This window comes from Pseudomonas syringae group sp. J248-6 (assembly GCF_032586995.1).
Taxonomy (GTDB): Bacteria; Pseudomonadota; Gammaproteobacteria; order Pseudomonadales; family Pseudomonadaceae; genus Aquipseudomonas; species Aquipseudomonas amygdali.
In genome coordinates this window covers 45898-103568 of sequence record NZ_JAWHOP010000017.1, presented here as the reverse complement: position 1 = coordinate 103568, position 57671 = coordinate 45898, and the positions used below count along the sequence as shown (strand labels likewise).

Sequence of the window (57671 nt, the reverse complement as noted above, 5' to 3'; positions counted from 1 at the left end):
CGCGCCAGATACACGCCACCGGCGGTGCCCACCAGCAACCCTGACTTGATCCAGGTGCCGGGCAGCCGCGCGCGCATCCGGAACACCTGAACCCGCCAGCATGTGCAGCCCAGCCACAGAAGCGTGATCGATACCGGCACGTGCAGCGCGAACGGCAACACGACCAATGCCTGCGCCAATAGCAGCCAGGTAAGGCTGACACGCGGAATGGGTGCGGCTGCGAGCGCCTTATTCTTGTCACTCATGATCGATGACCATAAAGCGCCAAAGCGCGCAGGCAGGCTTCACGGTGCGCATCACCGCTGTCGACCGTGGACAGAAAACCTGGCAGGCGCAAGGCAAACGGCTGACGACGCTGGGACAGCTCCAGTACCCAATAACACAGGCGCGACAAACGCTCCTCGATATCGCCGCCCAGCGCCATGAAGTCCAGGCACAGATCGTGGCCGCTCAAATCAGTGAAGTCCTTGACCAGCAACCCCTGACCTCGGGAATAGGCTTTCCAGTGCAGACGACTGAGGTTATCGCCCGGCTGGTAGCTGCGCAGCCCCTGATAATCATCGACACCGGCACCCTGAGTGGCCTGACCGTCGTCCTCGGCGTGGGGCTGCACGCCTTTTAGCAGCGGCATGGCACCCGACAGTGGCCGCGGATAGATCAAGGCGCTCTGCTCCAGATCCAGCCAGCTCCAGGCGCGGAAAATGCCCAGCGGAAACACACTCTCGACCCGCAGCCTTGGCGCATGCAGCCAGCCGCGCTTTTCGGCAGGCAGGCTCAGTTCCACATCGGTCAGCCCGCGAGGCAGTACATCGCCGGATTGCAGAGCTGTCGCAGTCCAACCCACGCCCAAGGCGTGGTGGGCCTGGCTGGCACTTTCCAGACGCATGCGCAATTGCACCGGTTCGCCGACAAACACTGAACGCGCCACACCCGCACTGAGAATCAGGCCGCTGAGGTTGCGATACGTGTGCAGGATGGCCAACACGCCGACCGACAACAGCAGAAAGGTCAGCCCGTAGGCCAGACTGTTCTGATAATTGATCGCCACCAGCAGCATGAGCACGATCACGACCGCAAAGGTCATGCCGGTGCGCGTCGGCATGATGAAAATACGCCGATGGTCGAGCGTGATGCGTGACGCCGGAGGAATTCGTCTTGCCAGCCAGCGTTGCCAAAACGGTTTGAGCGGCTCGATCAAAGCACCGGCACCTCGCGCAATAACCACTGCACCAGCGCCCCACCGCCATGCCCGGTCGGGTCGCTGCGCTCGCGCAGCCGATGGCCGACCACCGACGGCAATACCGCCTGCACATCCTCGGGAATGACGTAATCACGCCCCAGCAACATCGCCCAGGCCCGCGCTGCGGCCAGAATCGCCAGGCTCGCCCTGGGCGACAGTCCATAGGCGAATTGCGGCTGGCTGCGGGTTGCCTCGACCAGTCGCAGCACATAGTCGACCAGTGCATCGCTGGCCCGCAACTGCCGCGCATGCGCTTGCAACTGGCCAAGCATGGCGTGGTCCAGAATCGGCTGCAGGCGCGGTAAAAGTTCGCGGCGTGACTCGCCAAGCAGCAACGCTTTCTCCGCCGCTCTCGCCGGATAGCCCATGGAGATGCGCATCAGGAACCTGTCCAGCTGAGACTCGGGCAAGGCAAAGGTGCCACCGGAACTGAACGGGTTCTGAGTCGCAATCACGAAGAATGGATCGGGCAACAGACGTGTCGCGCCCTCAATGGAGACCTGCCCTTCTTCCATGGCTTCCAGCAACGCGCTCTGGCTCTTGGGGGTGGCGCGGTTGATTTCGTCGGCCAGCACCAGTTCGGCGAAGATCGGCCCCGGATGAAAGGTGAACTGCCCGCTGTCCCGATCAAATACCGAGGTGCCCAGGATGTCACCCGGCAGCAGGTCGGACGTGAACTGAATGCGCTGATAACTGAGGCCCAGAATTTTCGCCAGCGCATGGCTGAGCGTGGTCTTGCCCATCCCCGGTAAATCTTCGATCAGCAAATGCCCGCCGCCGATCAGGCAGGTCATTGCCAGCCGCACCTGCACTTCCTTGCCCAGTACCACTTCATTGATGGCGCTCAGGCATGCATCGAGTTTTCTACCCATCGAAAGCCCCTTCCGGCAACTGCTTAATGACTGTGGGACTGCAAGCGATGCTAGTGTCCGAACACTTTAAGATGAGCGTAGGCCGTTTCGCTAGAGTCGGTAGGGATTTGATGTGATGCTGGAAGCTCTGCGTCCGCTCGTGAGACTGCGGCGCAGCGCAGAGTTGTGACGCGGAGCGTCACGCAAGGCATTCCGACGCTGGAGCGTGCGGAACGATAATCTCAACTATCGTGCGACGCTCCGCGCTCGTCGCTATGCAAACCGCAAACTCTGTGGGAGCGAGCTTGCTCGCGAGGAGGCCGGTACAGCCCCGAGAGCTCTGCGCCTGAAGCACTGCATCGCGAGCAAGCGCTCTCCCACAGGAGCTGTGTATCGTCAGCTATCAGCGGCCAGCGCGGGACTCGCGGATGTAGAAGCGGGCTTTTTCGGCTTTTTCGGTGCAGCCTTCAAATGCTTCGAACTGTTGCTGGGTCTTGGCACCGGTCAGCAGCGACAGGGCCTTGGAGTAACTGACGGTGCCGGCGAAGCCTTCGGCCTTGGCCAGATCAAGCTCGTGCCAGGCAGCGTCTATCTGGGTGGCGCAGCTGTCTCGATACCCGGTCTTGCCAGCGCAACCTGCAAGAACCAAGACAAGCAATGGCAGACAGATAAAGGCTTTCATGGGGGTGTTACCTCAGGAGTGAATATGGAGTGTGCGGCTTTGACGATTCGATGCAGTAAAAGTGCCGTACCACGGGGGTATGGTCGCTTTTTTCATCTAGTGGTCGGTCAGCAGACGATACCCTATTCCAGGCTCGGTGAGGATGAACCTCGGGGCGGTCGGATCGTCTGCCAGTTTCTGACGCAAATGCCCGACCACAATGCGCAGGTAGTGGCTGTCATCGGTGTGGGTAGGCCCCCAGATATCCTTGAGCAACTGCTGCTGGGTAATGACCCGCCCAGGGTGGCGTGCCAACTGCGCCAGCACCGCATATTCCTTGCGTGTCAGCGCCACTTCGTGACCGTCGAGCAGCACCCGGCGATAGGCCAGGTCGACGGTCAGCGGACCGAATTGAAGGGCCGACTCCGGCTTGTCGCTACCGGAAACCTGCCTGAGCAGCGCCCTGATTCTGGCCAGAAACTCCTGAATGCCGAACGGTTTGGTCACGTAGTCGTTGGCTCCGGCGTCCAGCGCCTGGACTTTCTGTGCTTCGCTGGCGCGTACCGAAAGCACCAGTACCGGCACCGCTGACCACTCGCGAAACTCGCTGAGCACTTGCTGACCGTCCATGTCCGGCAGGCCAAGATCAAGCACCAGCAAATCCGGCTTGTTCAATGCCGCCTGGGTCAGGCCATCCCCGCCGGTGGCCGCTTCGAGCACCTTGTAGCCCTGCGACACCAGACTGATGCGCAAAAATTTGCGAATCTGCGGCTCGTCATCGATGACCAGAATGGTTGCCGCCTGGCTCAAGCTGACTCCTCCATTTCCACATCGGGCTGCGCCTGCAACGGCAGGAACAAGGTGATGCGCGTACCCTGCCCGTCAATGCCTTCCTCGACGCTGAGACGTCCACCATGAGCGCCAATCATGCCCTGACAGATCGCCAGCCCCAGGCCCGTGCCCTGCCCGCCCCGATCACCGCGGGCTGCGGTATAGAACATGTCGAAAATCTTCGCCCGTTCATCCTCGGGAATGCCCGGCCCTTCGTCACTGACCGAGAAGAACAGCTCACTGTCGACCACACCCGCCGCCACCTGCAAGCGCCCGTCGACAGGTGAAAAGCGTGCAGCATTTTCCAGCACATTGACCAGCGCCTGCTCGATCAGCGCCGCATGCACGTACAGCAATGGCAGCTCGCCGGTCACCTGGGTGCTGACCTGCAAGGGTGCCAGCACGGCGCGCAGCCGGTTGAGCGCACTGCCGACGATATCGGCAGGCGACACCCAGTCTCGTGCAAGTTTCAGCGCGCCATGTCCCAGGCGCGTCATGTCCAGCAGGTTCTGGATATAGCGATCCAGACGTTCGGCTTCGTCGCGTGTACCTTCCAGCAGCTCGCGGCGATCCTCCAGCGGGATGGCTTCGCCCAGCGCCAGCAGGCTGTCGATGCTGCCGCGCATGGAGGTCAGTGGCGTACGCAGGTCGTGGGACACAGAGGCCAGCAAGGCGCTGCGCAATTGCTCGGTTTCCCCATGCAGGCGCGCGGCTTCAAGCTCTTGCGCCAGTTGTGCGCGAGCCAGCGCCTGCGCCAGCGGCTGGGTCAGCGCCGCCAGCAGACGCCGGTGTTGCGCGGTGAACGACTGGCCTTCCCGCGCACTGACACCCAGCAGGGCCAATGGCCCTTCTTCCGCGGTAATCGGCCACCACCACCAGCGCCCGGACGGTAGCGTGCCGGTGCCGCTGCCAGCCGGTTGATCGTGCTGCCAGGCCCAGTCGGCGGCGGCACGTTCGGCTTCCGAGAAGGTCAGCGGCCCACCAGTCTCAACAACCAAACCGCCCTGACCGTCACGATCAACCAGGCACAGATACAATTCCTTCCAGCCGGAAAAATGCTGTTCGGCGGCATTGAGTACTGCTTTTCGATCCGTGGCGGCGGTCATCTTGCGCGACAGGTCGAGCAGTTCGCTGGTCTGTTCCTGAGTATCACGCAACGCCTGCAACTGCCTGCGCTGGCGCGCCGCAAGCTTGCCGGTCAGGGCCGACATCAGCAGGAAGAACAGCAGCGTCAGCACGTCTTCTTCGCGCTGGATGTTCAGGGAAAAACTCGGTGGAATGAACAGAAAGTCATAGGCCAGAAATGACAGCCCGGCACACGCCAGCGCCGGTCCCATGCTGCTGCGCACCGCAACCAGTAACACCGCCGCGAGAAAGATCAGGGAAATGTTGGGCAGCGCCAGCACGCCCGACACACCCCAGGCGACCAGACTGGCGATCAGCGTGGCGACGAAGGCCAGACCGTAATCGAACCACACCACTTCGTGAGCCGGACGGGCACGCGGCGGCTGATCAGGCAGTTCCTCGCTGTCGTCGAGCACCGAGATTTCCAGCCCGTGCCCTTCGCGCAATAAGCGTGCCGCGACGCCGCCACCAAACACGCGACGCCGCCAATGCCGTCGCGACTGGCCGACCAGCACCACGCTGGCGCGCCGTTCGATGGCATGCTGCACCAGCGTTCGGGCGACCTCCCCGGCGCGCAGCGAAACCGCCTCGCCACCGAGCCGCTCGGCCAGTTGTTGGGCGCTTTGCAGACGCGCGCGGGACTGCTCGTCGAGGGTTTGCCCGTCGTCCACATGCACGGCGCTCCACGGCAGGTGGCGACGCTGAGCAACCCGACTGGCGTGACGCACCAGGCGCTCGGCATGGGCATCACCGTCGATGCCCACCAGCATCCGCCCACGAATTGCCGGAGCCGACTGGCCCAATTGTCGGTAGCCCTGCGCCAGATCGTTATCGACCTGCGCCGCAGCGGTCTGCATGGCCATTTCGCGCAGCGCAGTGAGATTGGTTTGCGTGAAGAAGGCGTCGATGGCCGCGCGCGCCTGCTCCGGCACGTACACCTTGCCGTCGCGCAGGCGCTCCAGCAGTTCGCGCGGCGGCAGGTCGATCAGCACCAGGTCGAAAGCTTCCTGCAACACCCAGTCCGGCAGCGTTTCGCGCACCTGCACCCCGGTGATACCGCGCACCTGATCATTAAGGCTTTCCAGATGCTGGACGTTGACCGTGGTGTAGACATCGATGCCGGCAGCGAGCAGTTCCTGAATGTCCTGCCAACGCTTGGTATGCCGACTGCCGGGCGCATTGGTGTGCGCCAGTTCGTCGACCAGCAACAATGCCGGTGCCGCCTTGAGCAAGGCATCAAGGTCCATTTCTTCGAGGGTCATGCCGCGGTATTCGGTGCGCAGCAAGGGCTGTTGCGGCACGCCATTGAGCAGCGCTTCGGTTTCCGCACGGCCGTGGGTTTCCACCACGCCCGCCACGACTCTGACGCCCTGACGCAACTGCGCATGGGCCGCCTGAAGCATGGCGTAGGTTTTGCCCACGCCCGGCGCGGCGCCGAGAAAAACCTTCAGCCGCCCGCGCCCTTCGCGGGGCAGCTGGGCCAGCAGTGCATCAGCTCGACCGGAATCACTCACCTTGGTTACCACCCTCTCTAATCATCTACAGCTTAGTGAATCTGCTGCGAACACGGCGCACTTTGTTACAACTGCGCGTTGCGCGGTGCAGACGGTAACTGATTCAGGCTCATATTCAAGGCCAATACGTTGACCACGGGAGGGCCGATCAGCGGACGCTGAGTATTGGCGTCGATCAGCGCCTGTACTTTGTCCAACGGCAACTGGCGCGCCGCAGCAACGCGACCGGCCTGCCAGGCAACCGCTTCAGGCGAGAGATGCGGGTCCAGACCGCTGCCGGACGTGGTCAGCAAGGCAAGTGGCACCGGTTCCTGCGAGGCATTGGCCAGTTTCGCAACGTCCTCTTTCACGCGTGCCACCAGTGCCGGGTTGCTCGGCGCAAAGTTGCTCGCGCCACTGGCTACCGTCGCAAACGCGCCTGCCGAAGGACGCGACTGAAACCACCCATCACCGGTAAACGACTGGGCGATGAGTGCCGAGCCGCGCACCTTGCCCGCCGCGTCGTATACCAGGCTGCCATTGGCCTGCGCCGGAAACGCCACTTGCGCAACCCCGGTGACCACCAGTGGATAGGCCACGCCGGTGATCAGGCTCATCAACACGATCAGGCTCAAGGCCGGACGCAATACATTGGACATCTGCACATCCTCAATCAGGTGAGGCTGCACGCCGACCGGCGTGCAGCACAGGCTTCAAACAAGGCCGAGTGCGACCAGCAGCATGTCGATCAGCTTGATGCCGAGAAACGGTACAACGATGCCGCCCAGGCCATAGATCAGCAGGTTGCGACGCAACAGATGCGCCGCGCTGGCGGCCTGAACCCGCACGCCACGCAGGGCCAGCGGGATGAGCACAACGATGATCAGCGCGTTGAAGACGATGGCCGAGACAATCGCACTTTGCGGGCTGGCCAGTTGCATGACGTTGAGCACGCCCAGTTGCGGATAAATCGAGGCAAACAGCGCAGGCAGCACGGCGAAGTACTTGGCCACGTCATTGGCAATCGAAAACGTCGTCAGCGCACCGCGTGTGACCAGCAATTCCTTGCCGATCTGCACCACGTCCAGCAACTTGGTAGGGTCGCTGTCGAGGTCAACCATGTTGGCCGCTTCACGCGCGGCCTGGGTGCCATCGTTCATCGCCATACCGACATCCGCCTGCGCCAGTGCGGGCGCATCGTTGGCACCGTCGCCGCACATCGCCACCAGTCGGCCTTCGCCCTGCTCCTGACGAATTCGCTCCAGCTTTTTCTCTGGCGTGGCTTCGGCCAGCACATCATCGACACCCGCTTCAGCGGCAATGGCTGCAGCAGTCAATGGGTTGTCGCCAGTCACCATCACCGTGCGAATCCCCAGCTTGCGCAGCTCCTCGAAGCGCTCGCGAATACCCGGCTTGACCACGTCCTTGAGATGAATCGCACCCAACAAACGACCGTTGGCGCAGACCAGCAGCGGCGTGCCGCCGGTCTTGGCAATCTTGTCGACTTCCCGCGCCAAGGCAGGCGGCAGGTCGCTACGCTGCATGTTGATGAAAGCCAGCAGCGAATCCACCGCGCCCTTGCGGTACACATGGCCCTGATAATCCACACCGGACAGACGTGTATCAGCGCTGAACGGTACAGCGGTTACCGAACTCAGGGTGGGCTCGTTCATCGGGTGCAGGTTGCGCAGGAACTCGACGATGGATTTGCCTTCCGCCGTATCGTCGGCCAGCGACGCCAGCAAAGCACCCTCGCCCAGTTCCTTCGGGGTCACGCCGGGTGCTGCGTAAACGGCAGCGCAGCGGCGATTGCCGAAGGTGATGGTGCCGGTCTTGTCCAGCAACAGCACATGCACATCGCCCGCAGCTTCCACGGCGCGACCGGACTTGGCGATCACGTTGAGGCGCACCAGCCGGTCCATGCCGGCAATGCCGATGGCCGACAGCAGGCCGCCAATGGTGGTCGGGATCAGGGTGACCAGGAGTGCCACCAGAAACACCAGCGGCAGGCTACCCCCGGCAAAGTGGGCGAACGGCTGCAAGGTGATGACCACCAGCAGAAAGATCAGGGTCAGGCCGATCAGCAGAATATCCAGCGCGACTTCGTTAGGGGTCTTCTGCCGCTTGGCACCTTCCACCAGTGCAATCATGCGGTCCAGCGTCGATTCGCCGGGGTTGGTGCTGATGCGTATCAGCAGCCAGTCGGACACCAGCCGGGTGTTGCCGGTCACGGCCGAGCGGTCACCACCGGATTCGCGAATCACTGGCGCGGATTCGCCGGTAATCGCCGCCTCGTTGACCGCCGCGATGCCCTCGATGACTTCGCCGTCACCGGGAATCATTTCGCCGATCTCGACGCGCACCACATCGCCCTTGCGCAACTCGCTGGCATTGATGATGCGCAGGCTGCCGTTCTCATCGCGAATGCGCGCCTTGAGCCCTTCGCTGCCGGCCTTGAGGCTGTCGGCGCGGGCCTTGCCACGACCTTCGGCCAGCGCTTCGGCGAAGTTGGCGAACAACACGGTGAACCACAGCCACAGGGCGATCTGCACGCAGACTGAAGTGGGCACCTGCGGGTTGGGGATCACGCACAGCACGGTGGTCAGAATGGCAGTCAGTTCCACCACCAGCATCACCGGCGAACGCTTGAGCTGGCGCGGGTCGAGCTTGACGAACGCCTGCACCAGCGCCGGACGCCACAGGGCAGCGATGCCGGTCTTGGCTGTCTCGCTGGCGGCCTGAGGCTCGGCAGCTTTTACAGCATCACGTCTTGAAAAATCAGTAGTGCTCATGATCGGTTCCTCAGAAACCCAGGCTCAGGTGTTCGGCAATCGGCCCCAGTGCCAGGGTCGGCAGGAAGGTCAAACCACCCACCAGCAAAATGGTGACGGTCAGCAGAGTGACAAACAGCAGGCCGTGGGTCGGGAAGCTGTTCTGACCCTGTGGTGCGGTTTTCTTCATGGCCAGGCTGCCAGCCAGTGCCAGCACCGGCAGGATGTAACCAAAGCGGCCAATGAAGATCGCCAGGCTGAGCATCAGGTTGTGGAACACGGTGTTGGCACTGAAACCGCCGAACGCCGAGCCGTTGTTGGCCGTGGCCGAGGTGTAGGCGTACAGCAACTGGCTGAAACCATGCGGGCCGGGGTTGCTGACCGCACCGGCCGGGCCAGGCAGGCTGGCAGCAATCGCGCCCAGCACCAGCACGCCGACCGGCATCACCAGCAAGGTGGCGACCAGCAGCCGGACTTCCTGCGCTTGCAGCTTCTTGCCGAGGTATTCCGGCGTGCGGCCAATCATCAGGCCGGAGAGAAATACCGCAATCAGTACGTTCAGCAGCATGCCGTTGAGGCCCACACCCACGCCGCCGAAAATCACTTCACCGACCATCATGTTGACCAGCGCAACCATGCCGGTCAGAGGGTTGAGGCTGTCGTGCATACCGTTGACCGAACCGTTGGAGGCCGCAGTGGTAGCGACTGACCACAGCACCGTGCCGGTGGTGCCGAAGCGGGTTTCCTTGCCTTCCAGCGGTGCGGTCTGCTCGACACCGGCGATGTTCAGTGCCGGGTTGGGCTGGTACTCGGCCCACAGCGAGACCGCGCCGCCGATCAACAGCAGCGCCAGCATGCAGCCAAGAATCGCGCGGCTCTGGCGCATGTCCTTGACGTAGTGGCCAAAGGTGAACACCAGCGCTGCCGGGATCAGCAGGATCGACACCAGTTCGAACAGGTTGCTCCACGCCGTCGGGTTCTCGAACGGGTGCGCCGAATTGACGCCGAAGAAGCCACCACCGTTGGTGCCCAGCTGCTTGATCGATATCTGGCTGGCCGCAGGACCCATCGGCAGGCTTTGATCCGCGCCTTGCAGGGTCAGCGCATCAATGTAATGGCCGAAGTTCTGCGGCACGCCCTGCCAGACCAGAAACACGGCCAGCACGATACTGATCGGCAACAGCCCATAGAGCGTGGCGCGGGTCATGTCGGCCCAGAAGTTACCCAGGCTCTGCGACGAGCGACGACTGATACCGCGACATAGCGCGACCAGCACGGCGAGACCGGTGGCGGCGCTGACGAAGTTCTGCACGGTCAGGCCGACCATCTGGCTGAGGTAGCTGAGCGACGCTTCGCCGCTGTAGGCCTGCCAGTTGGTGTTGGTGATAAAGCTCATCGCCGTGTTGAAGGCCAGCGACCACTCCATGCCCGGCAACTGCTGCGGGTTGAGCGGCAGCACGCCTTGCAGCATCAGCATCGCGAACAGCACGACAAAGCCTGCCAGGTTGAACGCCAGCAAGGCCCACATGTATTGCTGCCAGGATTGCTCGGTTTTCGGGTCGATGCCGGAGATCCGGTAGCAGGCCCGCTCGACCGGCCCCAGCACCGGGCTCAGCCAGGTGCGCTCGCCTTCCATGACCCGATAATAGAAACGCCCCAACCAAGGCGCGGGTGCCAGCAGCAGGACCAGAAAGGCCAGGATCAACAGATAATCGTAACTGTGCATGATCACTCCTGACTCTGATCGGCGCGCAACAGCGCCACCAGCAGATAGATGAACAGCCCGACTCCCATCAGCAGCGAGATACCATCCATAACGCTCATTGAAATTTCCCCCATCAGGCAACACCGGTACGGCACAGGCCGCGTGGGGAGATTGTCCGCAGGCAGGGTGTAAAGGCGCGAGATCGACAGGCCGGTCGGGGCGTAAAGAAGCTGTAAAAAAGCGCTACAGCCTTGACGGCGCAAGGCCTTCGCGGACCTCCAGCGCTGTCATTTATGTCAGGTTCGCGTTGGGGGTGGCGGGGGTATCGTGGTGCGGCGATCTTCAGGAAAAGGACTTCACCATGCTTCGCGACAACGGAAAACCACCCGGCACCACGCCGCCCTCCAACACCACAACCGCCACTGTCCAGTTGACTGTCAAGGAACGACAAGTCCTGGAATGGGTGGCGATCGGCAAATCCGCGTGGGAGATATCCCGTATTCAAGGGTGCACGGAAGCGACCGTGCACTTTCATACCAGCAATATCCGCCGCAAGTTCGGGGTGACGTCATTGAAGGCGGCGCTGGTGATGGCGATCAGGCAGGGGGTTATTTTGGTGGAGTGAAGTATTTAAAACCGGTGCACCCCACAGGAGGTAACCCCCTGCGTTGTGCACTTGGATTGCGGATCAGCACTCATATTTATTAGTCTTAGTCGAAGCTATATCTATCCTTAGGTTTTCCAGGCAGGTACCGGTCCAATCCTACTTTTCCAGGAGCCGGATTTGGACGCCTTATGTTCTCTACAGTGGGAATTTTTTTAAGCTCTTTTCTGGCAAGTGATAATTCTTTTGCAATCGTACGGCGCGCATGAGCAGTAATTCCGGGCCCTTCGAAATTTTCAACCATGTAGTTTAATGATTTTCGACCGTTAACCTGTTTGAGCGCAAGAGAATCCGCCAACTTCGGCATGAAGTTGTTACGGGCATCTGCAATGCGCTTGGGATAACTATCAACCACTTCATTCAAGCTATCCCAGTCTGTTAGCTTGATTCTCGATAACTTTGTTACGTTTTTACTCCCACGAGTGGTAAGTAGCGCAGGAATTTTTTCGACGCTTGGAGATTTTGTGGTCAGAGTAGGAGTCTGCTTTAAGGCTCGGTACAACAGCTTGAATGGGGTAAATAACCTAAAGTGCCCCGTCGGATCCACCCTGTTCACCGGGTCCCCCTCGACATACGCATACCCATTCACCCCACCCTCGCCAAACGGACTCCAACTATCGGGACTGTTGAAGCGCATCAACACCGGGCTGTAGGCCCGATAACCATTCCCCAGCATCTGCCAGCCGCTATCCGCCTCGGCCAGTTCGCCGTTGAACCCCAGTTTGCCAAGTGGGGGGTCTTCACTGCTGGCGTGGCCGTAGGCCGTATACCTCCTCCGGTTGACCCCGTCGCCACCTACCTCGCCCAGCACGCTATCGCTGCCGTCGGTGGCAAGCAGCAGCGTGTGATCACTCTGCTGTTCGGCCAGCAGGTAGTCGTCGCCACGCATGAAGGTGCTCTGGGCATGGCTGCCAAGTTGATTGGCCAGCCCTGCGTCGCTATAGAAGCGCAGGTCCCTGTCGTCGCCACGGGTCTCCCCGGTCAGTTGGTCCTGGGGGTCATACTGGTAATGAATGCCGGCCGAGGGCGTGCCTACTTCGATCAGGCGGCCGAGGGGGTCGTATTTGAGCGTGCGTCCGGCTTCGTCGGTTTTGAGGTTGCCGTCCAGGTCGTACTCAAGTTTGATTTCAGACGGGTAGTATTTATCGTTAGTGTTCGTCACCCGGCTCAACTGCACCGGGTCGTCAGCTTCGTAAAAATACCTGGCATTGTTGGTATCGTCATTGTTGCTGTCGTCGCTGCCGTCATTGAAGCGAGTCGTGACGAGCGTCAGGTTGTTCGCGCCATCGAAAATGAAAATCTGCGCGCGGAGGGTCCTGCCATAGGGGTCCACTGGCCGCTGAGTTCCCGTGCATTGGTATTGACCCAGGCGACCGGACGTATCGTAACGGTAGGTTTCGTCACGGAGTGTTTCCGTGCCCTGGCGCAGGGTACGCTGGACCATGTCATCCACATCATCGTAGACCTGAACCATCTGTTGCTCGACTCCATCGAGGTCAAACGTACGCTTTACTTCCCGACCCAGATCATCATATTCAAGGCTGATCGCGACGGTTCTCTCGCGGCTGCCGTCGGTCTTGTCGGTGGTGGTGATTTTTGCGAGGCGACCAAAGACAGTGTCGTAGTCGAACGTTGAATAGACCTCACCCAGCGAGGTTTCGTAAAGACGACCGCAGCTGTCATAGCGATTGACCTGCTCCTGTCCCAATACGTCGGTGTAAGACAGCAGCAGGCCCAATCGGCTGTAGCTGTAGAACATGTCGTAGGTCTTGCCTGCCGAGGTGCGCTTCTCGCTTTTCAGCGAGCCGGTGCTGTAATATTCGCGATCCAGTATCTCGCCCTGCTCCGAGGAATGAAGCAGACGAGCATTCTGCTTATCGTAACTGTAATCGGCAGCCACACCCGGCTCCGCAGTCCGGACAGGCCCGGACTCTTTCAGCGGATCAACTTCGCAGGTGGTTTCAGGTTCAGGCACAGCTTCGGACTGCACCCTGCGCCACGGCTCATCGCCCACCTGGGGCTTGTATTCGTAGTCGATTTTCCGCTTGCTGGGCAGGGTTATCGATTTGGGTTGCAGCAGACCGGGGTCGTAAACAAGCGTACGTTTACGCCCCCCGGTGATAGAGCTGACCAGACGATCCAGCCCATCGAACTCCTGCTCTCCCAACACAATGCTTTCGCCGTTGTGCTCGATGCCGATACTGACGGGCAAGTTTTCGCTGCTGTAGCCAGCATAGCTGCGACGCACGATGGCCCTGCTTGGCAATGTGGACTCGATCACCCGATCAAAGACGTCGTAAACAGAGGTGGTGCGCCGCTCGCCGCCCGCTTCCCCGATAATTTCCTCGACACGGCGGCCAAGGCCGTCGTAATGGTACTGGCTCAGACTGACCGAGTTTTCAGCCTGATCCTTTCGCTCGCTGCGGGTGGGCTGTTCGAACAGGTTCATCCAGGTCTCGGTGAACTCGCTTTTACCGCCACCGTTGCCTTCGATCCAGCTACGTTGAATCGGGCCCTGCGATTGTGCCGTACCAATAGGGTCGGTCTCTTCGAACGTCTTGACGCCATCCGGCCCGGTGACGCAGCGCTGCTTGCCCCAATCGTCGTATTCGAAGACGCTCTTGAGCGCCAGATCCTGCTGGCCCAACCAGTCAAACTCGGTCTCACTGACCATAAGCCCCCACGCATCGTAAACAGCCGCGTAGGTCTGGCGAGGCTTGTCGGCGCGCGCAGGATTATCTGCGTCATCCCGTTCCTCACAGACGACTCGGTTGAGGCCATCGAAGTAGCTGCAGGTTTTTACCCCTTTGACGTCGATGAGCGTCTGCATGGCCTGATCAGTCGCCCTGGCACATAGCTGATACTCGTAACTTCTGGTCGCGTTGTAGGTTTCATCATTTGGCGCCACGGTTTCACTCAGCACACGTCGCAGGCTGTCGTAGACATAACGAATTTCCACGTTGTTGTCGTCGCGACTGAGCAAGGGTTCGCCATCGAGCAGAGAATCCTCCAGCGTAATGACCTTCTTCGCGCCATCGAAGCCGGTGACGGTCTGTACGGTTTGCATCACTGTCGCGGCATAACGGCTGCTCTCAGGGAAGCTTTCGGGAGTGTTCTCGGGAGCACTTTCAGTGGTGTTCCTGGGGAGGCGCACAGGAATGCTGTAGGCGTACGCTGTGCTGGTCACCTTCCCGCCCATGATCACTTGCTGCAATTTGAGCCGACCGTGCAGGACTGCATTGTTCGGCTCATCGAAGTATTCGTAGGTCGTGCGTTGCTGTTCCTGCTCACCGTCAGGGGCCTGCATCAGTAACGTCTCGCTTTGCGGTGCAAGCCATTTCTGTAGCTGGCCGCCACCCACTGCTGGCAACGCAAGGTAGCGATAGCGGGTGATCAGGACCGGCGCCTTGCCGTAGCCGGATACCGACGGGGTGACCTTGCTGCTTTTCATCCAGCGGACGAAGCCTTCAGGGTCCTTCGGGCATCCGTCCTCGCCGTCGGCCAGATACCATTCACTGGCCTCGACCACACCGTTGGCCTGAGTCTGAGTGAGCAGATTACCGTGCTTGTCATACGTGCTGCTGACAGTCTCACTGCGCGGCACACTGCCGTCTGACGACAGCCGCCAGGTGGTCTGGACCTCTTTGGGCAGCTGACAGTAGGCAAGCTGAGCCTCAAAGGGTTCTCCCGGCTCGATGTAGTAACGAGTGTCCACCTGCATGACGGTAAGGTTCTTGCGCGTGGTTTCTCGAGTGAGCAGGTGAAACTGGTTGAAGGTTCGTTCGATGCTGCGCTCGGCATCAGCCTTGCCCGCGACCTCGACACACAATGTTTCGGTCGACGAATACTCGTACAGCTCCGCCCCGCGGTACAGATACAGATTGTCCAGACCATTGTCTTCCCAGGCGATATCCAGCCCTGCGCCCAGAAAATTGCGCTCGCGCCGTAAGCTGTCCTTGTAAGTGTAATAAACATCCATTTGCGCCTGCCCCGCGCCGGGCGTCGTGCGATGGCGCGTGACTCTGGGGAGAGGCGCGCGTTTCGCCCTCGCAGGAAACTGATGGCCGCTGTCGGTATAAAAGATCTCTTCCCGGCCGCCAGCGGGTGTTTCCACCGCCGTCATGCATAAATGTTCACGGATCGTGTTGTATACAAAACGCCAGGAGGCAGCATTGTCGGTCGGCAATTCTATACGGTTGACACGGTGATCCGTTGCACCCAGCACCATCACGAATGTCGCATCCGGGCCATCGCCAGTGGTCAAGCGCAGCTTCACCGACGTTGCGTCGCGGCTGATGCCGAGCAGGATCTGATCCGAGTCATCCTTGATTTCGCTGAGCATTTGATGCCCGCCGAAAGAAGCGTAATCCAGCGTGATACTGTGACCTTCAGGGGCAAATACGCGCACCGGCAGCGCAACTCTGTTGATCCCGCTGCCGCGCATTTCGAGGTGCTCCACCAGACCGGACTTGTGCATCACCCGGTAGTTGTTATCGCCCTCCTTGTACAAGTGGAAGCTGTCGATTTTCTTTTCCGACATCAGCATCTGGCCGTCGCCGGTGCCATCGACCTTGAATGTCTCGCCGCTGCTCAGCGATACGATCTGCTTACCCGGATCGTACTGCGACAATTGCAGGTTCCAGCCAAGACCAAAGCCGCTGTCCTGACGGTTGAGAGGATTATAGTTGAGTGCCAGTGGCATGCCTGGGCCACGCAACCCGTTGGTTTTGACATCGGGCAGGGTGATCGCCACCGTGTATTGCCCGGTGCGGGGGTCAACGCCGCTCTGTACATAACTGAGGAAGTTGAACGCGTTGGAGTGTACGGAAGTCGATGCTGTCATGTTACATGAACCTCGAACGTTATGTATTAAGATAACCGCCGCCCACGGGGGCGACGGTTAAGCAGGCCTGACAAGTTCAGTTGTACTAACGACTAACTCGATACATCGACACGGACGCAGGACAACTTGCCTTTTATGTTTTCACCGCCGTCATACTCCCTGATCACAACAACGCCGCGACTGATCATGGTGCCGACCGGCTTGCTTCTGAGCTGGTCGATGGATATCCAGGGTGTTGTAAGGGGGTCGATATAAGTCTCGAGCCCAAATACCCAGCCTCCCGAATCATTACAATCTCTGGATTCCAGGTATATCTTCATGGCTGAGCGCACATTATCCAGCTTGATAAAACTCATCTCATCGTTCGTGCAATCATGATCTTTGTTGTTGAGATAAACCGTTTCGTCCTTGGCGGGAAAGTTGCAGTTCTTGCCTCCGCCATCAGCGTTTGCTGCGAGCATGATCAGTCGAACCGCCTGTGCCGGGGGCTTTGGCACCGGGCTGTGGGACGGAACGAGCGTACAGCCTGTCAAACCCGCAAGCACTACACAGGCAAAGGTTTTACTTAGCGCATTCATAATAATAATGACTCCCTGTCGGTGTGTGGCATCAATGCCTCATTCGGGCTTCTATACCGAATAGAGGGTATGCATGAGACGGTTGCGCCTGCCGACGCCGGTGGCCAGAAAACCGATTCGTCGTTTATGGGCATTGCCCTGCTTATCGAGCAACAGGACGACTATTTCCCCCATCAATTTGTCGCGTGCGGGGTCACCTGCCGGGATATATTTAAGGCCCCGGAGGCGGTGCAGGCTGATGACCAGTTTGCCGGTCTCGAATAAGGACATCTTGACGTCAATGTCCAACGTGTGAACATCCCCCATCGCGTCCTGGAGCGCTTCGTCAAAGTTCACCTTGCTTACATCACCGATAACCGCAGGGTCGTCGAAAACAAACCCCGTCCAGCTGAACATTTTTTCTTCGTCCTGCTCGCTCTCCCAGAGAATGATCGACGTATTGATCACGTCACCGTCAGGCTTGGAGGGCAGAAACTTCAGCGTCTCGAAATTCACCCATTGCTGGGTATCGGGGTTAATGACAGCCAGCGTCCAGTAATCAGTGGTCTCGAACTGGTAATCGAAATGCACATCCTCCCCAAAGCCCGGAGCCTCACTCGACGGCGGATCAACCGGAGGATCTCCGCCATCCCCATGTGCACGCCGCGGAATGAAGGTGTAATTGCGGGCATCGAACCTGGGCAAGTTTCGCGGGGTGATTTCAACCTTGCTGTTCATCTCTTCAACAACCAAAGAGGTCCACCAATCGCCGTTGTCATCCTGAAATTTCGCGTGGAAGACGCCGACGAAACCCGATCTCGCCCGGCTGTGCAGGAAGAAGTTCTGCGTGATTGTCCGTGGCGCATCCAGGCCCGATTCAGCAGCGAAGACGCCGGCCCCGGACAGCTCGAAACGGTTATATTGACTGCGCACGCGCCACGTTTGGACATCCCCCTCGGGCATGCCTTCGAGATGGGAGAGTACTGACTCGATATTTTGGCCGGTTTCATCGTCTACCAGACGCATTGAGGCCCTTTCAGTGGGACTCAGCTCGTACTCGATGTCGTTGTGCGGGCTTATCTGGGTCTTGATCTGCAGCCTGAGTTGTTGATAACCGTTGCGGTACAGATTGCCTGTATTACCGTAAGGCGATGACGAGCCAGGAACCGTGACGATAAACACCGTAATCTCTTGCCAACTTTCTTCATCGATGACTTCGGACAACTCGATGACGCTATAGCCGCACGCCATAACCACCCCATTGCTCAGCACTTCACAGCTCACCACGCTACTGGCGACAAGCGCCTCATCGGGCGGCATGAAAAGCCCCTGCTGATCAACAGTGCCTAGCCCACCCGCCACTTCCCAGCGTCGCTCAAGCCCAGGCAGCAGTGCGCTGTCATCGTGTAACTGCACCGCTACATTTGGCCGTGCTCTGGGTACGAAAGCTGGCTCGATACGCAGCGTTTGCTGCCCGTTGGCAATAAGCACCGTAGCGATACCACGGTCATTACCCAACGCCCCTATCTGTTGCACCGCCAGTGCTCTTTTTCCGGACCTGGCATCCGGACTGAAGAGCGCGCCCTTGCCGACCTCACTCAAGCTGCCAAGCTCGGGGCCCAGCAACGCCCAGCTCAGCGGGCTGCCGTCAAGCGTCGAAGCCGCCAGCGAGACCGGTTGCAGCACAGCACCCCCTGGCACTACCGTTACACATGGCGCCAACTCCATGCTGCGTGATACCACTCCCACCAGAGCCGAGACCTTGACGACAGCGCCTGACTCTTCATACGTGGCTGTGATGACCACGCGCAGCGCATCATGGCCAATCGCCTCAAGCACCGGCGCCGTGTAAACACCGCTGGAAGAGATGCTGCCGCTTCCCGCAGCCAGGTGGCTTTTAATGCTTAACGCACTCCAGCTGGTGGCCGGTATTTCTTCGCCTTGCGGGTTGTGCAGGACAAATAGCTGAGTCTGACCTGCCTTCAGGGTCGAAAACAGGGGCGTAATGCTGGCCTGTGTCGAACGAAGGCTGCCAAACAACAGCAGGTCATGTGGACGGTATTGCTCAATTGGTTCGAATACGCGTCCACCGGTGAACTTCAGGCAGTCCGCCACGTGCAGACGTTCACGTTCGATCATCGACTGAGTCTCTTGCGAGAGCATCAGCACCGTGCCGTAGATTGGCTGACCATCTGCCCCACGATCATCAGGTATCGGATAAACGAAATCATCTGTCGGCGCAAACACGCCTTCAGCGTCGCCATCCTGCGCGCCCATGAACAGCACAAGCGCGCCATCACCGGTAGTAGTGTCCATACGCGCATCGCTTGAACGCGGCGCAGCGCGGGTAACAAGCCGCAAGCTGCCTGGAGTCTGAACATGATAGCGATTGAGCTGTGCCTGCAGCACTGAGAAAACCCGGCGATGAAGCGCAATTTCCTTGAACTCCTCAGCAAAGAAATCCGCCAGTCGCTGGTTGATCGCATCATCGACGCCCCCCAGACTACAGGCAACACCAGCCCCGCCGGCCAGATCGAGCAGCACATGCCCCTCCTCATCCACGAAGAGGTCGACAGTCATCGCCAGCCAGAAGCCCATGGGCTCGCTGATGATGAAGCTGCCGGACACGGTAGTTACACTCCCCTCCGGCTGATGCAAGCCGCTGTAACGGCCAGACACGATGTTCATCGTGACGAGGACACTGCTGGAGCCCGGCGAGTCAGGCAGAAACGACAGGACCGGCACGCCCAGCTCGACCTGTTTCAGACGAACAGTGTCGCCTTGTCGCTCATCCACCACGATGTCGCCGGTGAACAATGGCAAGAAGGCCAGATCCTGATAGCGCTCGATGTATTGTTGCTCTATATGCAGGTTGAGCTCGCTGCGACTGACCGCCGCGACGGCTCCCCAGCCTTGGGTCAAGGTACCTGCACCCGCTCGCTGCACAATACCGCTCAATGAACGGGGCATTGCATTAGCCGCCGTGCCCCCCGCTGTCCCGTTCAGTGCCTGCAACACACCGGAGGAACCACTCAATGGCAACGGCAGAATCAAGTGCCCGGCCATTTTGCCCAAAGCTTCGTCTTCAAATTCTGCAAACACGACAACGTAGCGTTCGAGTGCTTCGGCATCACAGCTGTACACACCCGTCGCGTCTATAGAACCCGGCCCATCAAGACTCCAGGTGACTTGAAGGTCATGACCATTGACGACGACTTTCAGCTCGGCACGCTGATCATTGACGCTGACAAGCGTGATGAACAGCATCGGTGAGTGGCGAAGAACCAGAACCTGAATTGACTGGGTGTGCTGATCGTCGCTGACCGTTATTGTGTCGAGGACATAGGTATTCCCTGCCCCCCCTGCACCGGCGACGTAAAACTTCTCATGCGGTGCATCGACGCCGTCCTCAAGCGTCCCGCTTTCTCCGGCTACCGGATCGACCACCGTCCATTTCAGGCTGGTTGCGCGCGAACTGCGTGCTGAAAGCGCTACCCGTTGATCGTGATTACATACTTGAATCAACGGGCTGACGCTGACGCTGCTGGTGAGCACCGTCAACACCGCGGTACTGTCATGCCCCGACACCGGGTCCATCGCCTTGATCAGTACACGCTGAAAACCCTGCCTTGCGGGCAGCGTTGCGGGAGCCGTATACCGGCCCTGCATATCGATTTTTCCCAGTCCTTCAGCATCGCCACCCAAAGGATCTTCCAGAGACCAGACGATGCCCGCCCGCGCAGGCTGGGTGGTCAATTGCAGCTCTTCGCCTGTACCGATCAGTGCCTGGTGCCCGGCGATACTGAACGTGGACGCACCGGGATCGATACGACCGAAAACGGCCAGGTCATAAGGCAGACGCTTGAGTACGGGTTGCAAAACTTGCTCGTCAGGCAATAACCAGCCGCCCAGAAAACGCTCGGCGCCGGTAGCATCCAGAGTTTTGCTCAACCCTTGAAGCACAGCGTGTTTGACGGTGTAGGCCACGAAGCCGTTGACCTGCTCCAGCTCCCTGACACTCAGGTTGTCCAGCGTTCCTGGAACGGCGCTGACCTCATGGTCGAACAGGTAAGGTGTATAAAGATGCCCTTCCACTGCTTGATCATCTGACTCACCTTCCAGCAGATGAAACTCATGCTTGAGGCTGATGTTGAAGGTAGCGTTGTGCGATTGCCATTCATCGCTGTCCAGCGCTCTGTAGCGAAAACCCAGCGTGCAGGGAAATTCCCAGGTCTGCGTGGTCTGGCCGTACTCGAAGTCAATGGTCAGGGGATGCTGGGCGTTGAAGGCCTGAACGCTGAAGGGTTCTGATTCAAAGACGAATTCCGCGCTGCGATACTCTCCAGCCGGAACTGCAAACGTGCCGGCCTGAGCGACCATCTGCTGCAGTGGTTTATCGTCCGGAACGTTGAAGCTGAATTCAGGCGCTTGCAGCATCCGTATCGCCGCATGGCCAAAGGCAGCACGGTGCAGTGCGTGAGAGGAAAACACGGCGGTCGCCGAATACGAATGCTGAGCATCGTTGGGAATCAGGTAACGGAAGTCGGAGTCGCCACCCGGAATCCCGCCCGTCACGCCGTATTGCATGGTCGTGAACAGCAGCAACGCGCCTTTTTTATGGACCGATACAGCATTGGGGCTTTCAAGCTGTGATCGCACATCAATTCTACGTACATTGAGCAATTCGTTGCTCTGCTCGTTGAAAATACCCAGCCTGAACTGCTGTTCCTGATTTTCCGGGTTGCTGAACCAATCCTGAAAAAAGTCGCCGATCTTCTCTCGTTCGGTAGAACGGCCCGGAAAATCCAGTGAAAGGTTTTTAGCCAGACCAAGGTCCACCATCAGATCCGCGCTTTGACTGCTCATTTCCAGATCGAAATCCAGGCCCGGCGCATTCAGTGGGTCGTAGGCTGCGATTCTGTGAACATTGTGCTGCCCTTGAGCGTTCTCTACCACGGTATGCAAACCGGCGATAACCGGAATGCGCCAGGCCAGCAGTGAATTCTCCAGAACGCTGTGCTTGAACGACAAGGCTGGTGCCCCGAGAACACAGCCCGAGAAAAAATGGGAATCAAACGTATCGGGAATCGTGATACTTCCGTCCGGCACCGGACGCGACATTCCCTGAGCCAGACTCTGTTGGTAAACATGGTCGAGGAGCTCGTTGACCTTGTCGCCATCCAGAGCAATGATCGCGTCCCAGCCTCTGAGACGCGTGTTATCTTTCATCCATGCCAACAGACTTTCCGCTGAATAACCAGCCATGACATCACCTCCTGTGATGTTGATATAGATAAGACCGATGTGCCTTGGGTCAGGACGCCGGTACTTCTTTGCCCTTCATCAATTCCAGCTCCGTGGCAAACCCGTCCACTGGTAGCGGCAATATGATATGCCCCTCAACGACGAAGACTGGATGAGCGGCTTCGGCAAAAATAAGCACAAACCGGTCAGTCGACGATATGTCGGGGGTGTACAAGCCGTCACTGATGCTCCCGCTCCCGGCGCCTATTCTCCATTGGACGCCGTCCGGCGTATCGCCATCGGCAAACGCTTGCAGTTGAACCTGATCGGCACGAATGGTCACAACGTCCACGGGCTTGCCGACCTTCGCAACCTCCTGAACTTCCGAAACCTCCACGGTTCTTACGACTTTCACGGTTAACAGTGGGGTTTGATGCTTTACCAGCACCCACGACGAAACACTCGCCTGCCCACTGGTCACGACTATCTGATCCAATAGGTAGGTTTTGCCGGACACCTGCTGCGCCGCGACGTAACGGTGATCACCATCAGCCAGTGGGCTGGGCTCCAGGACACCGCTTTCGCCGGGAACCGGATCCTTGAGCGACCAGTGCATTTCTTCTGTGCCGAGCGAGCCTGCCTCGAGCTCCACAATCTGCCCGGCGTCACACACCTGAATCAACGGATTGAGGGTGATCGGGTTGGTCACGATCGTGACCAGCGCCGAACTCTGATAGTTGGAGTTCATGTCAGTGGCCGTCACCCGAACACGTGTGAACGGAAACTCGGTTGCCGAGCTTTCTGGCGCGTAATACCGGCCGGCACCATTGATGGCACCGTAGTTCTGCGTATGACCATCCAGACGTTCGACACCCCACGTCACACTCAACCCCAGCGGTTGAGTGGTGAAGGTGGTGGAACTGTCGACTACCATCAGATGCTCCGCCGGGCTGACGACAAAGTCTGCCCCGGAACTATTGATGCGCCCGAAGGCGGCTATGTCTCTGGGCGCACGCAGTACATCAGGCACAATGGCTTCGTTGAAATTGAGATTGATACTGTCCCGGATGAACGAACTGATCGGCACACGGGTAGCGAGTTTGCCCTTTAGTACGGCCCTGATCCCGGACTCGAACGGATGAGTGTCCAGGGTCTCGAAATTCGTCTTTACTGCCCCTATCAACAACGCTAATGACACGCTCAATGGTGGTGGATCCAAATCTCCGACAGCCGGTTCACCGCTGGTGGTATTTATCGTGAGACTGGGGGTCAGAACGAGGTCGTTGTTTTCTTCGGCGAAGGTATAAATGCACCGTACATCGACCGTGATGACCTTGGTCATGACCAGTACCGTCCGGCCTGGCAACGTAAGCAAAACGCTGGGTGTAGCTTTGGGCTTCCAGGTCAATGCCACCGTGCCATCGCAAATGAGTTCCACAGACAAAGGCGTGCTCTCCAACGCCTCAAGCCAGGTCTCGGCTTTGTAAACATTTGCCATGACTGACACGCCATCGATTTGAACCTCGACATCCCGGCTGCTCGACTCGGACGTCTTCAATCTGCCCGACTTGGCCGTCGCCTTGACCAGTCGGCCGGAGCCATCATGAACAGGTTCGAAATCCACGCCTGCAATAACCGAAGCAATGGTCTTGGTCACCTCGCCGATGAACAGTGCCGCCTTGAACGTACGCTCAGCACTGAACAAAACTGTTGCTGAGTAATCTTTCCCGACATCATCCGGTATCAGGTATTGGTACTCTACCGGGATGTCGCCGTCTTCCTGACTGCCCTCCAGACGAATGAACACCAGCACGGCCCCGTCGCCATAGTTGGCGGCATGCGGGTCGAGAGGTGCAGCAGGATTGGTCTGGGTGCGCAGTTTGAAAGACTGAGGGTGCATCAGATCATTGCTGCCACGCTTGATCACGCCAAGCGTCCATATGCGCTCATCGTCCGGCAAATCATTGAACAGGGCTTTGAAAAAATCTCCGCCGAGTGCCCGGTCAGCCCTGTCAGCCGCGAAGGTAAGAATGAAATTGTCACTGTCCTTGAGGTCGAGCCGCACCCGGCCATCGCTCTCGATATTGCCTGGGACCCTTTCCAGCGCGAGATCCAGTGTCAGCTTCGGACCTTGCAGCGCATCGATATGGATAACCCTGTAGGCTTCCCAATTATCGACGTTATTCTTCATCGTCAATTGGGTTCCGCCCAGAATCGAACAGGTCAATGTCGCATGAGACTGACCGAGGTTATCGTTCGAGAAGGCCAGCCTGGGCGCATCCAGAATAAAATTGTGAATACATTCTTTAAACCCGTCGCTTAGTATCACCTCTCCGCTGACAGGCTTTAGACACGTGTCCGACGAAAAACGCGCGACATACTCCTGAAGCAACAGGTTATTCACCTCGCCTCGGGCCATTGCAGCGATGGAGTCCCAACCCCACATAACATTGTTAGCGGGGTCTTTCATCCACTCGGTCAGGTGGTTCAGCGTGTTATTGGCCATAGGGTTGCGTCCTTGCATGTGTGGGATCATGCCAGTGGCTGTTGCGTCCTGCGCCACCCCGCCGGCCTGTAAAGAATGACCGTCCAGTACGATGAAAGCGATATACGGAAACAGTGTGTAAGTCGCCCCGTCATCAAAGCTGACTTCAACCGCCACGGTGTTGGTCAGATAGTTTCTCTGCAGACTCTCCAGAAAGTCCCTCGGGATGATCACCGACACCTGCCTGGCTTGGTATTCCGCCTCACTGAGCGGTTCGGCTGCGCCGGTACGTAGCCCGAGCGCTTGTGGCGAACCCGACTGGGACAAGCCAGTAACCTTGATTCGTACCCGTTGCCCGGGTGCCATGTAGGCCCAGGATGCGAGGTCCAGACCCGCACCTTCTGACGGCACACGGTCGAGGTAAAGCAGGGTATCGATAATGCGTGGTCGCATGATCTGGATAACCGGCCAAACGCCGACAAGGCCTCTGACTTCCAGTTTGAATACCGGCGAAGTGCCTGACTGCGACAGCGAAACGACCTTGTAATACACCTCTACCCACTTGCCCATATTGGCCGGAACCGCCGTGGAAGGGATGATGAACAGGCGCGGATCGTCTGGTGAAGGATCAGCGATAAAGCTGCCCGTGCTTGTATTGCCCTCCCAGTGCATCTGTACCGTGGAATCGTCACCGATGAAAGCATCGTCCGGTATGCGAATTTTCACCCCGTTCTGCAGCCGCGAGGCATAGATATAGCCCTCTACTCCCCATTCTTCAGAGCTCTCGATCTCGGCGTCGTCGACTATGGGCACAGGAAGATCGAGCGGTAGACTCAGCATGACCTTGCGCGGCAACGAGCTGGCGGCATGGCCTGGTCGCGCGTACTGATACACCAGCTCGATTTCCTTGCCGTTATTGGCGCAAAGCCAGGTCTTCGCCAGCGAGAACTGCAGTACGCCACTGTCGAGATTGGATATATCGGCCCTCAGGGTCTGCACCAGCAGATTGCCGCTGGAGATGTAAACTACGACATCGTCATCAATCTGCATGCCGAAAGGATCGATCAACAGGGTGATGCCGCCAGGGAAGGCTTCCGGGTCCAGTGAGCCACCGTTGAAATCCTTGATCCTCAATGGCGGCAATAACGCCGCTAACGGTGCGACGATGGCCAGTGACTGGGTGACTGAATCCGTTATCAATGTGGAATCGGCATACTCGATGCGGTAGCTCATCAGCGCGACGCCATCTGGAATTGACAAAAATTCGCCAGCGGTTATCGGCCACCGCAAAGGCTGGCCCACCTCGTTCCCAGTCAATAACCGGGACTCGACCAGAGGGTAAAAGGAGCTGCCGTCCTCGAAATAACGATCCAGTGTGAGGGTCACTCTGTCGCCCTCGCGCATGGCCAGATACGGCGGCGTCACGATCGACACCTCATTGAGGTCCCACAACAGGCCGGGATCAAGCTTCAGATCGTGAGACTCCTTGCATTGCGGCACCCCCAGTCCGGCAGCCGTTGGCGGACGTTTGCCGACATAGAAAAACAGTCGCCGGGACTCCTCGACGCTACCGTCGACTGTGTACGAGTAAAACACCCAGCCCTTGTCAAGCCTCATCAGCGACGGGTTTTTGATCATCAGCGGCATGCCTTCAGGCTGCAGCCGCGCGACCTCGATCAAATCGTTGACGTAGTCGTCCACTTCGCCCAGGGCGCCGCAACCTCGCCAGTTGGGCATGAACAGATCGCCGTTCTTGATCCCTGGGTAGTAGATCCAGGTGAGCAGGTCGTCGCTGCCCAACTGATCCAGGTCGAGGTAATTCCCGGGCTGCTGCAGGTCGGGCACCTTGGGGGCGGGAAAATCCAGCGCCATGAGTGAGACTCCTTTCTCGTTTCCGCCTGAATGGGTGTATCGCAAGGGTTGACCTTGCAATGCGGATAGGACTTTTTTACGCCGGTGCCCACCAGCTGCCCACTAGTACTACTGCTAGGTTGCTGCCCGGGTTCGGACTGTTAGGGTTAGGCAAGACCTCCAGCCACACGGACGCCTCAGGGAGTTCAGGCTTGGGGGGCGTCAATGACCAGAGCGCAAGGACTGCACAATTGTCAGACACCGCTGCGCTTGTCCCGCATCAATCAGCGAGGTCCGCTCCATGGCTGCTTCTACTTCCGTGCACTCCAACGCGCTCAATTTCATGAGTTGTCTGAAAAGCGGCGTTGACCCGCGCACCGGGCTATACAACATATCGATCAGCATGCCCGAACTGCAAAGCAATGACCTGCGCGGACCAGGGTTCCGACTCGACCTGTCCTACAGTCAGCTCAATACGCTGGACAGCGGCTATGGCATGGGCTGGAACCTACAGGTTTCGCAATACAACCCTGCCACTCAGATCCTGTCCCTCAGCACAGGCGAGACCTTCCTGGTCGACGGCACCGGCAGCAACGGCCTACGGACGATGACCGAGAAGAAAATTGACACCTTCCACTTCTACAAGCTGGACGATACGTCCTACCGGGTGGTGCACAAATCAGGTCTGGTGGAAATCCTCGAGCTGCACATCAGCGGCAATAAAAGAATGGCCTGGGCGGTGAAAATCATCGCGCCGTCCGGGCACAGCATCACGCTCAAGCACAAGCCGTTCAACAGCAGCACCTACAGGCTTGCTTCGATCACTGACGACCTGGGTCAGACGCTGTTGGAAATTGCACGCAGCAGCACATCTGTCGAGCTGAAACTGCATCCGTATGCGGGCATTGGCGGTGCTCCACTGGCGCGCTTTTTGATGACCCTCGCCGGCAGCGACAAACGCGTATCGCGCATCACCCTGCCCACAGAGAATAATGCTTCATGGCGCTTTGAATATGGCCTGGAGAACGACCAGCAATTGTGCGTGAAGCATGTAGAGACACCGTCTGGAAGCAGCGAAGATGTTTACTACCAGGACGAAGGCCATGCGTTTCCATACAGCGCCGGTCGCCAGCCCCTACCCAGAGTGACCAGGCACGTCATCGATCCCGGCCTCGGTCAGGCAAAGGTCGATGTGAGATATACCTACAAGGACGGCCAGCAACGCTCACGAAATTTTCTCGGTGCAGGGCTGACCATCGCCTGGGAAGACAACGGCCTGGACAACCTCTATAAATACCTGCAGGACTACGACTATGTCTGTACCGAAAGCCTGTGGGTCGACAACAAGGCTGTGCGCAGCATAGAGCGAACCTTCAACCGCTTTCACTTGCAGACCCTTGAAGTCACCACCCAAAACAACAACCAGCAAACGGTCACGACCGCCTATAACATTCGGCCGGGCGAGCGTTACTGCATGCAGCCCAACAATTGTCAGCTACCCAGCGAAGTCACCACCCGTTGGCAACGGCTGGACGAGCCTGAGCGGACGCGCACAGAAACCGTCACCTATACCTATGACCTTTACGGCAATCCGCTGGTGCATACACGCGCCGACGGGATCAAAGAAGTCAGCAGCTGGTACCCGGCCGGCGGTGGCGACGGTTGCCCGGCCGATGCGGAAGGGTTTGTCTCCCGACTGAAAGAAAAAGTGGTCAAACCCGCGCCATCGTCGCAGTCCGGGGCCCCTACCCTGTCCACACGTTATCGCTACAGCACGCTGCCTGCACTGACCGGCAGCGAGTTACCCGACTGGATCGTGCCGGAAACCGAAACACTGCTGCAGCTTGAAAGCGATGGAACCTCTGTGGAGTTGCAAAAGATCCTGCTGGAGCATATCAACCAGCCGGACGCGCCTTTCCAGCATGGTCGAACCGGGAGAAATATCGAGTCCCTGAATGGAAAGGACACCGTTACCGTCTACGAGTACAGCCACTCCAGCATCAGTCACAGCAACAGCAGCAATAGCAGCAGCAATAGCAGCAGCCGCAAGAACAAGGGTAAGGGCAAGATCAGGATCAAGATCAAAGGCAAGGGCAAAAACCGGATCAAGATCAAGATCAAGATCAAGATCAAGATCAAGGGCAAAGGCAACAACAAGGGCAAGGGCAAGGGCAACAGCAAACACTTGCAGGTCCCGGTACAGCTGATAGAGACGACCACTATCGGCTTCGACAACGCTCGCATAAGCAAGCAGCAACAGCATTCGTTGTTGACCGGCCAGGTGCTGCTGACCCTGGAAGAAGGCGTAGAGATCCGCTATGTCTATGACGCGCTCAACCGGCTGACCAAAGAAACGATCGCACCGAATTCAAGTGCTGGCTATGAAGCCAGTCGCGAGTACGAGTACACCCTGTGTTCCGCCAGGGGACAGAGGGCAGAACAAGTGCTGACCGACGCCCGCAAAGTCAGGACCCGCTCTGTCATGGACGGCCTGGGCCGGGCAATACTCGAGGAACGGGACCACATCGACAGCAATGATCCGCAAGCAATGTGCATGATCCATACAGCGCAATACAACGCCTGGAACAATGTGCAATACGAAACGGATTACGACTGGTTCGACAACCGGCAACTGTGCGCCACGAGCAGCACCTACGCCTACGACGACTGGAACGTCCAGTCCGTCGTTACCACTGATCAAGGCGTGCAGACGCATCAGTACTACGACCCCATCGGCAGTGCAGAACATAACGGTCCTGTTCAGAAGACGTGGGTGCAAAGCGGTGACGCAGAAACCCTGATCAGTGGTCGTAGCGAGACCTGGCTGAATATGTTCGGCAAGCCAGCCAGGATCAAGAGCCAGAACGCAGCAGGAAAAGATCTGGGCTCACAAACCTTTCTCTACGACGGAATGGGACGCTGCACGGAACAGACCGATGCGTCAGACCACAAAACGCAGTTCAGTTATGACGCCTGGTCGCGCATGGTCAGCACACGCTTGCCCGATAGCAGCGAGGCACATCGTGAATATGAACCGTTCAGCACCACCGAGCTGCCGACCAGCCTGAACGTGATTCATCCGGACGGTATTACCAAAACCCTGACAGGCCAACAGACGTTCGACGGGCTCGGGCGTCTGACACTGGCCCAGGCAGGGCAACGTATCGAGCATTACGAGTATGAGGACGGTCACCGGCAGATCAAAACCCGCAAAACGGCCAAGGGTGATGACATTAGCTACACCTACAACCTGGCACTCACCGATCAGATCGTCTCCAGTGTCTCCAGTACTGCACCGGATGACGCTGCCCGTTTCGAGTATGACAACGTCAGTGCCCGCCTGATCTCTGCCACCAATAAGCAGGGCAAGCGCACTTACGCTTATGACGCGCATAACCAGCTGACCAAAGAGACCTGGGAAGATCTGCAAGGCCGGACCTGGCAAACCCTGCATCGGACATCCTTGCAGGGCCGTGCGATGTATCGCACCGATGTCGAACAAAAAGACGTCAAAAACCCGGTTAAAGGTGTAGTCAAAGGCCGGAGCAAAGGCGGCGTCAAAAACAGTGTCAAAGGCGTTGAAACGATTTACCGGTATGACACCTTCGGCCGACTCGAAAGTGCCGTTCAGGGCAACGTGAAGGTGACCACCCGTTATGACACACTGGGTCAGTCCTGCGAGATGACGACCCATGACACAGTAGCCGGAACCAGCCTGGTAAACCGTATTGAATATGACGACCAGGGACAGGAAGTTCTCAGAACGCAGAATGCCGGCAATCACCCTGTACGTACGCTGAAACAGCAATGGCAACCCGACGGGCTCATGCAAAGCCGTCATTTGCATGAAGCGGGCAACCCGCTGCTGCTGGAAGAGTTCAAGTATGACGCTCGAGGTCGTCTGAGCGGCGTCACCTATTCAGGCAGTAACCGGCCAGTGCACGCATCCGGCAATGCAATCATCAACCAGACGTTTATCTTCGACGAGCTGGACAACATGACCCTGACCGTTACCAGATTTGACGACGTCAGCAATGAGGCCGGCTTCAGCACTGAGACGGCCATTTTCCGCTATGGCAAAGAAGGGGACCCCGATTCCAGGGACCGATGCCAGTTACTGGGCATCACCTACCGGCCTCCACGGGACACACCGGACCCGACGTTCAGCTATGACGCCAACGGCAATCAGTGCACTGACGAGCATGGCAACCAGTTGCACTACGACAGCCAGAGCCGCCTTCTTCGGGTGGCAAAACCGGCGGGTGAGCCCATCAACACCTACACGTACGACGGCCATGATCATCTGGCCACCACCCGCAATGGCAGTGACAGCGAAATACTGCGTTTTTATCAGGGCCAGCAATTGAGCAGCACGGTGCAGGACGACCGACGTACTCAGTTTCTGCACATTGACGAGCAACCCATAGGCCAGCAGACCATCGGAGAACCTGCCGAAACCCTGCTGTTGCTGACGGATGCGAACCAGAGCGTTGTTGGTGAGTTCCAGCAGAACACGTTGCGAACAGCTGTTTACAGCGCCTACGGTGAACGCCACAGCGATGACGCGCTGCTCAGCGTTGCGGGGTTCAACGGCGAGGTGTGCGAAAAAGACACGGGCTGGTACCTGCTGGGCAACGGCTACAGAGCCTACAACCCGGGCATGATGCGTTTTCACAGCCCTGATTACTTGAGCCCCTTTGGTGCAGGCGGGGTCAACCCCTATACCTATTGCCTGGGCAATCCCATTGCCTGGCGCGACCCTACCGGGCATGACGCCAGCTCCCAGAGTGGCAGGCTGCGACGGCCCGATGAGGATGCGATCCCTGCAGAGACGTCGGAGGGTATTGGAACGATGACCTGGGTCATGCTTGCGTTTGGCGTAGCGCTCACTATATGGGGTGCCTACGCGACAAAAGTAGCGTATGGAATGACCAAGGCCGTCCCGATTCCTGTAACGGCCCTGGGTATCACGATGACCTCAACTACGGCGGCCTACATCGCGGCGGGGGCTTTGGCATCAGGGACCGCGCTCAGTGCTGCATCAACGACCGCCACTGGTTATGGTGTAGCGAAAGGAGACGACACAGCCCTTCGGGTAGGGGAATACATTGGCTACGCCTCGATACCTGTGGACATCGCTGGGGGGCTATTGAAAAGTATGGTTAAAAGCGCGCTCAAGGCTGCGAAGAAGGTTTTAGAAGAAGGAACTGAGGGGATAATAAGGCGCTCGTCACTCGGGGCACTTGACGATGCCGCGCCTGGAACAGCTGCGCGACGTGGGTCTGCTTCAGCGGATTCGGCCGTACCCGGATTGGTTGGGGATGGGGGGACTCCAGGAGCGTCCATGTCGGGGCGTGTGCCACCTCCACCGAACCCGCGGCCGACGAAAGGTCCTAACGCCAGGGTCAACCAGCAATCGGCAACTAACACAGCATCATCCAGCGACCCTTCATGGCTTCAAAAAAGGACGGCTTTTCTTGAACCGATGCGCGAGTTAGGGCGAAACGTATTCAAGCTTAGACAATACAATACTCGCATGTGATAAAGCTGGACTTCCCGCCGCCGACAAAAAGCTCGTGGCTGTCGGCGGCATTTCAGTCAACGCCTCTATTTCCATACCGTTACATTTGCCCTTCGGATTCTCTGCCCGAACAGACAAGCACAGACCCATGAAAAATCCGGAACAACGTAAAAACTCAAGATTTTAAATGTATGACACTAATTTAGGAAATATCCTACACCTCCCGCCACTAACCAAAGTCCGCCAGAGACTTCGCAACTAACGCACCTGCTGTAAACTCCCGTCCCGTCATGACGCACAACACAAACTGTCTATCAAGACACCATAAATAGTTACATCTCCACTCTTGTGACTTTAATACTTATAAGGTTTTTATCGTGAATAAAATGCTATCCGTACTAGGCCTTGCTCTGGCGACCACACTGACCGGCACTGCCGCATCCGCCAACTCCGGCACCATCCGTTTCGAAGGCAAGATAACCTCCACCACCTGCCCTATCGAAGTGGTCAATCCGGGCGATGGCTCTACCGGCAACCTGGTTAACATGGGCTCTATCGAGGCCAGCCGCTTCACCGGCATCGGTGACGAACTGTCTGGCAAGAGCTTTGCCCTGCGCGTCAATGACAACGGCAACTGCGGCCTGGCGGGTGGCAGCTTGAATGCGGCCAAAGTCACCTTCATCGGTGACGCGGACAGCAGCGGCGACTACTTCGGCGTCACCCCTACTGCCGACGGGGCAAAGGGCGTTGCGATTGTCATCAAGGACCAGACCGGGGTCTCGATCAAACCAGGCGACACGTCGGCGCCTTACACACTGCTCGACGGCGGTGTCACCGACATGGTGTTCAACGCCTACTACCGTTCGACAGCAGCTACCGTTCAAGCCGGTGCTGCCTCGGCGGATGTCCAGTTTGTTGTCGCGATTAACTGATACATCGACCCACTCGCTCACTGTGTAAGGATCGATAGTCTTTTCACGTGAAGCATCTTCAATACGTTCAGGTCCGTTTCGGATCTGAACGTACAAGGTAACTTTTCATGATGTGCCAACAGTCTTTTAAAAGACCTGCCCTCGCGGGGTGCACGATATTATTCATGTGCGCAGCTTATATACCTGCCAGCCAGGCAGCACTGACCGTCAACGCAACGCGCATAGTATTCGATGGCGACAAGCGCAGTACGTCGGTGGTCATATCCAATCCAAGTGATCGGCCGTTCGCGGTACAGACCTGGGTAAATACGGAGGCAGACGACACTGTCACCGTCGTTCCATTCGCACCTTCGCCGCCACTTTTTCGCCTTAATCCGGGCAAGGAACAACACGTACAGATCAATGGCCTGCCCCAAGACCTGCCCTCCGATCGTGAATCATTGTTCTACTTCAACGTGCAGGAAATACCTCAGGCCAACTCTTCGCAAGGCAATGTGCTGAATATTGCCCTGCGTACCCGTATCAAACTGTTTTATCGCCCGGTTCTGCTGACTGACAACCCCACTGCCCGCCTCAAGGACCTGCAATGGTCGGTCCGGCAGATTGCCGGCAAGGCAGAGCTGACCGCCATGAATCCGACGCCCTTTCATGTGTCGTTCATTCGCCTCGACGTCTCCGGTGATGGCAGGACTGAAAAGGTCAGTGAAGTCGCCATGCTTGGCCCGTTCAGCTCTCGCCATTACAAGCTCAACGAAACGAAAGCGATACCGGGCCTTCAGGTGGTGTTTGCCGCGATCAACGATTACGGCGGCTACAGCCAGCCGCTGACAGCTACGGCCACGCTGACTGACTGAAACAGCGCAGACCCGCTTCATCCCAGGACATTGAACATGACCCTATTACCCGATTCCGGGCTCATACCAGTGCGCCTGCGCTTTATGCAGGTGCTGATTGTGTGCGGCAGCGTTACCGTTGTGCTGGAGCCGACCAGAGCGGCAACCGCCGTCAATTTCCAGCCTGGCTTCCTGCGTCAGGGCCAGGACTATGACAGTGCGGCCGCGGCCAGCGTGCTGAACCAGTTGTCAGCTGTCGAGAGCCTCGGGCCAGGCGAGCATTGGGTAGAAATCCACGTCAATATGCGCTATTTCGGCCAACGTCAGATCCGTTTCGATGCCGACCCACAAGGCAACGGCCTGCTGCCCTGCCTGTCACCGGAGTTGCTGGAGCAGATCGGCGTACGTCTCGGCAGTCTGGCCGACCCGGCCTTGTTGCAAGTCGCCTGTGTCGCGCTGGGGCAACTGATTCCGGACGCCAGGGTCGTACTGGACGGCGGCAGACTGCAACTGTCGATCTCTATACCGCAGATCGCCATGCGCCGCGATGCCAACGGGCGAGTGGACCCGGCGCTTTGGGATTACGGCATCAACGCCGCCTTCATCAATTACCAGACCTCGGTGCAACAGACGACCCACAGGGAGACAGGCACCAGCAGCAACGCAGACCTGTACCTCAACACCGGTATCAACCTGGGATCATGGCGATTGCGCAGCAATCAAAGCGTGCGTCAGGATGCGCGGGGACATCGCGAGTGGACCAGAGCCTATGCTTATGCACAGCGCGACCTGCCTGGCACGCACGCTAACCTGACCCTGGGTGAAACCTACACCGGCGGCGATGTCTTCCGGAGCGTGCCGATCAAGGGCGGGTTGATCAAAACCGATCAGGAGATGCTCCCCGATTCCCTGCAGGGTTACGCACCGGTGATTCGTGGCGTTGCGCAAAGCAGGGCCAAACTGGAAGTGCTGCGCAACGGATACCCGATCTACTCCACATATGTCAGTGCCGGCCCCTATGAAATAGATGACCTGAACACGGCGGGCAGCGGCGAACTGGAGATCGTGCTGACCGAGGCCGATGGTCAGGTCCGGCGCTTTACCCAACCTTACTCGACCATGAGTAACCTGTTGCGCGAAGGCGTCTGGAAATACAGCGCCGCCCTGGGCCGCTTCAACGGTGCCTACGCCACCGAGCATCCGTGGCTGTGGCAAGGCACGCTGGCCGTTGGAACAGGCTGGAACTCGACACTTTATGGCGGAGTTATAACCAGCGACTTCTACCACGCCGCTGCACTGGGCGTGTCACGGGACATGGGCACGCTGGGGGCGATGGCGTTCGATGTGACCCGGTCACGCGCCAGCATCGACCAACCCGGTCAGTCCAGCGTGCAAGGCATGAGTTACGCCATCAAGTATGGCAAGGCGTTCACTACCCAGACCAATCTGCGCTTCGCAGGTTATCGCTACTCCACCGAAGGCTATCGGGATTTCGACGAAGCCGTCAGTCAGCGCAGCAACGACGCTACGTTCACAGGCAGCCGCCGAAGCCGCCTGGAAGCTTCGGTTCATCAGAGAATCGGCTTACGCAGCAGCGTTGGTCTGACGCTGTCGCAACAGGATTACTGGGGCAGCGATATCGAACAGCGACAATTTCAATTCAATTTCAACACCCATCGTGCCGGGATCACCTATAACTTCTACGCCTCACAGTCACTGAGCGCAGCCAGTAGTAGCCGCGGCAACGACCGGCAGTTCGGCCTGAGCATCTCGATGCCCCTCGACACCGGCCATTCGAGCAATGCCACATTCGACCTGCAAAGCAGCGCCAATCGCCACAGTCAACGGGGCAGCCTGAGCGGCAGCCTCTATGAAAACCGCGTCAACTATCACGCCAGTCTGAGCAACGATGACGGCAAGCAGCAAAGTGCAGGCCTCGCGGCCGGCTATCAGGCGCCCTTCGCCAGCCTCGGCGCCGGTGTGACCCAAGGCAATGATTATCGAAGTGCATCAGTCAACGCCAGTGGTGCCTTGTTGCTGCATGCGGATGGCATCGAGTTCGGCCCGAATCTGGGCGACACCATCGCCCTGATCGAAGTACCCGATACACCCGGCGTTGGCATACAGAACGCTACCGGTGTCAGGACCAATAGTCGCGGCTACGCATTGATGCCCTATCTGCGTCCCTACCGCCATAACCCGATCACCTTGCAAACCGACCGACTGGGGCCCGAGGTGGAAATCGATAACGCCAGTACTCAAGTAGTACCTGCCAGGGGTGCCGTGATCAAGACTACTTTCGCTGCGCGCACGGTGACACGCCTGATCATCAATGCAACCACTGACGGTGGCAAACCGTTGCCATTCGGTGCCCAGGTGAGCGATGCGCAGGGCAACATTCTGGGCATCGCAGGTCAGGGCGGGCAGATTTTGCTGTCCACCGGCATGCAGGCACAAACCCTCGATGTCCGCTGGGGTGAGAAAAGCGACCCTCAGTGTCATCTGCACATAGACCCCGCCGGCATGCCTCTGGCCAAGGGCTACCGAATGCAAGACATGACGTGTGCCCAGTGACATCAGGTCTGAGCCATCCGCGACATTGTTATTTCAGGAATCCCCCCATGAACTCTGCATTGAACGCCCTGCTCCCCAGTCTGATCCTGTTGGGGACCAGCTATAGTGCTGCGGCTTATTCCGACCTACCGGATGACATACCGAGCAACGATTGCTATTGGATTTCCCCACCGGGAATAAAAGATTACCGGCGCGACATCGGCACGCTCTACGTCCCGAAAGACGCCGCAGTGGGCACCTTTATCGGCAGCATCGATATGCTTCACACCACGCCAGACAAGGCAGGTCTGGAGGCGGCCTGCAGAAATGACGGCACGGCTCTTCTGGAATTCAATGCAACGGCTACGGTTCCGATATTTCCTGGCACGCTGGAGCCGATAAACGGGGAAGACCTCACAGGCAAGATACTGCAAACCAATATTCCGGGCGTCGGAGTGCGGATAAGACTGGGGTATCCGTATGACAGGAACTGCAGCAATTGCTTCACGCCTGTAGGAGGAAGCGCCTCCGTTCCGTTCATCGGCCTCAACGACCACCAGAAAATGCTCACGAGCCTGCCTTTCGTTCATTTGAACAACTATGTAACGCTGGTCAAGACCGGACCGATCCCCTCCGGACCCAATGTGCTCAATGGCAGTGAACTGTTCTCCGGAAGCGTGACAACGCTTGGCAGGATCATGAAGTACGGGCTAACCGGCACGATACTTCAGGCACAGTGCAGCGTTGGTGCAGATCCGGTCAGTGCCGACCCGGTGCAGTTGGGTGAGTGGGACAGCGCGGACTTCACCGGTCCCGGCTTCACCACACCGGCAGTGCCCTTCAGTATTGCGTTGAGTAACTGCGAGACCTACATGGACGCAGGCTTCGTGGCAACGGCGCATATCCAGCTCGATGGTGTCGAAGGCTCGGTTCCCGAGGGCCCTGTCGGCAGCGGGGTTTTCACCCTGACCAGCGACTCGGACGCCAAGGGCATGGGGATTCAGATTCTCAAAGGTGATGGAGTCACGCCCATGGAGCTGCAGACCGAAGTGCCAATGATGGTAATCACACCCGGTAACGTTGTGCTGAACTTTTACGCCCGTTTCTATCAGACACAGGCCAGCAGCGCGATCCGGCCGGGCAAGGCCAAAGGGGCCCTCAGCTTCACGATGACCTACAAGTAGCAATGCGCCGTGGACTGCCAACCTGGCGGTCCATGACCTCCTCAGGGGTACAACGTTGGTCTGAGCGAAGGGAAAGACTGCCAGGAGAGCGTCTGGTCGAAACTCACACGCACCCGGACATCCAGCTGAGTGCCGAGATTAAATGCCTTCAAATCCGTTTTGCTGATAACACCGGCGTCGATTCTATCGTCCACCCGCGGCACCGGGTATTCATCCAGAACGTTCACGATCAACAACTCATTATCAGCACCGCTGACACCACGCACATCAATGGTGACGAACTGGTCAGTGCCCATGAATGACCAACTGTCGAGCGTGAACCTTGCGTAGCCTCCCTCGGCAATGTCTTGCAGGCTCAGAATCGTCCCGGAGACCTTGTCACACTGCACGACTGGAAAGCCTGTCATCCCCGGAATACGCAGAGTCAGAGTATGCTGGTCCGAACGATAAGGTGGTTCGGCGCTATTTTCGAACACCTCGTAGTACACCGGGATCGCCTTGCCGAAATGCTGGGCAATCTGTGTGGAAGGAATGTTGAACAGTCTCGAGTCTGCTACCTCCGTAAGAAAGGAACCCACACTGCCGGGCTCGGCCCATTGGACGCGGACGGTGTCACCGGGAGCAATCACGGCATTCTCGGGTATCGATACCACTGCGCCCCCATAAGCATCTACCGGATCGAGGGTACTGGCGTATGCCGAGCCTGAGGCCTTCTGAACCAGCGGGGGTGGCAGCACACGCTGTACTGGCTGAGCGCACACCAGCAGCGAAACAGCCAGCGCCCGGGGCCCGCTATTCCCCGAGCGATCCTTCAGCCTGTAGGACACGTAACGAATGCCATCGCCGCTCTCGAGAACCAGTTGCCTGTCGAAGGCAATATTAATCGCGCTTCCGATATCGGACTCTTCAAGCGTCAGGGTTCCGGTGCGCTCCGATCCCGTCGGCGTACTGCTCCAGTACCAGATAACGAGATCCCCGGGGTTCGGCAAAAAATACGCGGGCACTTCGGCCAGCACGGTGTCGCCATGAGAGTCCAGCCAGGCCGAGGTAAGACCATCCCTGATGATTTCTTCCGGAAAAATCAGCGCCCCTTCGTCTGCGAATACCGGTGCCGTTTTATCAATGACAAAGGCCAGTGTTTCGGATTCAGTCTGCACCTGGTTCGCGGTCTCGACGCTATAACGGAGTTGATGCCGGCCTTCGCCAAGGCGTTGCTGCGCGATCATGATGAACAGATCGACAGGCTGTACAGGTTCGGTCCAGACCTTCTCGTCCAGCAGCACGTCATTCCAGTACACGCGCAGATACTCAGGGTTGCTTGGGGTGGGCTCGGAGTTTTGCCACATGGGAAAATCGACCCGCAACGGCACGAGCCAGGCACTGCTGGGAAGCAGATTGGGCTCACCGCCGGGTACGTCAGGGAGGAGTTCGGCGATCAAGGGCGGCGCAAGCAGCACGCTCTTGCGCCATGAAGCCGGCCGAAAAAGGATTCTGATCCGTTCGATCCACGTTGAAATGACAGACATTAGCCAGGCCTCCAGCACGAGAAAGCGGTGGCCGACCCGTTTGCCGACCGCCATGCCCGTCAGTTAACACCCAGTTTTTTTCTGCGGATACTGGCACAAGTGATAGGACCGTTGGCGCATCAGCGCCATCGATCAAGCATCAGCCTCCCGCTTCGCTGTCGCTACCAGCTGTAACGCAAGCCTGCACTGGCGCCCCACGGCTGCTCGATGGCATCGCCATTGCTGTAATCGAAATCAGCATGCAACTGCAGGTTGTCAGACAGCGACACCGAAACGCCCGCACCCAATTCGCCACGGGAACCAGAGAGGTCGTTATTGAAGACGTTGTCGTTGACCTTGACCTCGTTCCTGTTGACGAATTCCTGGGCCACGGCAACCCGCACGTAAGGTTGCAGCGTACGTCCCTGGCCCAGATCGAAACTGCGCCCCGCCGTCGTACCGACCTTGCCGAGCAGCGACCGGCTGCGGTCACCTTCAGCATGCATACCGTTATCCAGGGCATAGTCCTTGCCCTGAACGACCAGGCCCGTCAGTTGGGTGTAGGGTTCAAGAAAATAACCGTTGTTCAGTTTGATGTGCCGACCCAGTTCCAGTGACGCGCCAACCCCCAGATTGTCGTAGTTGCCGCGCGTGCGGGAACCATCGCTGAGATTGACTCTGGCCTTGTTTTTGAACTGATTGAGTTTGATCACGCCATCGACGTAGTAGCCGCTCTCGCTGTCCAGCCAGGTGCTGTAAGCGCCCAGCGAGTAGCTGTCGACCTTGCCACTGGCACCGTGATCCAGGCTGAGGTCGGACGAGCTTTGCCCGATCATGACACCCGCCAGCCATTGCCCCGACCCCACAGGCAGCTTGCCATCTGCGCCAAGAGCAACACCGCTCTGAACCTGCTGATATCCGAAGCCCGAGGCGTCGGCGACATTGAATTTGTTGCCGTAGGTACGCATCCAGCCACCGGAACGGGCCTGGTCCATGCGCAACTCACCCATGCGCGAACGTAACGTGCTCAACTCTCCATACCAGACAGTCGGTGCGGTATTGAACAACGCCATGACAGTCTGTGCGCCCGGGCTGATGGTTCGGGTGGCGGTGTCCAGATACCAGTCGTTTGCGCCATGCTTGATCAGGTCATAGGACCATGCCCCCAGATCCACGGCGCCGCCTGCCAGGGAAAAACTGGCATCGCCGGCTGCGGCATGTACTACGTGCAGAGAGGTGTCACTGAGAGGATCGGTACCGGTGCTGCCGATAAGCAAGGAATGGCTGCCGGTTGCATTGCCGGTGATATCCAGAAAGTCTGTGGCCGCGCCGCCGAAATCCACGTCCATCATGAACGTGCCGCTCCCTGACAGGCTTGCAAGTGACAAGGTGTAAAACGAGGCCGCGTCACCAAACCTGACCGACCCGCCATTCATGGACACGTTACCCACCTGGCTGTTTTCGACCATCGTCCACTGCCCCCCGCTGGCGAGCGAAAAACTGGCGACGTTCTGCAGACGTCCGGTCAGGGTGGCATTGTTTTGTAATACCAGACCGGCAGTACTGCCTGCGTCAGCGGATATGTCGCCCAGCAATTGACTGTTGTCGACGGTCATATTGGCTGTAGAACCGTTGATCAGCTCCAGTATCTTGCCGTTGCCGCCGGTCAGCGTGGAGCCATTTTTTACGAAAATAGTGGCAGTGGCAGGCGCCCCGGTGGGCGTTCCGACAATCAGTGCCGAATCCGTGACACCTTCAACCCGGGTCCCTTCCAGGGTCAATAGATTGCTTGAGGGCACGCCGGGGTCGGCAAGCATACGGATGCCATATTGCTGCCCGGTGATGGTACTGTCGGACGCCTTCACAGTGGAGTCAAACATCTCCACGCCTCTGCCGTTGGTGCCCGTGGCCGTTACTGCGCTGTGCTCCAGTGTCAGATTGGCAAGCGAGCCGGCATTCACGCCACGATTGGTTGCCGTGATCGTGCTGCCGATAACCGTTGCCGTGGAGCCAACCAGTTGCGCAGTGTTATTGCCCATCCCCATACCATCCGCGCCTCCCGTCAGCTGGCTTCCGGTAATCAAGGCATTTGCCCCGGTCAACGAGACTGCTGTGCCGGTAGCCGCGCTGACCTGACTGCCATTGAGTGTCAGCTGCGCGCCGGTGACTGTAGATATTTGCAGGGTGGTCGCGCCATTGGCGGTCAGCACCCCATTGCTGCCCACCCGATAGCTGTCCAGCGGGGTCGTGGCATCAATGGTCGCGGGGCCATTGACAGAGGTTTGCGCAAAGACAGAACTGCTGGACAGGAAGGGGGAGAGAAACGCCATGATCTTTAGTGTTCGTGAGAGCGGAAGCAGCGCGAATGGAGCATTCATTATGGTGTATTACCTGAATGAAACGGCGTTGAACCCCGTGGTCCTTGCCCGAACTCGGCCACGAGAAAGAGGCCGGAAGGTTACGGGGATCAAACTGAATGCTCTGTAGGACGTTTCCTATGTAAATGTAGGGAGGTTCTGGTATTGAGGCTCTGCCAGTCGTTAATTTACGGGGAGGTACCGGTAAGCGTAGGCAAAATGCCCCCATACGCACAGCTTCATTAAACTGTTTGGGAGCAACCTGGACCGGCGCAATAACTGAAAACACGGCGCGCAGAGGATCGCAGGCACCTTCTGCCTGTGATCCGTCTTTAAAGCTCTCTACACGATAGGACACGCTCCATTTGCCCAGTACATACCCACCTTGGCAGTGGTTTCCAGTGAGGTAATGGTGGAGCCCTTCAGAGTGAACGAATACTTGATCTTCCCGCGCGCATCTATGCCATGACCAGCAGGGTCATAAGTGGGCAGAAGGTGTGTCGCGTATGGCGTGACCAGCCAAGTAAAGCCCGTGACTGGATAATCGTCCCCCAACACAATATCTTCGGTCTTTTCGGCACCTGAAATAGGCGTATCGTCATTTGGATCCGGCGGAAAAGCGTTCCAGTACAGAGTGACGGTATCGCCTGTCACCAGATAGTTCGAAAGATCAGGAACGGCCACTCGCACACCGGGCTCTCCTGAGGATGGATTGGCAGGATCCTTATAGAGCGAGGTGCAATTCAGCCAGCCGCCTGAACTGGTACCTTCAAAGACCGGGGCATCGGGAGTGATGACCACAGCACTCACGTCGACCCGCGTATCCGGCGATTGTTGCGTATTCTCTGAGTCGGCGGCACGAATGCTGTAATGAACCGGCAAATCAGGGCGATTACCTTCAAATTCGATATAACGCCAGGGTATTTCGACCTCGCGCTCGTCTCCGGCCTTATCAGTGCCTACCACGGTGTATTGCACCTCAGGCACATGGCTCGCGCCCCAGTAGAAATCTACAACTTCGCCCGCTAGAAGCGGGTCATAAAGTTTGAATCTGACACTGGCATCCTTCTTATCGTCCTGCGGCGTCAGGACATTCAGCGCGTTGGAAACTTCGCCGTAGACCTCGACCGGTAACAACTGATCGTTGACCGGATCAGGCCAGTCAGGATCAGGAACGGGATAAGGCCCGATAGTGAAGAAATTGACATTGACACTGATGCTTTTCACTGCGGACGGAACAACGCCACGCAGGACTCGATAACTCACTGTAGTCGGCTGATCACCGCCAGTCGCTTGATCGTACTGATCACGCAACACCGTGTCAGGAACCCTGACCGAAAACGGAAACTGCGGGACCTCTCCCATGTACTCAGGCCACAGTACTGCTGTACCCCAAGTGACCTCGATACGATCGGTAGGCTTCCAGTTATCGAACGACTCGATCAGCACCTCGACGCCCATTCGTGCGTCAGGCAGGTTGATCAGATTTTCCGGAGGCAGCGCCAGTGGCACCAGCGGGTCCTTCAGATTGTCGGGCAGCAGCCCCAACGCTACGTCTATGCGCTTGTAGTTGGAAAGCGGACTGCGGTTGGTCGCTTTGTCCACCAGAAAGTAAGCGACGTAGTAGGCCTCATCCTTGGAGTCGCCAATTATATCAACCGGGAATGTCACCTTATTATCCGTCGCGCTGGCCACGTCAACGACACCGACAGGAGCCGGCAGATCTGCGGGCTTGTCGGGCAACGGAGTGCCAACCCAATAGAACGCTACCTTGTCGCCGGGTGTCCAGTCGTCATAGTCAGGCAGCGTGCCGACAATACCGTCCGGATTGTTATCCAGAAACGCCTGGGTCAACTGATCTGTGTTCAGACTCATCTGCCCGGGCTCAACATGCCCGCCGGGCGGCGTGGTATCGACGATCAGCTTGAGCAGCGGGCTGATAGTCTCCTGGTCGTTCGGCTGCCTGATCCGATAGCGAAGACTATAAACACCGTCTGCCGGTTTGGGGAATCCAGGCGAAAGGGCGGTCAGCGGAATGTTGATCGTCTTTGGAAAGGTGCCAACGGCCACTGGCGCAGTGACCTTATCTGTGAACACTTCCACGAATCCGTCGTCAGCCGGTACTTCACCCACTGCCCAATCGATGAAAAAGGTATCGGATTCGTTATCGCCAGTGACCAACTGCGCCCACTGGGCGAGAGTAACGTCAAGCGATGCACCGAGCAAAACGTCCTTGTTCAACGTCCCGTCCGTCGGGTCCACGATGTTGGCCACTTGCGCCACTGCGAGCTCTGCCTTGAGGTCCATACCGCGCTGACTGCGCGCCAGCCGGTACGCGATGCGCGCCGTCTTGCTTTGTTCAGGTGTCAGTATTGTTTTCGAACCGACCATAATGAGCACTCCTTTGCTACCGATTGCCGCCCCCTCCCTTCACAGGAGCCCTGCGGCGGATTGATGGGTGAAAAGCTCTCTCAGTGAGCGCTTTTCTTCAGACCACAGGCCATCCGGGCCTATGCTCCAGCTGATTAAACGGCAGTTACCGGAGACGGGATACTGTCAGAACTAGCAGTAGCAGGGCTGAGCCGGAAAGCACGTTCGACAGCTTTTGTATCAGGCTGGATACATTTCTGAAATGCCCCCGACATTCGATCACGTCACCCTTCCGCCGCAACTCCCGGCGAAGTAGCATGAGGAGCAGCGTTGATCTTCAACAGCGGCCAGACAACGGCGGCACACGCAGGCGACAGACGCACTATGCAAGCACTTCACGATAACCCCCTGGATGCCACATCGACCGAACAACGCTGGAGCGTTCGCGCGCTGATTGTCGATGACGATGTGGCCATTCGCGAACTGCTCTGCGATTACCTGACGCGCTTCAATATCAACGCTCGTGGCGTCACCGACGGCACGCAGATGCGTCAGGCATTGACCGATGAAACCTTCGACGTGGTGGTGCTCGACCTGATGCTGCCCGGTGAAGACGGCCTGTCGCTGTGCCGCTGGCTGCGCAGCACCTCGGACATCCCGATTCTGATGCTGACCGCACGCTGCGAACCGACTGACCGGATCATTGGTCTGGAACTGGGTGCCGACGATTACATGGCCAAGCCGTTCGAGCCGCGCGAGCTGGTCGCGCGTATTCAGACCATACTGCGCCGGGTACGCGACGAACGCAGCGATCAGCGCACCACCATTCGCTTTGACGCCTGGCGGCTGAACAGCGTGCTGCGTCAATTGACAGCCGCCGACGGTCTGGTGGTGCCGCTGTCCAACGCCGAGTTCCGTCTGCTGCGCGTATTTCTCGAACGGCCGCACCGGGTGCTGAGCCGTGAACAGTTGCTGGACGCCGCCCGAGGCCGATCGATCGAAGCGTTCGACCGCAGCATCGATTTGCTGGTCTCGCGTTTGCGTCAGAAGCTCGGCGACGATCCAAAGAACCCGCAGTTGATCAAGACTGTGCGCGGTGAAGGCTATTTGTTCGATGCCAGGGAGCTGGGTTGATCCGCCGGTTCGACACGCTGTTTGCGCGCCTTTTCGGGGGCGCACTGCTGGCTATTCTGCTGGCGCATTTACTGGCTTTCATCTGGTTCACCCAATACGGCATGCGCCCTCCACCTGATGACCGCCCCGACGCGCAGCATTCGCAGGATGATCAAGGGCGACGTCATCGACCGCCACCGGGTGGCCCGCTGGTGCTGCTGTTCTTTCAGTTCGTCACCCTCATTGTTGCCGCATGGTATGGCGCCAAGGCACTGAGCCGCCCGGTACAGCGCCTGAGCGAGGCCGCCGAGCGCCTCAGTGAAGACCTGGACAGCCCGCCCCTTGAAATAAGCGGCCCGCAGGAAGCACGCCAGGCCGCGCAGACCTTCAACCTCATGCAGCGCAAGATCCGCGAACAGATGCAGCAGCGCGGGCGCATGCTGGCTGCGGTATCCCATGACCTGCGCACGCCCCTTTCGCGGCTCAAGCTGCGTGTTGAACAGATCGAAGAGCCAAGGCTGCATGGCCAGATGACACAGGACCTCAACGACATGATCAGCATGCTCGACGCCACGCTTGCCTACCTCAATGAACATCGGCGCAGCGAAGCGTTGCAGCAGTTCGACCTGCAGGCGCTGATCGAATCCCAGGCCGAGAATGCGCAGGACAATGGCGACGATGTGCAGTACCAAGGCCAGTGCAAGCCGCTCAGAACACAACCGATGGCACTGCGCTCGTGCCTGCAGAACCTGGTCGACAACGCGCTGCGCTATGCCGGTAGCGTCCATATCGTGATCGAGGACAGCGCCGAACGCGTACGCGTATCGGTCGTTGATCACGGACCGGGCATTGCCCCTGAATTTCACGAAGCGGTGTTTGAGCCGTTCTATCGCCTGGAAGGTTCGCGCAACCGCAACTCCGGCGGCATCGGCATGGGCATGAGCATCGCCCGTGAGGCTGCGCGAAGAATCGGCGGCGAGCTGACGCTTGCGCAAACACCGGGTGGCGGCCTGACCGCGATACTGAACCTGCCGCGCCTCTGACGCAGTCTGTATCACGCCGCGTACAAATCTTAAATCTCCAGGACAACTGACGCCCCGAGGCTGCAAAAGCCGGTACACCGCTACCGGACACATTTATCTCAGGGGAGTGAGACTCATGATCAACGGGATCAGCAGCAGCTTTTCCAGCTATACCAGTTCGACCAGCGCAACCACCAGCACCAACAGCAAGAAGTTTCAGGAAGAGTTGCTGGCAAAACTGGACACCGATGGCGACGGCAGCATCGGCAAGGATGAGCTGAGTTCAGCCCTATCGTCGGACAGCAAGGATGGCATTACTGTCAGCCTGAGCAAGACGTTCAGCGATCTGGACAGCAATGACGACGACAGCCTGGATGCCGATGAACTGGCCGCCATGACGCCGCCACCGCCGCCGCCCATGCAGTCGGTCGATGAGCAGGCAGAAGACCTGCTCGGCTCGCTGGACAGCGATGGCGATGGCGCGATCAGCAGCGACGAACTGACCACCGGCCTGAGCAATTCGGGCAGCACGGCGAACAGCAACCAGGTGTTCGATGCACTGGACACTGACGAAGACGGCACAGTCAGCCTTGAAGAACTGGTCGCCGGTATGCAACCGCAACAGCCCCCTGCCGGTATGCCGCCTGCGCAAATGAGCACCTCCGGCAGCACTGACAGCGCCAACCTGTTCAGTACGCTGGACAGCGATAGCAACGACAGTATCAGCGCCTCCGAGTTGTCTGCCGCGTTGAAACAGAGTGACAACACCATTGATCAGGGCAACACCAACCAGATTGCCACTCAGGCCTTGAACAAGATGATCGCCGCACTCAGCGAAAAATATGACACCCAGAGCAGTAAGCCAGTCGGTAAGTACTTGGACACCGCTGCGTAAAGCGAGGCTCCGCCGCCCGTCCTGGTGCGGCGGAAACTTTCGCCGTCAGCGGCTGCTGCGGGCACGCTCGCTGCCAACCCAGTCAGTCAGCAGGCTATAGGCTACCGCCAGCAGGGTCGGGCCGATGAACAGGCCGATAAAACCAAACGCCAGCAGACCACCAAATACCCCCAGCAACACGATCACCAGCGGCAGGTTGCCGCCCCGACTGATCAGGTAAGGCTTGAGCACGTTATCGACACCGCTGATGACGAACATGCCCCAGATACCTAGAAATATCGCCATGCCGTATTCGCCCTGCCAGACCAGCCAGGCAGTCGCAGGCAACCAGACCAGCGGCGGGCCCATCGGAATAAGGCTGAACAGGAAAGTAAGAATACCCAGTACCAGCGCGCCGGGAATGCCCGCAATCAGAAAGCCGATCAGCGCCAGCAATGCCTGTGCCGCCGCCGTGCCTATCACCCCGTTGACCACTCGTTGTACCGTACCGGCCACCAGGTCCAGATAGTACTGGGCACGATCACCGATCAGACGCTCAAGCAGGCTGAGCACGAAGGCCGCCAGACGCGGGCCATCGCGGTAGAAAAAGAACGCGAAGACGATGCTCAGGGTCAGCTCAAGGATGCCGCCACCTATCTGTGCACTGCGCGCCAGCAGCCAGTTGCCGACCTCCCCCAGATAAGGCTTGACGGTATTCATCAGCGCCGCGCCCTGCTGATCGATGGTGGTCCAGAACCCCACCAGTCGCTCGCCCACCAATGGAACCCCTGCCAACCATTGCGGCGGATCGGGCAGCCCGTCCACCTGGATATCCTTGATCAGCGCCGTGGCATCACGCACATGATCAGCAAGATTGAACCCCAGCCAGACCAGCGGAGCCGCCACCAGCAACATCCAGCACAGGCTCATGACCAAAGCGGCCAGCGATTCGCGACCGTTGAACCAGCGTGTCAGCAGGCGCATCAGCGGCCAGCTGGCAAACGCCAGTACCGCGCCCCAGATCAGTGCCGACCAGAAAGGTGCCATCACCCAGAGGCAGGCACCGAATAGCGCCAGCAGCAGAATCTGCACCAGTAAACGATCATTGTTGAACATGCGGCATCCACTTATAGGCTCGGAGGTCACGAGCATAAGGCTGAACAAGGCTGAGGTCAGCTATTGTTCTCCATAACCTTGCGCATCAGGGTTAGCGGATGACCTCGATCACCAGCCCCTTGCTATCGGCAGCGCCCGCTTCCAGACGCGCAGCGCGCACGCCCTTGGCCACCAGAGCGTCGCGCCATGCACTTGCACTGGGGCCGGAGACGGTTGCGCGCAGCGTGCTGTCCAGATTCAGACCGCGGGAAATCAGCGTGACCCAGGCTTCCTGTGGCTCGCCGCTCAGCCTGGGCAGCTCCAGCTTGCCCGTGCTTTTCAGTTGGCGCAGCAACGTGGCCGAGGTTGGCAGCAGTTCGCCCAGCGGCGCGGCGGATTCAAACTGCTCGACATGCAAGTAAGCCCTACGGTTGCCGCGGGTGATGCTGTATAGCGCGACCAGGGTTTCGCTCCGGGGCTCGGCCAGACGCAACAGCAGGTACGCCTGCCGGTCGTCCGCGCCATACAGCTTGGCATTACCGAACACCTCGTTGGCCCACAGACTGCTTTCTCCGCAGTCACGCGCCTGGCACCAGAACAACAATTCTGCACCCTGCTGCTGCAAGGCTTCACGCGCGGCGGTAAAGGCGTCGTCGGATGCGTGCTCGGCAGGTAATTGATAAGTAACCGACGTCAGAGTGCCACGCGCACTGACCTGGCCGTCGAAACGCAACTGACCGCTGATCTTGCGGATCGAGCCCATCGGGTAGACACGCTCAAGCTCGGCGGCAGGACGATAGTCTACGATTTCGGTATCGGTCAGACGGGGCAAAATCTCCAGATCACGACTGCCCGGCGCATCGGCAGCGAAAAGGACAGCGCTGAACAGCGACATGCACAACGCCGCAACGGGAACACTTGATAAACGCATGAGTGCTCTCATTGGCAGGCAAGCAGGGGGCTAGAATAAAAAAGATCGCCGACAAGGCGGTCGCGAGAGGCTGCGGATTGATCCATCACGGTTGACTCCTGTTTCAACCCGCTCAGCGTCGGCAGTTGCCGGTCTCAAGTCAAGAAGCAGCGAAGAAGCGATTGATACAGTGTGCAACAGAATGTGCTCCCTGCTCATCGTTCAGGTGCAAATGATGCCCGCCGACCAGCCGTTCGACGTCAAAGGGCAGCGCTGACAACAGCTCCTGCCTTTGCGCCAGCATGCCATCGGAGGCAATCACCAATTGCGTCGGGCAACGAATGCCGTGAACGAACGCCATGGCCTGTTGATCCGTGAAGCGTATTGCGGAGGGCAAGGTCAGGCGGCTGTCGCTGCGCCAGGTGTAACCACCCGGCACCGGCATCAAGCCTCGCTGAGCCAGCAGCTCGGCCGCCTCGCGACTGACCGCCACCACGCCTTTCATCCGCGCCTGAATGGCTCGATCCTGATCCTGATAAACCGGTTTTTTCTTGTTCGCCAGTTCGAGTTGCGCCTGCATGGCGGCACCCATTCGCTCGGCGGCGGATTCGGCCTTGCCCGTCAATGGCAGCAGACCGTCGATCAGCGCCAGGCGCGTGACCCGCTCGGGTAGCGAACTTGCCAGCAACACAGAAATGATCGCGCCCAGCGAGTGCCCCAGCAGGGCAAAGCGCTGCCAGCCAAGTTGCTCGGCGACGCGCAGCACGTCGAATGCATAATCAGCCAGTGCATAGGACGAGCCTGCTGGTCGGTGATCAGAATGACCGTGCCCCGCCAGGTCCAGCGCCACCACCCGTACCCCCTCAAGACGTGGTGCGAGCCGGGCGAAACTGTTGGCGTTGTCGAGCCAGCCGTGCAGCGCGATAACCGGCTGACCGTCCTCGGGGCCGTACAGATGAGCCGCCAGCTCGATATGCCCCAGGCTCAGGCGCACTTCCTCCACCGCAAGCGTCATGCACTGGCCCTGGAGGCACTGCGGGCATTCCAGCGTGCAAACAGCGTCTTGAGCAGCAACGCCGTTTCGTCCGGTCGTTCAAGTGGAAACATGTGCCCTCCGGGCATGGACAGGTATTCGCCTTCGCGCATGCGTCGGGCAAGGTAACCATGATGAGGCATGATCACCCGGCTGTGTTGGCCACGCACCATGGCCAGCGGCACCTTGAGCTGCCGCGATGGTATCGGGCTGGTGTGAGGAATGCTGCGGTAAATACTAATCTCCGTCGCCGGGTCAAAGCGCAGACGCAGTTGCTCGCCATCCTGCTGCAGGCCGTGTTCAAGGTAAGCGGTCAGGCAGTCGGGATCGAAACGGCGAAACAGGGTCTTGCTGGCAAAGTAGGCGCGGGCTGCATCCAGATCGGCAAATGCCTCGCGACGCCCCAGTGTGCGGCCCGCTGGCGTGATGCGGTCAATGAAACCCAGCCGTTTGGCTGCGCGGATGAACAACTGATCAGCCAGGCCCAGCACCGGCGAATCCAGCATCACCACACCACGATAAAGTTGCGGACAGCGCAGCGCGGCATGCAGGTGCAGAACCCCACCCAGCGAGTGCCCCACACCCCATACCGGGCCGGGCTGCTCACGCAGATGATGGATCAGCTCATCGACCAGGTTCAGCCAGTTGTCATCCACCGGAAAGCGCGGGTCGTGAGCATGCTGATCAAGGTGCGTGACGGCATATTCCGGTGCCAACGCGCAGAACAGCTTTCCATAGGTAGCCGATGGAAAACCGTTGGCGTGAGCGAAGAACACGGGTTGCGACATACCGATACTTCCAGAGGCCGTACGAGTCGCAATTGTGCGCAGCCGCTTCAAGCAACAGCAATGACTGGAACTGCCATCGCAGATGGCACTCCGGCCATCCACAAATCAGGCGCATGAACTCAGCGGGCAGGCGGCTCCTGGCCATGCGGCACAACCGCCACGGTCAGACGCGATATGCAGCTCAGCTTGCCCTCTTCAGTACTGATGCGGATGTCCCATACATGAGTGGTACGGCCGATGTGCACGGGACGCACAACACCGGTTACCCGTCCGGTACGCACACCGCGCAGATGGTTGGCGTTGACCTCTAGCCCGACGCAGAAATACTTGCTCGGGTCGACAATCAGGTAACTGGCCATCGATCCCAGAGACTCGGCAAGCACCACGGATGCACCGCCATGCAGCAGCCCGAAAGGCTGATGGGTACGCTGATCGACCACCATGCTGGCCGTCAGGGAATCATCCGTGAACGATTCGAAGCGAATATCCAGCACCTCGCCAATGGTGTTTTTCTGAGCCGCCATAAGGGCTTCGATATCAGGAGCCTGACGCCATACACTCATGTTAAATCCTTTTTCAAAGAGAGCCGCGTTCGCGGTGATTCATTGCTCGAACAGACCGTTTCAAACGTGTCGAACGCTGTTGAGCTGCATTGCGCCAGCCAACACGAACTCGCCTTCCAGCTCGGCCAGACTGGCGGTACTCATGGGCTCGGCCTGTTGCGGACTGCCGTGCGCCAGTACGCCGATCAATTCGCCCACCAGGGGTTGATGACTGACCAGCAGCACTTCACCGACGCCCAGCTTGTCCAACTGGAGCAACACCTCACGCGGGCTGCTGTCCGGCGTCAGCCAGGGCACCGTCACCACCGGATCATTGAACCCCAGCGACTGGCGTACCAACTCGGCAGTCTGCTGTGCACGAACATAGGGGCTGGCGATGATCCGTCGCACCGCCTTGTCAGTCAGGTGTACTGCACTTTTGAGCACCTCCTCACGCCCGTGTGCGGTCAGCTCGCGTTCGGCATCACTGCGCGCCCGCGACTGCGCTTCGCCATGACGCAATACCCAGACCTTCACAGTTTTGGCTCTTCGTTACGCACCGGATGCGGCGCTGGCGGAACATGATGAGCCGCCTCGCCTTCAGCAGCGCGCGGCGCTGGCCAGTCGGCGAAGGGCCAGGGCTTGTGGTCGCTGTGAAACGTCCCGAAACGACCAATCTGGGCCAGGTACTGGCTGATACTGTCGCCGAAACTCATCAGGCCGCCATTCGGCGCGCCATAAATAAGGCGATAAACCAATTGCACCAGCACTACGCCCGCCAGAATGATCTGCGCAACGTGCCATACACCCAGAAACAGCAGCATCCACAGAATGCGCAGCAGGATCGATTCGTTATGCTGGATTTTCGACTCGTTCAAGACATTCTCCCTGATCAGAATGAGGTCAATTAAAGCCGGTAATTGAAATGAAATCGACATCCGTCTTGGGCTCGGCACGCATCAACGCCTCAATGACCTGACTGAGCGTACGGCCTTCAAAAAGAATCGCGTGCAGCCCGGCGACCAACGGCATATAGACCTGCACCTCCTGCGCTTTGACCTTGAGCACCTTGAGCGTGTTCACGCCCTCGGCTACTTCGCCCAGACGAGTAACCGCCTCCTCCAGCGTCAGCCCCTGGCCCAGCGCAAAACCGACCTGATAATTGCGACTTTTGGGAGAGGAGCAAGTGACGATCAGATCGCCCACCCCGGCCAGACCGAGAAAGGTCATCGGGTTGGCACCCTGACTGACCGCAAAACGGGTCATTTCCGCCAGCGCCCGGGTGATCAGCATGCTCTTGGTGTTTTCGCCCATCTCCAGCGCTACGGCCATGCCGGCGATAATTGCGTAGACGTTCTTCAATGCCCCGCCCAGTTCTACACCAAACCGGTCGTTGCTGGCGTAGACCCGAAACGTACGACCGTGCAGCGCGGCCTGGACCTGCTGACACAGCGCCTCGTCTTCGCTGGCAACCACGGTGGCGGTCAACGCATGCTCGGCGATCTCCCGGGCCAGGTTGGGTCCGGACAATACGCCGATACGCGCCTGGGGAACGATCTCTTCGAGGATCTGGCTCATCAATTTGAAGCTCTGCGCTTCAATACCCTTGGTCAGACTGACCAGCATCTTGCCGTTCAGGCGCTCGACATGGGGCGAGAGTACCGAGCGCAGGGCGCTTGAGGGCAGAGCGACGAAAATCAGCTCGCAGGCTTCAAGCGCGGCGGTGATGTCGGTAACCGGCTCGACTTCAGGCCGGACCTTGATGCCCTTGAGATAACGGGGGTTCTCCCGGTTGACGCGAATCGCCTGCGCCTGCTCCGGATCACGCATCCACTGGAGAACCTGATGGCCGTTCTCGGCCAGCAGATTTGCAATGGCAGTACCGAAGCTGCCACCACCAAGAACCGCGACTGGTTGCTGTGTGGTCATAAAACTATCCATCCAGAGCCATTCAAGTGGCGATGCCCGCATTATACGGAGCGCTGCGGTATCGGCCAGCAACAAAGCTGATCTGTCGCACATGCAGGGACTGCCTGCGACAACAAGTTCGCTGGAAACGTGCGCTATCTCGGTTAACATGCGTGCACAGCATGAATTATCGCGACACCCGGCACTGCGCTGCACAGCCGGACCGGGTCGCGACCACCGGGCGAACAGGCATGGACGCATCAATCGAGTCACTAGCGCAAAGCATTGCGCGCAAGGCACGCAGCCGATGAAATTTCGGCACTGGGATATCAATACCCGCACTCAGATCATCAGCCTGGGCCCTGCCCTGTTGCTGACGGCTCTGCTGATCAGTTTTTTCACCTTCGTGCGTATTCAGGACTTGCGTCAGGAGCTCAATCACACCGGGCAGCTCATCGCCAATCAATTGGCTATGGCCGTCGAACCGGGTGTGGCGACAGGCGATATCGACGGGTTGAAGGCGTTGATGCGCGCCACCCTGTCCATGCCCAGCGTTCGCTATGTAGAGATTCAGGACAGCTCCAATACGGCCATGATCTATATAGATCAGCCCCGCGAAAACGAGCAGTTGGCACGGCAGATGGAAATATTCCAGGCCTCTGTCTACCCACAGCGCGCAAAGGCTAACAGTCACCCCGCCACGTCGCCCAAAGGCAATCGCCAGGCACCTGAAAATACGTCGCAGAGCTATCTGGGACGAGTATTGGTCGGGATGTCCAATGAAGCCTTCAGTCGACGGCAACAGGAAATATTGCTCAAGGCCGGTGTTCTGGCGCTGGGCGCGTTGCTGTTCGCTTTTTTGCTGGCCCGCGGCCTGGCCTTGAGCCTGTCCAGACCTGTCAAGGAAATGGGCGAAGCCCTCAAGGCCATTCAGCAGGGCGACTACCATGTGCCCCTGCCGGTCAGCGACGATGCCGAGTTAGGCGCACTGGCGCGGCACATCAACAATCTGGCAGAGAACCTGCACCGCACCAGCCTTGAACAGCAGCGCTCGGTGGCGCAGTTGATCCAGACACGTGAGGAAGCCGAGCAGGCCAACCGTGCCAAGTCAGATTTCCTGGCAATGATGAGTCACGAGTTGCGCACCCCCATGAACGGCGTGCTGGGCATGCTGCAACTGATGGAAACCACGCGCATGACCGCTGAGCAAAGCGAGTATGCGACGCTGGCGACCGAGTCAACCGAGCATCTGCTACGGGTCATCAACGACATTCTCGATTTTTCCCGCATTGAACGCGATGCCCTGCAAATGGAAGGCATAGCGTTCAATCTGGCCGAACTGGTCAGTGCCTCGACCCATGCGTTCAACCACAGCGCACTGCAACGCAAGCTGCTACTGGAACTGCACATTCAGCCTGGGCTGGAAACAGTGACCGTCACAGGCGACCCGACCCGGATCAGGCAGATCCTGGTGAATCTGATCGGCAACGCACTTAAATTTACCGAGCAAGGCAAGGTCAGCGTTGTCGCCCAATGGGCGATGCTCGACAACGACCAGCTGCACTTTACCTGTGCCGTGCATGACAGCGGCATTGGTATCGACGCTGAGCGACTGGAGTCGATGTTCGATGCGTTCAAGCAGGCCGACAGCTCGATTTCCAGGCGCTATGGCGGCACAGGGTTGGGACTGCCGATTGCCCGTACCCTTGCCGAACGCATGGGCGGCACGTTGCGTGCCGAGAGCCAGGAGGGTTCGGGTTCTGTGTTCACGCTGCAGATTCCCCTGCCCGTTTCACGCGATGTTTCGGTGGATATCGCCAAGCCGCTGTCGGTACTCGATGCACATGGCAAGGAGCGCAGCATATTGCTGGTCGAGGACAACCCGGTGAACCGCACCGTGGTGCAGGCCATGTTGCGTAATCTGGGTTGCGAAGTCGACGTGGCGGTGGATGGCGCCGAAGCGGTGATGAAGGCAAGCGCGGGAAACCACGCACTGATCCTCATGGATTGCCGACTGCCGGTTATGGACGGCTATGAAGCCACACGTAGAATCAGGCAACTTTCCGGCCTGGAACGAATCCCAATCATTGCCCTGACTGCCAATGCACTGCAGGGTGATCGGGACGCGTGTTTACAGGCAGGTATGGATGATTACCTGGCGAAACCTTTCAAACACGCTGATTTACAGCAGGTTTTACACCGTTGGCTGCCCTTTGACGCACCTGTGACTGGCGATAAATGTTAAATTGCGGCAGTCTTGGCACGCAAATCAGCCAGCAAAATCGGCTGAATGACAAAATTCAGTGAACAGGTGTACCTTGATTTCACCTGAGCTGTGACTTTCATTACAACGCAACAGTCTATGAGTAGGCTGCCGGACAGGGTCCTGGCGAATTGGTACGACAGGACCAGCGTTCTAGCCAGTGACGCCACAACCTGCCGCACGAGATTATTGAGGAGCTCGCATGACCAAACAACACGCCTTTACCCGGGAAGACCTGCTGCGCTGCAGTCGTGGCGAGCTGTTCGGCCCAGGTAATGCGCAACTGCCCGCCCCCAACATGCTGATGGTTGATCGCATCACACACATCAGCGACGAAGGTGGCAAGTTCAGCAAGGGTGAATTGGTCGCCGAACTGGATATCAACCCGGACCTGTGGTTTTTTGCCTGCCACTTTGAAGGTGATCCGGTGATGCCAGGATGCCTGGGCCTTGACGCCATGTGGCAACTGGTTGGTTTCTATCTTGGCTGGCAGGGTAACCCCGGCCGTGGCCGCGCCCTGGGTTCGGGCGAGGTGAAGTTTTTCGGCCAGGTGCTGCCTACCGCCAAAAAAGTCACCTACAACATTCATATCAAGCGCGTCCTGAAAGGCAAACTGAACCTGGCCATTGCCGACGGCTCAGTGAGTGTCGACGGTCGTGAAATCTATACCGCCGAAGGCCTTCGGGTCGGCGTGTTTACTTCCACTGAAAATTTCTAAGGGTACTCGCATGCGCCGCGTCGTTATCACTGGTCTGGGTATTGTTTCCTGCTTGGGCAATGACAAAGACACCGTCACCGCTAACCTGCGTGCTAACCGCCCTGGCATCCGCTTCAACCCGGAATATGCCGAAATGGGTCTGCGCAGCCAGGTTTCCGGCTCCATCGACCTGAATCTGGAAGAGCTGATCGATCGCAAGATCTTTCGCTTCGTCGGTCATGCGGCAGCTTATGCCTACCTGGCGATGAAAGACGCAATCACCGATTCGGGTCTTACCGAGGAACAGGTTTCCAACGTGCGTACCGGCCTGATCGCTGGCAGCGGCGGCGCATCGACCCTGAACCAGATGGAAGCGCTGGATACCCTGCGCGAAAAAGGCGTCAAGCGCGTCGGTCCTTACCGTGTCACGCGGACCATGGGCAGCACCGTTTCGGCCTGCCTCGCCACGCCGTTCAAGATCAAGGGCGTGAACTACTCAATTTCGTCCGCCTGTGCCACCAGCGCTCACTGCATCGGCAACGCTGTCGAGCAGATCCAGCTGGGCAAACAGGACATCGTCTTTGCCGGTGGCGGCGAAGAAGAGCACTGGAGCCAGTCGTTCCTGTTCGACGCAATGGGCGCGCTGTCCACTCAGTATAACGAGACGCCGGAAAAAGCCTCCCGTGCCTACGACGCCAAGCGTGACGGTTTCGTCATTGCCGGTGGCGGCGGCATGGTTGTCGTCGAAGAGCTGGAACACGCTCTGGCACGCGGCGCGAAAATCTATGCTGAAATCGTCGGCTACGGTGCTACATCCGACGGCTACGACATGGTTGCGCCAAGCGGTGAAGGTGCAATTCGCTGCATGCAGATGGCTCTGGGTGATATCAACTCCGGCGACATTGACTACATCAACACCCACGGCACCTCGACCCCGGTCGGCGACGCCAAGGAAATGGAAGGCGTGCGCGAAGTATTCGGCGCCAACGCTCCGGCGATCAGCTCCACCAAGAGCCTGTCGGGCCACTCGCTGGGTGCCGCCGGTGTTCACGAAGCGATCTATTGCCTGCTGATGATGGAAAACAACTTCATAGCAGGTTCGGCCAACATCGACGAGCTGGACCCGGTGGTTGCCGACATGCCTATCCTGCTCAAGACCCAGGAAGATGCGAAGATCGACCTGGTCATGAGCAACAGCTTCGGCTTCGGTGGCACCAACGCTACGCTGGTGTTGAAGCGCTGGGCGGGCAAGTAATACTGCTTTTGCGACAAACAAAAAGGCGCCTTTCGAGGCGCCTTTTTTGTGAACAGGCCAAAGTGGCTGTTGTTCTCCGGTGTACCTGCAGGAACGATGGATCTTCAGAACACCTATCGTTTCTCACGCTCCAGTGCGGGAATGCAGTTCACGACGCTCTGCGTCGCAAGAGGACGCAGAGCGTCCAGACCGGCATGCCCACGCGGAGCATGGGCACGAGGATGCTCTGCGGTGTGCCTGCAGGAACGATGGATCTTCAGAACACCCCTCGTTTCTCATACTCCAGCGTGGGCACGATGATGCTCTGCGGTGTGCCTGCAGGAACAATGGATCTTCAGAACACCTATCGTTTCTCACGCTCCAGTGCGGGAATGCAGTTCACGACGCTCTGCGTCGCAAGAGGACGCAGAGCGTCCAGACCGGCATGCCCACGCGGAGCATGGGCACGATAGTGTTCTTCGGTACATCTGCAGGAACGATAAATCTTCAGAACACCGCTCGTTCCTCACGCTCCAGCGTGGGAATGCAGTTCACGACGCTCTGCGTCGCAAGAGGACGCAGAGCGTCCAGACCGGCATGCCCACGCGGAGCATGG

General features: G+C 58.6%; 38 protein-coding genes (1 of these 38 running past the window's edge). 13 read left to right on the top strand and 25 right to left on the bottom strand.

The window, feature by feature from the left end; genetic code table 11:
• From RYC17_RS20260 to kdpF, 10 genes are all read right to left on the bottom strand, one after another.
• Positions 1–245: the start of a DUF3488 and transglutaminase-like domain-containing protein gene (locus tag RYC17_RS20260; RefSeq protein ID WP_316904240.1), read on the bottom strand. It extends 1765 nt beyond the left edge of the window; only the first 245 of its 2010 coding nucleotides appear in the window; the start codon lies at positions 243–245; the stop codon falls past the left edge of the window.
• On the bottom strand, positions 242–1225 hold the full coding sequence (locus RYC17_RS20255; RefSeq protein ID WP_316904238.1) for a DUF58 domain-containing protein: 984 nt from the start codon (positions 1223–1225) through the stop codon (positions 242–244). Before RYC17_RS20255 ends, RYC17_RS20260 begins: the two co-directional genes overlap by 4 nt.
• Complete coding sequence (locus RYC17_RS20250; RefSeq protein WP_002553000.1) at positions 1195–2112, bottom strand: AAA family ATPase; 918 nt, start codon at positions 2110–2112, stop codon at positions 1195–1197. The genes RYC17_RS20255 and RYC17_RS20250 overlap by 31 nt, the downstream gene beginning before the upstream one ends.
• Before the next feature lie 382 nt (positions 2113–2494).
• Entirely contained in the window at positions 2495–2773 is a 279-nt protein-coding gene (locus tag RYC17_RS20245) for a hypothetical protein (protein ID WP_002552999.1), read from the bottom strand.
• A 96-nt stretch (positions 2774–2869) separates the two neighbouring features.
• The gene (locus tag RYC17_RS20240; RefSeq protein ID WP_316904236.1) at positions 2870–3562 is read right to left on the bottom strand and encodes a response regulator; all 693 of its coding nucleotides are present in this window, start codon (positions 3560–3562) and stop codon (positions 2870–2872) included.
• A complete protein-coding gene (locus RYC17_RS20235) occupies positions 3559–6222 on the bottom strand; it encodes a sensor histidine kinase KdpD (protein WP_316904235.1) in 2664 nt (887 codons plus the stop codon). The genes RYC17_RS20240 and RYC17_RS20235 overlap by 4 nt, the downstream gene beginning before the upstream one ends.
• 65 nt (positions 6223–6287) lie before the next feature.
• Positions 6288–6860 carry a potassium-transporting ATPase subunit KdpC gene (gene kdpC / locus RYC17_RS20230; RefSeq protein ID WP_122258740.1) on the bottom strand — a complete coding sequence of 191 codons (573 nt, stop codon included), beginning with the start codon at positions 6858–6860 and terminating at the stop codon, positions 6288–6290.
• A 54-nt stretch (positions 6861–6914) separates the two neighbouring features.
• Positions 6915–8993 (bottom strand): potassium-transporting ATPase subunit KdpB, encoded by a 2079-nt coding sequence (kdpB, locus tag RYC17_RS20225; protein WP_122258739.1) that lies wholly within the window; start codon positions 8991–8993, stop codon positions 6915–6917.
• A 10-nt stretch (positions 8994–9003) separates the two neighbouring features.
• Positions 9004–10698, bottom strand: coding sequence for a potassium-transporting ATPase subunit KdpA (kdpA, locus tag RYC17_RS20220; protein ID WP_057403322.1), 1695 nt, complete (start codon positions 10696–10698; stop codon positions 9004–9006).
• A gap of 2 nt (positions 10699–10700) precedes the next feature.
• Positions 10701–10796, bottom strand: coding sequence for a K(+)-transporting ATPase subunit F (gene kdpF / locus RYC17_RS20215; RefSeq protein ID WP_003406089.1), 96 nt, complete (start codon positions 10794–10796; stop codon positions 10701–10703).
• A 242-nt stretch (positions 10797–11038) separates the two neighbouring features.
• On the opposite strand from kdpF, the gene RYC17_RS20210 reads away from it, so the two are divergent.
• The gene (locus RYC17_RS20210; RefSeq protein WP_122281930.1) at positions 11039–11302 is read left to right on the top strand and encodes a helix-turn-helix domain-containing protein; all 264 of its coding nucleotides are present in this window, start codon (positions 11039–11041) and stop codon (positions 11300–11302) included.
• Positions 11303–11387: 85 nt separating this feature from the next.
• On the opposite strand, the gene RYC17_RS20205 is transcribed toward RYC17_RS20210, so the two are convergent.
• From RYC17_RS20205 to RYC17_RS20190, 4 genes are all read right to left on the bottom strand, one after another.
• A complete protein-coding gene (locus RYC17_RS20205) occupies positions 11388–16184 on the bottom strand; it encodes an RHS repeat-associated core domain-containing protein (protein ID WP_316904234.1) in 4797 nt (1598 codons plus the stop codon).
• Positions 16185–16276: 92 nt separating this feature from the next.
• Positions 16277–16762, bottom strand: coding sequence for a hypothetical protein (locus tag RYC17_RS20200; RefSeq protein WP_122281928.1), 486 nt, complete (start codon positions 16760–16762; stop codon positions 16277–16279).
• Between the two features lie 51 nt (positions 16763–16813).
• Complete coding sequence (locus RYC17_RS20195; protein WP_316904231.1) at positions 16814–22006, bottom strand: imidazole glycerol phosphate synthase; 5193 nt, start codon at positions 22004–22006, stop codon at positions 16814–16816.
• Between the two features lie 49 nt (positions 22007–22055).
• Positions 22056–26342 carry a hypothetical protein gene (locus RYC17_RS20190; RefSeq protein ID WP_316904229.1) on the bottom strand — a complete coding sequence of 1429 codons (4287 nt, stop codon included), beginning with the start codon at positions 26340–26342 and terminating at the stop codon, positions 22056–22058.
• Positions 26343–26622: 280 nt separating this feature from the next.
• On the opposite strand from RYC17_RS20190, the gene RYC17_RS20185 reads away from it, so the two are divergent.
• The 5 genes from RYC17_RS20185 to RYC17_RS20165 all read left to right on the top strand — a co-directional run bounded on the left by RYC17_RS20185 (position 26623) and on the right by RYC17_RS20165 (position 37344).
• Positions 26623–31863 carry an RHS repeat-associated core domain-containing protein gene (locus RYC17_RS20185; RefSeq protein WP_316904227.1) on the top strand — a complete coding sequence of 1747 codons (5241 nt, stop codon included), beginning with the start codon at positions 26623–26625 and terminating at the stop codon, positions 31861–31863.
• Between the two features lie 356 nt (positions 31864–32219).
• Complete coding sequence (locus tag RYC17_RS20180; RefSeq protein WP_122258734.1) at positions 32220–32774, top strand: fimbrial protein; 555 nt, start codon at positions 32220–32222, stop codon at positions 32772–32774.
• 107 nt (positions 32775–32881) lie between these two features.
• Entirely contained in the window at positions 32882–33628 is a 747-nt protein-coding gene (locus RYC17_RS20175; protein ID WP_057403328.1) for a molecular chaperone, read from the top strand.
• Positions 33629–33664: 36 nt separating this feature from the next.
• Positions 33665–36181, top strand: a complete 2517-nt coding sequence (locus tag RYC17_RS20170) for a fimbria/pilus outer membrane usher protein (RefSeq protein WP_316904225.1) — start codon at positions 33665–33667, stop codon at positions 36179–36181.
• Positions 36182–36228: 47 nt separating this feature from the next.
• Positions 36229–37344, top strand: coding sequence for a fimbrial protein (locus RYC17_RS20165; RefSeq protein ID WP_122258732.1), 1116 nt, complete (start codon positions 36229–36231; stop codon positions 37342–37344).
• Positions 37345–37385: 41 nt separating this feature from the next.
• On the opposite strand, the gene RYC17_RS20160 is transcribed toward RYC17_RS20165, so the two are convergent.
• From RYC17_RS20160 to RYC17_RS20150, 3 genes are all read right to left on the bottom strand, one after another.
• Positions 37386–38924: a hypothetical protein gene (locus RYC17_RS20160; RefSeq protein ID WP_316904223.1), complete on the bottom strand. Its 1539-nt coding sequence runs from the start codon at positions 38922–38924 to the stop codon at positions 37386–37388.
• Positions 38925–39031: 107 nt separating this feature from the next.
• The gene (locus RYC17_RS20155) at positions 39032–41227 is read right to left on the bottom strand and encodes an autotransporter outer membrane beta-barrel domain-containing protein (RefSeq protein ID WP_316904221.1); all 2196 of its coding nucleotides are present in this window, start codon (positions 41225–41227) and stop codon (positions 39032–39034) included.
• 321 nt (positions 41228–41548) lie between these two features.
• Positions 41549–43597, bottom strand: a complete 2049-nt coding sequence (locus RYC17_RS20150) for a hypothetical protein (protein WP_230018237.1) — start codon at positions 43595–43597, stop codon at positions 41549–41551.
• A gap of 363 nt (positions 43598–43960) precedes the next feature.
• On the opposite strand from RYC17_RS20150, the gene RYC17_RS20145 reads away from it, so the two are divergent.
• From RYC17_RS20145 to xopAW, 3 genes are all read left to right on the top strand, one after another.
• Positions 43961–44710 carry a response regulator gene (locus tag RYC17_RS20145; protein WP_122258728.1) on the top strand — a complete coding sequence of 250 codons (750 nt, stop codon included), beginning with the start codon at positions 43961–43963 and terminating at the stop codon, positions 44708–44710.
• A complete protein-coding gene (locus RYC17_RS20140; RefSeq protein ID WP_058400478.1) occupies positions 44707–45732 on the top strand; it encodes a sensor histidine kinase in 1026 nt (341 codons plus the stop codon). The genes RYC17_RS20145 and RYC17_RS20140 overlap by 4 nt, the downstream gene beginning before the upstream one ends.
• 115 nt (positions 45733–45847) lie before the next feature.
• Positions 45848–46606: an EF-hand domain-containing protein gene (gene xopAW / locus RYC17_RS20135; RefSeq protein ID WP_122281924.1), complete on the top strand. Its 759-nt coding sequence runs from the start codon at positions 45848–45850 to the stop codon at positions 46604–46606.
• A 45-nt stretch (positions 46607–46651) separates the two neighbouring features.
• Here the strand turns inward: xopAW and RYC17_RS20130 are convergent, their stop codons facing one another.
• The 8 genes from RYC17_RS20130 to RYC17_RS20095 all read right to left on the bottom strand — a co-directional run bounded on the left by RYC17_RS20130 (position 46652) and on the right by RYC17_RS20095 (position 52882).
• Positions 46652–47701 (bottom strand): AI-2E family transporter, encoded by a 1050-nt coding sequence (locus RYC17_RS20130; protein WP_058400476.1) that lies wholly within the window; start codon positions 47699–47701, stop codon positions 46652–46654.
• A 91-nt stretch (positions 47702–47792) separates the two neighbouring features.
• Entirely contained in the window at positions 47793–48611 is an 819-nt protein-coding gene (locus RYC17_RS20125; RefSeq protein ID WP_193601380.1) for a DUF4892 domain-containing protein, read from the bottom strand.
• Positions 48612–48750: 139 nt separating this feature from the next.
• On the bottom strand, positions 48751–49605 hold the full coding sequence (locus RYC17_RS20120; RefSeq protein ID WP_122281922.1) for an alpha/beta fold hydrolase: 855 nt from the start codon (positions 49603–49605) through the stop codon (positions 48751–48753).
• The gene (locus RYC17_RS20115; RefSeq protein ID WP_057403337.1) at positions 49602–50411 is read right to left on the bottom strand and encodes an alpha/beta fold hydrolase; all 810 of its coding nucleotides are present in this window, start codon (positions 50409–50411) and stop codon (positions 49602–49604) included. The genes RYC17_RS20120 and RYC17_RS20115 overlap by 4 nt, the downstream gene beginning before the upstream one ends.
• A gap of 119 nt (positions 50412–50530) precedes the next feature.
• Complete coding sequence (locus tag RYC17_RS20110) at positions 50531–50974, bottom strand: hotdog fold thioesterase (RefSeq protein ID WP_004664705.1); 444 nt, start codon at positions 50972–50974, stop codon at positions 50531–50533.
• 60 nt (positions 50975–51034) lie between these two features.
• Positions 51035–51490, bottom strand: coding sequence for a phosphohistidine phosphatase SixA (gene sixA / locus RYC17_RS20105; protein WP_230018229.1), 456 nt, complete (start codon positions 51488–51490; stop codon positions 51035–51037).
• Entirely contained in the window at positions 51487–51831 is a 345-nt protein-coding gene (locus RYC17_RS20100) for a DUF4389 domain-containing protein (RefSeq protein ID WP_316904218.1), read from the bottom strand. The genes sixA and RYC17_RS20100 overlap by 4 nt, the downstream gene beginning before the upstream one ends.
• 25 nt (positions 51832–51856) lie before the next feature.
• Entirely contained in the window at positions 51857–52882 is a 1026-nt protein-coding gene (locus tag RYC17_RS20095) for an NAD(P)H-dependent glycerol-3-phosphate dehydrogenase (RefSeq protein WP_230018227.1), read from the bottom strand.
• Between the two features lie 161 nt (positions 52883–53043).
• Between RYC17_RS20095 and RYC17_RS20090 the strand changes: the two genes are divergently transcribed.
• The 4 genes from RYC17_RS20090 (at position 53044) to fabB (ending at position 57076) form a co-directional block, all read left to right on the top strand.
• Entirely contained in the window at positions 53044–53172 is a 129-nt protein-coding gene (locus tag RYC17_RS20090) for a hypothetical protein (RefSeq protein WP_268257619.1), read from the top strand.
• Entirely contained in the window at positions 53169–55106 is a 1938-nt protein-coding gene (locus RYC17_RS20085; RefSeq protein ID WP_219171249.1) for an ATP-binding protein, read from the top strand. Before RYC17_RS20090 ends, RYC17_RS20085 begins: the two co-directional genes overlap by 4 nt.
• A gap of 220 nt (positions 55107–55326) precedes the next feature.
• Positions 55327–55842, top strand: a complete 516-nt coding sequence (gene fabA / locus RYC17_RS20080) for a 3-hydroxyacyl-[acyl-carrier-protein] dehydratase FabA (RefSeq protein WP_002552989.1) — start codon at positions 55327–55329, stop codon at positions 55840–55842.
• Positions 55843–55852: 10 nt separating this feature from the next.
• Entirely contained in the window at positions 55853–57076 is a 1224-nt protein-coding gene (fabB, locus tag RYC17_RS20075) for a beta-ketoacyl-ACP synthase I (protein WP_058400468.1), read from the top strand.
• Positions 57077–57671 lie beyond the last annotated feature (595 nt).

Bases quoted from the DNA above. Each gene is read 5' to 3' on its own strand.
- RYC17_RS20250 (WP_002553000.1), bottom strand. From the start codon at position 2,112: ATGGGTAGAAAACTCGATGCATGCCTGAGCGCCATCAATGAAGTGGTA.
- RYC17_RS20245 (WP_002552999.1), bottom strand. From the start codon at position 2,773: ATGAAAGCCTTTATCTGTCTGCCATTGCTTGTCTTGGTTCTTGCAGGT.
- kdpC (WP_122258740.1), bottom strand. From the start codon at position 6,860: ATGTCCAATGTATTGCGTCCGGCCTTGAGCCTGATCGTGTTGATGAGC.
- kdpB (WP_122258739.1), bottom strand. From the start codon at position 8,993: ATGAGCACTACTGATTTTTCAAGACGTGATGCTGTAAAAGCTGCCGAG.
- kdpA (WP_057403322.1), bottom strand. From the start codon at position 10,698: ATGCACAGTTACGATTATCTGTTGATCCTGGCCTTTCTGGTCCTGCTG.
- kdpF (WP_003406089.1), bottom strand. From the start codon at position 10,796: ATGAGCGTTATGGATGGTATCTCGCTGCTGATGGGAGTCGGGCTGTTC.
- RYC17_RS20210 (WP_122281930.1), top strand. From the start codon at position 11,039: ATGCTTCGCGACAACGGAAAACCACCCGGCACCACGCCGCCCTCCAAC.
- RYC17_RS20205 (WP_316904234.1), bottom strand. From the start codon at position 16,184: ATGACAGCATCGACTTCCGTACACTCCAACGCGTTCAACTTCCTCAGT.
- RYC17_RS20200 (WP_122281928.1), bottom strand. From the start codon at position 16,762: ATGAATGCGCTAAGTAAAACCTTTGCCTGTGTAGTGCTTGCGGGTTTG.
- RYC17_RS20195 (WP_316904231.1), bottom strand. From the start codon at position 22,006: ATGGCTGGTTATTCAGCGGAAAGTCTGTTGGCATGGATGAAAGATAAC.
- RYC17_RS20190 (WP_316904229.1), bottom strand. From the start codon at position 26,342: ATGGCGCTGGATTTTCCCGCCCCCAAGGTGCCCGACCTGCAGCAGCCC.
- RYC17_RS20185 (WP_316904227.1), top strand. From the start codon at position 26,623: ATGGCTGCTTCTACTTCCGTGCACTCCAACGCGCTCAATTTCATGAGT.
- RYC17_RS20175 (WP_057403328.1), top strand. From the start codon at position 32,882: ATGATGTGCCAACAGTCTTTTAAAAGACCTGCCCTCGCGGGGTGCACG.
- RYC17_RS20170 (WP_316904225.1), top strand. From the start codon at position 33,665: ATGACCCTATTACCCGATTCCGGGCTCATACCAGTGCGCCTGCGCTTT.
- RYC17_RS20165 (WP_122258732.1), top strand. From the start codon at position 36,229: ATGAACTCTGCATTGAACGCCCTGCTCCCCAGTCTGATCCTGTTGGGG.
- RYC17_RS20160 (WP_316904223.1), bottom strand. From the start codon at position 38,924: ATGGCGGTCGGCAAACGGGTCGGCCACCGCTTTCTCGTGCTGGAGGCC.
- RYC17_RS20155 (WP_316904221.1), bottom strand. From the start codon at position 41,227: ATGAATGCTCCATTCGCGCTGCTTCCGCTCTCACGAACACTAAAGATC.
- RYC17_RS20150 (WP_230018237.1), bottom strand. From the start codon at position 43,597: ATGGTCGGTTCGAAAACAATACTGACACCTGAACAAAGCAAGACGGCG.
- RYC17_RS20145 (WP_122258728.1), top strand. From the start codon at position 43,961: ATGCAAGCACTTCACGATAACCCCCTGGATGCCACATCGACCGAACAA.
- xopAW (WP_122281924.1), top strand. From the start codon at position 45,848: ATGATCAACGGGATCAGCAGCAGCTTTTCCAGCTATACCAGTTCGACC.
- RYC17_RS20130 (WP_058400476.1), bottom strand. From the start codon at position 47,701: ATGTTCAACAATGATCGTTTACTGGTGCAGATTCTGCTGCTGGCGCTA.
- RYC17_RS20125 (WP_193601380.1), bottom strand. From the start codon at position 48,611: ATGCGTTTATCAAGTGTTCCCGTTGCGGCGTTGTGCATGTCGCTGTTC.
- RYC17_RS20120 (WP_122281922.1), bottom strand. From the start codon at position 49,605: ATGACGCTTGCGGTGGAGGAAGTGCGCCTGAGCCTGGGGCATATCGAG.
- RYC17_RS20115 (WP_057403337.1), bottom strand. From the start codon at position 50,411: ATGTCGCAACCCGTGTTCTTCGCTCACGCCAACGGTTTTCCATCGGCT.
- RYC17_RS20110 (WP_004664705.1), bottom strand. From the start codon at position 50,974: ATGAGTGTATGGCGTCAGGCTCCTGATATCGAAGCCCTTATGGCGGCT.
- RYC17_RS20095 (WP_230018227.1), bottom strand. From the start codon at position 52,882: ATGACCACACAGCAACCAGTCGCGGTTCTTGGTGGTGGCAGCTTCGGT.
- RYC17_RS20090 (WP_268257619.1), top strand. From the start codon at position 53,044: ATGAATTATCGCGACACCCGGCACTGCGCTGCACAGCCGGACCGGGTC.
- RYC17_RS20085 (WP_219171249.1), top strand. From the start codon at position 53,169: ATGAAATTTCGGCACTGGGATATCAATACCCGCACTCAGATCATCAGC.
- fabA (WP_002552989.1), top strand. From the start codon at position 55,327: ATGACCAAACAACACGCCTTTACCCGGGAAGACCTGCTGCGCTGCAGT.
- fabB (WP_058400468.1), top strand. From the start codon at position 55,853: ATGCGCCGCGTCGTTATCACTGGTCTGGGTATTGTTTCCTGCTTGGGC.